This window comes from Catellatospora vulcania (genome assembly GCF_009720385.1).
GTDB classification, from domain to species: Bacteria; Actinomycetota; Actinomycetes; order Mycobacteriales; family Micromonosporaceae; genus Catellatospora; species Catellatospora vulcania.
The window spans coordinates 57,672-101,167 of the sequence record NZ_ML769311.1 but is presented as its reverse complement, the minus strand read 5'-3'; the positions used below and the strand labels follow the sequence as shown (position 1 = coordinate 101,167).

Below are 43,496 nucleotides of genomic sequence, written 5' to 3'. Positions count from 1 at the left end.
GCTTGGGGGTGGGCGGGCCCCCCGGGGGGGGGCCGGGGCCCGGCGGGTGCGGCCCCGCGTGAGTCCACGGGGCCGCACCGGCCGGTCAGGCTACTGCGCCAGCAGCGCGTTGCCCTTCTTCTCGATCTCGGCGGCGGCCTGCTCGGGGGTGAGCTTGCCGCGGCCCAGGTCGTCGATGATCAGACCGACGTCCTTGCCCAGCTCCTCCTTCACGGTCAGCAGACCGGGGCGGAAGGCCGGCACGGAGGCCAGCAGGGTCGGGCCGAACTCCTTGGGGGTGATGAAGTCCGGCAGCTTCTTCAGCGCCTCGGCGTCGACCGGCACGTCGCTGAACTTCGCGAACTCGACCTGGTTCTCGGTCTTGAGCATCCACTTCAGGAACGCCCAGGCCTCCTTCTGGTGCTCGCTCTCGGCGGAGATCGCGTACCCATTGGCGCCGGAGTAGAGGACCAGGCTGTCGCCGACCTTCGGCAGGGGGAAGACGCCGATGTTCGGGGACTTGGCGGCGATGTCGGCGAAGTTCCAGGGACCGACGCGGGCCATGGCGACCTTGCCGGTGCGCAGGCTGTCCAGGTCGCCGTTGAGCCACTGGTTCTCGCGCTGCTCGTCGATCGGCGGCACGATCTTGTCGGTGAACAGGCTCGCGTAGTCGGCCAGGCCGGCGATGCCCTGCGGGCTGTTCACGGTGACCTTGGTCGGGCTGACGAAGCTGTCGTACATCGAGCCGCCGCGCATCGCGATGAGCGACTCCCAGAAGTTCAGGCTGCCCGGGTGCAGGGCGTACTGGGTGACCTTGCCGGAACCGTTGACCTTGGTGAGCTTCTTCGCCATCTCCTTGAAGGCGTCGAGGGTCATCGGCACGGCCGGGTCGGGCTCGGCCACGCCGGCCGCCTTGAACAGGTCCTTGTTGTAGCCGACCAGCGGCACGGAGATGCCGACGGGCATCGCGTACTGCTTGTCCTTCCAGCCGAAGACGCCGACCGGGCCGGGCTGGGCGCCCTTGATGGCGCCGGAGTAGTCGTCCATCTTCTTGAGGTCGGCGAAGACCTCGTTGTCGAAGTACGACGCCGCGAAGCAGGAGCACAGGCCGACCACGTCGTAGGCGTTGCCGCCGGCGGTGGTGGTCTTCACCTTGTCCCAGTACGCGTCCCAGGGCAGGAACTCGGACTTGATCTTGATGTTCGGGTTGGCCGCCTCGAAGCCGTCGAGCCACTTGCGGTAGAGCGCGTCCTTCTCGGGGGTGTTGCTCCACCAGCCCCAGCTGATGGTGACCGGGCCGCTTTCGGCCTCGGGCTCGTCAGCCGTGCCACAGGCCGCCGTGACGAGCGAGGCGGCCAACAGCAGCGCGCTCAGGACTACGCCGGGCCTCCGGCGGAACGTCCTGGATCGAGCATGCTCCATAGTGAACTCCTGTGAGGTGCGATGCGCGTGGAGAGGTGCGGAAGCGTTGCGTCCGGCCGGCATCGTGCGGACCCCCGGGGTGCGAACCCCGGCGGCCCTGTCGCGATCCATCAAGACGCGATGTCGAACTAAATCGAAACAGTGACCGGGACCATAGCCCGCGCCCGCAGGTACGTCAACACCGTGTTACGCCGGAAACTTTTCCGTCACGTCTCCAGAGGAGCATCGTCGCAGATGAGCCGCTATTTGCTGTGTCACAACAGATCCGCCCGTGCTCGGAGCGGATCGACCGGGGTCTTCCGCACGACGGAGCGCGCTGCTACTGTCCCGGTCCGTAACGAAATCGGTTTAGTAGCAACCACCAGGGAGCTGCCCATGCGGAACGGAGGACGGCCGTGAAGCGCCCGACCATCGCCGACATCGCCGGCCGCGCAGGGGTTTCCCGCTCGGCGGTCTCGTTCGCGCTCAACGACCAGCCCGGCGTCTCCGAGGAGACCCGCCAGCGGGTCCTCGCTGTGGCGTCCGAACTGGGCTGGCGCCCGCACAGCGCGGCCCGCGCCCTGCGCGGCGGCCGGGCCGGCGCCATCGGCCTCGCCCTGCAACGGCCGGCGCGGCTGCTCGGGGCCGAACCGTTCACCATGGAACTGATCAGCGGCCTGGAATCCGAGCTGTCGGCCCGTTCCTGCGGCCTCAACCTGCAGGTCGTCGAGGACACCGAAGCCGAGATCGCCACCTACCGCCGCTGGTGGGCCGAACACCGGGTCGACGGCGTCATCGTGCTCAACCTGCGCGACGACGACCCGCGCGTCAGCGTGCTGGAAGACCTGCACCTGCCCGCGGTCGTCATCGGCGGCCCGGCCGGAACCGGAACGCTGCCGAGCATCTGGTCGCAGGACGCGGCCGGCATGACCGACGTCGTCGAGTACCTCGCCGCGCTCGGCCACCGCCGCCTCGCCCACGTGGCCGGCGACCCGAACATGCGCCACATCGTGGACCGCACCACCGCCCTGCACGAGGTGTGCCGCCTGCGCGGCCTGCCCGAGCCGGTGACGGTGCGGGCCGACTTCTCCGACGAGGAGAGCGCGCAGGCCACCCGGCGGCTGCTGGCCTCACCGGACCGGCCGACCGCGATCATCTACCACACCGACCTGACCGCGGTGACCGGACTCGAAGTGGCGCTGGAGATGGGTCTGTCCGTGCCGGACGAGCTGTCCCTGGTCGCGTTCAACGACTCCCGGCTGTGCCGCCTGGTCAACCCGAAGCTGACCGCGCTGGCCCACGACATCCCGGGCCGGGGCGCGCAGGCGGCGCGCATGCTCTTCGCCGCCATCGAGGCCGGGCCGGGAGCCGACTCCCAGCCCGCCGAGCCCTACCGGTTGCTGCCGCGCGGCAGCACCGGGGTTTACCGCACGCGCTGACCCCGCCCGACAGGGCCCACACCCGCAAGGAGTGCCGCCGATGACCGCCCCCACGGAGACCGCGCCCGACCGCCGCCATGCACCTCCGGAATTCCCCGCGGGATTCCGCTGGGGCGCGGCTACCGCGGCGTTCCAGGTCGAGGGCGCCCTGGACGCCGACGGGCGCACACCGTCGGTCTGGGACACCTTCACCGCCGTCCCCGGCCGGGTGGACAACGGCGACCGGGCCGACCTCGCCGTCGACCACTACCGCCGCTACCGCGACGACGTCGCGCTGATGGCACAGCTGGGCCTGACCACCTACCGGTTCTCGGTGTCGTGGCCGCGGGTGCAGCCCGACGGGCGCGGCCCGGCCAATGCCAAGGGCCTGGACTTCTACTCCCGGCTGGTCGACGAGCTGCTCGCCAACGGCGTCGAGCCGATGCTGACCCTCTACCACTGGGACCACCCGCAGGTGCTGCAGGACGCGGGCGGCTGGGCGAACCGGGACATGACCGAGCGCTTCGCCGACTACGCCGCGCTGGTCGCGCAGCGCCTCGGCGACCGGGTGCCACTGTGGATCACGCTGAACGAGCCGTGGTGCACCGCCTTCCTCGGCCACGCCTCCGGCATCCACGCCCCCGGCGTCGCCGACGACGCCACCGCACTGACCGTGGCCCACCACCTCAACCTGGCCCACGGCCTCGGCGTGCAGGCGCTGCGCGCGGCGCTGCCGGCCAGCGCCCAGGTCTCCGTCGCGCTCAACCCGGCCCCGGTCCGCACCCCGGTGGACACCCCCGAGAACCGCGACGCGGTACGCCGGGCCGACGCGCTGCGCAACCGCATCTTCTTCGACCCGCTGCTGCGCGGGGAGTACCCGGCCGACCTGATCGCCGACACCGCGCACATCACCGACTGGGGCTTCGTGCACGACGGCGACCTCGCCACGGCAAGCGCACCGATCGACCTGCTGGGCGTGAACTACTACACGCCGCTGTACGTCGCCGGCGGCCCCGGCCCCGCCGACCCCTACAACCGCTGGGTCGGCAGCGACGGCCTGGTGCACATCGCGCCCGCCGAGGGGCCGTCCACCATCCACGGCGTCGTCGACGCGGGCGCCCTGCGCGAGCTGCTCAACCGCATCCGCCAGGACTACGGCCCGATCCCGATCGTCATCGCCGAGAACGGGGTGGCCTCCCCTGACCAGGTGGGCCCCGACGGCCGCGTCGACGACCCGGGCCGCGTCGCCTACCTGCACGCGCACCTGGCCGCCCTGCACGACGCCATCGCCGACGGCGTGGACGTGCGCGGCTACGTGATGTGGTCCCTGATCGACAACTTCGAGTGGGTGTACGGCTACAGCCAGCGCTTCGGCCTCATCCACGTCGACCGCGACACCCAGCAGCGCACGATCAAGAACAGCGGCCACTGGTTCCGGCAGGTCATCGCCGCGAACGCCATCCCACCACTGGACCCGCCCGCAGCCGGCTGACGGGCGTAGCAAGAACCGGACCCGGGGACGCCTGTGTCCGTATTGGTTTAAAGATGCGCATTAATCGAAGCACGTCGCGTTCGGGGCGCCCGGCCCCGGACGCGGCGCTCCCCCAGAGCACCAGGAGAGACCAGGTAGGAGACCTGCATGAAAGCTCTTCGGCTCAACCGGCTCACCATCCCGCTCGTGATTGCGATGGTCCTCGCCGTGGTACTACCACTGATGGTCGGCAACAAGGCGAACGCCGCCCCCGGCTTCGTCACCACGTCGGGCACCAAGTTCATGCTCGACGGCAAGCCCTTCTACGTTGCGGGCACCAACAGCCACTACCTCGGCTGGGGCACCCGCGCCGAGGTCGACTCGGTGCTCGGCTACGCCGACGCGAGCAACTACAACGTCGTACGCGGCATCCTGCACTCGGTCACCGGGTCGCTGGACGGCACCACCAAGCCGCACATCTGGAACCCCGCCAGCACCGGTGACGCGTCCAACATGGGCATGCACGGGACGTACCTGATCTACTGGGACACCGCCACCAACACGTACGCCTTCAACCCGAGCACCACCAACGGCCTCGGGCGCTGGGACTACGTCATCGCCAAGGCCGGCGAGCTCGGCCTGAAGCTCAACATCGCGATGATGGACTTCTGGCAGTGGGCGGGCGGCACCCAGCAGATCAACTCGTGGTACATCCCGGGCTACAACGGGTCCAGCCACGCGCAGCGCTACACGTTCTTCTACAGCGACCCCCGCACCAAGCAGCTGTACAAGGACTGGGTCAACTTCGTGCTCAACCGCACCAACAGCATCACCGGTGTGAAGTACAAGGACGACCCGACCATCTTCGCCTGGGACCTGATGAACGAGCCCGAGATCAGCTCGGTGTCCCTGGCCCAGGGCTGGTACCAGGAGATGGCGTCGTACATCAAGGCCCAGGGCGCCCAGCAGCTGGTCACCACCGGCAGCGAGGGCTTCTACGGCGGGCAGGCGGGCTCCGACCCGAACACCGAGGCCGCCAACGTGCCGGCGATCGACTTCCAGACCTGGCACACCTACCCGACGTACCACAACCTCACCCCCGCGCAGGTCAACAGCCTGATCAACCAGCACTGCGCGACGGCGGTGGCGAGCAACAAACCTGTGCTCATGCAGGAGTTCGCCTACCCGGCGCGCAGCGCGGCGGAGAAGGTCACCCGGTCCGGCATCTACAGCGGCTGGGCCGACACGATCTACAACAACAACGACTGCGCCGGCTGGCTGTCCTGGCGGGTCGAGGGCAAGGTCGTGCCCCCGGCCACGAAACCGCACCCGCAGGACGACAATGTCAACCCGGCCACGTTCATCTGGCCGCCCGACAACGGTGAAGGCTTCTCCATCTACGGCGAGACCGACACGTCCAAGGCGCAGTACGACCCGGCGTACCAGATGTTCGCGACCCAGGCCGCCCGCCTGATCGCGAAGAACGGCGGCGTCCTGCCGTCGTCGTCGCCACCGGCCTCTCCCCCGGCCTCCCCGTCGCCGTCGCCGAGCGCGTCGCCGCAGCCTCCGGGCACGGTCAACGTCGACGACTCGGTCCAGGGCACCGGGCAGAACCAGTGGAACTACAGCGGCTGGGTCCACTGCACCGCCTGCAACGAGACCAGCCCGGCGGTGTTCTACAACGCCAGCCAGAGCTGGAGCCTCAACGCCGGTGAGACGGCCACCCTGGCCTTCAACGGCACCCGGGTCGTCTACCGGGCCGTCACCGGTGCGAGCCACGGCATCGCCGCGGTGTCGATCGACGGCGGCACCGAGGTGAACGTCGACCTCTACGCCGCCACCAAGACCGGCGACGTGGCGGTGTGGACCAGCCCGGTGCTGTCCGCGGGCAACCACACGCTGCGGATCCGCAACACCGGCACCAAGAACGCCGGCGCCACCGGCACGGTCGTCACCCTCGACCGGGCCGTCGTCACCGGCGGGTCCACCACCTCACCGTCGCCGTCCGCGCCGCCGGCCTCGCCGTCGCCGCAGCCGTCGACCAGCCCCCCGGCCGTCGGCTTCGTCAAGGGCATCAACCTCAACGGACCGGCCGTCGTCATCGAGGGCAACCAGTGGGTCAGCCAGACCTCTGCCCAGTCCTCGGGCTTCACGGTCAGCGGCGGCACCGCCCACACCAACACCGTCACGCCCAGCCCGCTGCCCGACACCGCCACCGTGGACATGCTCCACACCGGCCTGCTCGGCACGGACCTCGGCACGATCACCATGTCGCAGACCGTCGCCAACGGCACCTACCAGGTGTACGTCTGGGAGATGGAGTCGGTGCAGGGCAACACCCGCCGCTTCAACGTCACCCTGGAGGGCATCCTCAAGGCCAGCAACCTCGGTGACCTGGCACTCGGCCACTGGCGCGAGAACGGCGCGTACACCGTCACGGTGTCCGACGGCGTCCTCAACATCAACGTGACCGGCGCCTACGGCAAGCCCGCCATCATGGGCCTGGCCATCTACCGCATCTAACCGCCCCCGCCGGCGCTCCCGCAGGCCGGCGCTCGTTCGAAGATCGCCGTTTCCGGTCACGAAGTGAGGTCTGACCTCACTTTCCGACCGGAGACGGCGATCTTCGCCCTTCAGGCGGTCAGCCAGCGGGAGATGGCGGTGAAGTCGGCGGGGGTCAGGCCGCGGCGGGGGTCCACGCGGTGCAGGAGGGCGCGGCCCGCGTGGTTCGCCCTCACCCAGGTGCGGTCGTGGTCGGTCAGCTCGTCGTCGACCCAGACCAAGGCCCGCCCGGCAGCCCAGGCGACCAGGGCGCGGGTCTTCCAGTGCAGGCGGGCGTCCGGCTCGTCCTCGTGCGGCCAGTCCACCACCGGCAGCTGCGGCAGGCCGAGCCGCGGCCCGATGACCTCGTTGGCGTCGGCCATCCACGTCGTCGCCCACACCAGCTCGCACGGCAGCGCGGCGAGCATGCGACCGTGTTCGGGATCGAGCCGGGCCAGCAGCGGGTGAGCGTCGTGCCGCAATTTCTCGGCGCTCGGGTCCTGCGGCGGCTCGATGTGCGCGCCCGGCTGCACAGTGACGCCGAACGGGATCAGCGGTCCGTCCACATCGAGGAACAGCAGCGGTCGCTCCACGGTACCCGGCATCAGCGCAGGATAACTGCTGTGGTTACGGTAGCGGCCGACACTGGCACCGTCCCGGGCGAGCCTGGCACCATAGCGGCGTGCCGGCGTCCGACCGGGTAGGTCCGTCGCGAGAGTGCCCTGAGGGGCTTAGGCTCGGTCGCTGTGAGCCGGTTCAGGGTAATCCCGAGCACGCGCAAGATCCTGCACGCGCTGATGTGCAACCCCGCCGCTCCGGAGGAGTTGGTGCGCCAGATCATCGAGCGAGCCGACCCGTCCGCGCTCCGCTACCTCTGCCACGGCCGGGTCCTGCCACCGTCGGTGATCGACACCATGGCGCGCCACCAGGATCCGAGGCTGCGTGAGGCTGCGGCGGAGGTCGAGAACACGCCGCCGGAAACGGTGACGACGCTGGCCGGCGACCCCGACGGCAAGGTGCGGCGGGCAGTGTGGCTCCGGGCTTATGCGGGCATGCCCGTGTCCGAGGCGGCATGGCGCGCGCTCAGCAAGGACCGCCGCCGCATCATCCGTGACGGCATCGTCAGCCGCGACGATGTGTCCGTGGCCGTCAAGCTGCTGCTCGCCGACGACCCGGGCCTGGGTGACCTCGTCGTCCTCAGATACGGCACCCGGACCGACGCAGACGCCGTCTACCAGCGCATCCTCGCCGACGGCACGCCCACGGCGATCGCCATGGCGCTGGCGGCCACGGGCCGCACCCCGCCGCCGGAGTTGATCCCCCTGCTCGTCGCCGACCCGGCCACCACGGTCGTGGCAGCGCGGTACGACGAGGCCCACGCGGTCCGGATCGCCAACAGCCCCGATGTCGAGGTGCGCCGCCAGTTGGCGGCCGACTCGCACCTGCCGCCTGCGGCAGCGGACGTCCTCGCTGCCGATCCGGACGGCCAGGTCCGCTGGGCGCTGGCGGACAACCCCGCCGCGCCCGTCACCGCGCTGCGGCGGCTCGCGGAAGAGGGCAGCCGGGAGCTGCGCATCCGGGTGTTCAGCAACGAGAGCACCCCGGAGGACCTGCGTACGAGCATGGATCTGGTGGTCGCCGCCAACAACCACGTGCCCACGGTCGGCTGGCTGGCGGCGCGGTGCGAGGACGTCGAGCTGCAGGCGCGATACGCCCGGTCGCCGCACGTGATCTTCCGGCGGACCGCCGCGTGCTGCCCGCACCTGCCCGCGGACGCCGTGGCCGCGCTTGCCGAGGACGACGACTACACCGTGCGGCTGCACCTCGCGGAGAACCATCCCGACGCCCCCGGCGAGCTGCTGGTCCGCATGGTCCCGATGGGCACCGCGCTAACCGCTGCGGCGATGATGCGACGGCCGCAGTTCCCCGCCGACGCGCTCGACCGGTTCACCCGCTCGGGGCTGGAGCAACACCGATGGCTGGCCACCTACTCGGACAAGCTGACCGGGGAGCAGAAGGCCCGGTTGGCCGCCGATCCCGTGCCGGACATCCGCGAGCTGTTCGACCCGGCCTACCCGACCGCCGCCGAGCTGATCGCCATGCTCGACGATCCGGATCTTGAGGTGCGCTGCCGCGCCGCGAAGCACCGCAACCTGCCGCCGGCCGTGATGTGGCAGCTCTTCGAGGCGACCGTCACCGACGCCGACCCGCACCTCATGCGCCTCCAGCGTCAGCAGTAGCGAAACGGGGGATCAACCCGGTATGCGGCATTAGGCTGGATCCGATCCTCGGCATCGGGGATCCGGGCGGCATGGCGGGGTGTGATGGGTCGCCGGCTCAGCAAAGGTGTCATCGACGACGTGGCGGAGGTCGCGGCCGGCTGCGACTCGGTGGCGCGCGCCTGCAACGCCGCGGTGTCCGTGCTGCACGGCCACACCGGGGCCGCGGTCGACGTGCTGCTGCTCAGCCCCGGGCAGCTGTCGGTCGTCGCGTTCAGCGGCGCCTGGCAGGCACCCACCGCCGTCCCGAGCCACTACGGCGTCGTCGGCCACGTGCTGGCCACGGGCCGCCCAGCGGCGATAGACGACGCCTCGATCGCATACGCGGGCCTGCACGCCGGACGCCCCGTCGGCTCTGTGGTCTGCGCCCCGCTCAGCGAGCCGCCAGACCTGCCCATCGGCGTGGTCAACATCGAGTTCGACCACGTCGTCGACGACCCGGCGACGTGGGCGGAGGAGCTCGCCGAGGTCGGGCGGCGGCTCCGGCAGCGGATCGACGAGCTGGGCGGCCCGCCCGCCGAGTCACGGGCGGAGCTGCTGCTGCGCCATACCCTCGGCTTCGCCACGGCGCACAGCGGCGTGGAGCTGGCCGAGATGGCCTGCCGCGCCGCGGTCGAGCTCACCGGCCTGGGCAGCGCGACGGTGCTGACCCGGCGCAGCACGCCGCCGGGCCAGCCGCGGCACCCGCTGCGGCAGAGCGCGGCGTTCACCGCCGCCGGGACCCGCGACCTGCCCACGGAGGTCACCGAGCTGCCGGCGACCGTGCTGTCGGCCCTGGTGGACGCGGTATGCCGCCACGGGGCCTCGCGCACCCTGGGCGACCCCGACGGCGAGGACGTACGCGGCTTCGAACCGCTCGTGCAGGCCGGGGTGCACACGCTGCTGGCGTTCCCGGTGCGCGGCACGGCCCCCGATCCGCGGCTGGAGGTGGCGATGCTGGTCCTGGACGAGCTGGAGATGCGCGTGGACCCGGGCACGGTCACCGTGCTGGAGCTGCTGATGGCCAACGCCGCCGAATGCTACGACCGGCTCGGGACGCTGCAGCAGATGCAGGCGCTCGCCGAGACCGATCCGCTGACGGGCCTGCGGCACGTCGGCCCGTTCACCGAGCGGCTCGCCGCGGCGCGGGCCGGGCGCACCGCGCTGCTGGTCATCGACGTGGACAACTTCAAGCAGATCAACGACCGGCTCGGCCACGCCGCCGGCGACAAGGTGCTGGTCGAGCTGGCCGCGGCGATGCGTGAATGCCTGCGGCAGGGCGACGAGCTGTTCCGGGTCGGCGGGGACGAGTTCGTCGCGGTGCTGGAGGTGCGCGACGGCGCCGAGGCCGTCCGGATCGCCGACCGCCTCGTCGCCGCGGCGCGCGACAACGGCAGCGCGGTCAGCGTCGGGGTCGCGCTGCGCCGTCCCGGCGAGTCCGCCGAGACGACGCTCGGCCGCGCCGACCGGGCCATGTACACCGCCAAGCAGGACCCGCAGTACGCGGTGCGCCCGGCGGAGTGACCTGAGCTGCCCGAGTCCGCATGCGACGGCGGGGCGGCTCGTGGAGACTGGGTGCATGGCCGATGTCCCGTCCCCCACGCTGTACCACCGGTGGCTGGGCTGGCACGCCCCGGCGCTGCGGCGCGCGGCCGTGGTCGCCTGCCTCGGGCTGCTGGCGGGGGCGGGGCTGGCGATGGTCACGACCTGGGAGCTGGCCGCGATCGGCGGCTGGAACGTGATGGCGCTGACGTTCCTGCTCGCCACCTGGCCGATGATCCTGCGGGCGAGCGGGTCCACCACCCGCAAGCTGTCCGTACGCGAGGACGAGAGCCGCGGCTCGGCGACGCTGCTGCTGCTCGCGGCGAGCGTGGCCAGCCTGACCGGCGTGTTCGTCGCGCTCCGGCTCGCCGGGCTGTCCAGCGGTGAGCTGCGCGGGCTGTTCGTCGCGGTCGCGGGGTCGACGGTGCTCGTGTCGTGGGTCGTGGTCAACACCGTGTTCACGCTGCGCTACGCGCACCTGTACTTCCGCTCCCCGAACGGCGGCATCCAGTTCGGCTCGGACCAGTCCGACCAGCCCGACTACCGCGACTTCGCGTACGTGGCGTTCACCATCGGGATGACCTACCAGGTGTCGGACACGACGTTGCGGGACCGGCGGGTGCGGCGGACGGTGCTGGTGCACGCGCTGGTGGCGTACCTGTTCGGGGTGGTGATCGTGGCGGGGGCGATCAACCTCATCGCCGGCCTGGTCCGCTGACCGGTCAGCCCCAGATCGCGCCGGCCCACTCCGGGTGGTCGATGAACGGGTTGCGGTTGCCCTGCCAGTTGGCGTAGATGACCTGGTTGCGGCGCTTCTCGAAGGTGTCCGGCGGGTCCTGCTGGTTCCACTGCAGCAGCACCGACAGCTTGCCGATGTAGGGCACCGACCCGTTGCTGGTGGAGTTGTTCAGCTCCAGGTTGGGCCAGCCGTCCTCGCCCTCGTACCGGATGGCCATGTACATCAGCATCCGGGCTACGTCGCCCTTGACCGCGTTGCGCGGCTCCCACGAGTCGGTGTCGGTGTAGTTGCCCGGGGCCTCGCCGACCGCGGAGCCGCCCAGATCGAAGTCCTTGTTGCCGCGGGTGGAGTTGACCGTGACGTCCTCGGGGCGCAGGTGGTGCAGGTCGGTGCCGGGGCCGGTCGCGGTGCCGAAGTCGCCGTGCGACTGCGCCCAGACGTGCTCGCGGTTCCAGTCGTTGACCCCGCCGCCGTTGGTGGTCTTGCTCTGCGAGCGCCCGCTGTAGATCAGGATGACGTTGTTCGCGTTGTTGGGGTCCTGGTCGGTGGCCTTCAACCCCTCCCAGACCTGCGCGTACGTGATCTTCGTCTGCACCTTGATGATGTTGTGCAGCGCGGTGCGCAGCGCCGGACCGGTCTTGCCGAGCGCGTTCGCGTAGTACGTCGGGTCGTAAGGTCCCGTCGACGTGCTCGGTGCGGGCGTCGGCGTCGAGCCGCCGCCGCTGAGGCTCATCGCGGTCGGGTCCTTGAGCCCGCCGTGGGAGAAGTACGCCGTCAGCGTGCCGGTGACGGTGACCTGCCGCCCCATCAGCCCGGGGTTGCTCTGCAACCCGAAGGCGCTGCGGTAGGCGGCGGTGACCTGCACGTACAGCATGCGCGAGGTGCTCGACTCGGCCGCCGAGTCGGCGATGGCGATCGCGGTGTCGCCGGTGAACCCGGACTTGATCACCGTGTTCGTCGCCGTCGGCTGCCCCACGATGTACCCGGCGACCGTCGCGGAGCGGCCGTCCTGAGCGGACAGTGCCGCGGCGACCGTCAGCGGGGCCGCTGCCGAAGCTGACATGGTGGCGACACCGGTGGCCACCGCGACCGCGGCGGCCAGCGCCACGGCGAGCCGCTTGCCGCCCAACAGAGTCAGCTTCGATGCATTCATGGCCAGAATGCTATGGGTCGCGGCGCGCGGACAGAAGAGGCGTGCTGTCGCATCGCGACAGTTCACTCTCCCGGAACGCGTTCGTCCTGCTCCGTCCAGCATTCCAGATTGGTCATAACATCATCGGACGGCCCGGAGCCCCGCTCAGTCGTCGGCGACCACGTGCGGGAACCGGGCCCACCGGCCGTCGTGCTGCTGCCAGGACTGGGTCCCGACCGGCAGGTCGCCGAACTCCGTGACGTGCGGCTGCCGCTCGACGACGTGCCGCAGGTGGACCAGGACCGCGTCACCTTCCTCGGTGCTGCCGCCGTCGAGGAACTGCCAGTCGCCGTCGGAGTCGTGCACGACCCCGGTCACGGTCGACTCCCCGGCCATGACACGTTTCGTCGTGTACACCATGTCGTCCGGGCAACCGCCGGTGAACAGCCACGGCTCCTCGTCGCGCAGCCGCCGCCACGGCCCGTCCGGGTGCTCGTCATGCGGCAGCCACAACTGCGGCTGGACGTCTCGGCAGTGCTCATCGACCCCGTCGTCCCAGGGGAAGCGGTTCTGCTTGTCCGGCCACACCAGCTGCAGGAACGCCAGCGGCGGGCGCTGGTAGAAGGTCAGCGCCTGCCCGAACAGGTCGCCGAACCAGCTGTTGTGGATGTGCCGGACGGCCAGTGGATAGTTGTTGATCACATCCTCGACCATGTCGCCGGGTGCGAACCGGCGGCCGTCGCGGACGAGGTCGCCGGCCGCGTTCACCAGCTGCATGCACGTCTCGGCGCGCAGGCCGAAGACGGCGAGCTCCAGGCTGCGGTAGGAGTGCCAGAGGCCGATCGAGTAGCCCCACCCGGGTGTCGCGTCCTCCTCGCGGACCCCGACCACGTGCCAGCCGTGGGACCGCACGTCACCGACGATGCGGGCTTGCGCTCGCCGGTGTCCGCGGGCGGGTCGCAGACATGGCAGTGGCACGGGAGGTCTCGCAGGTCGCGCGGCATCGGTGCAGTGTAGGCGGCCCATCGGCAGGGCGGCCGCCGACCTGGACGGCCATCGGCCGCTCGCCGCGCCGTCCGGGTGCCCGGCAGCTCCCGCCGGTTGCCGTCAGTGGCCGTACTCGTCGACGTCCAGCTCGGCGTGGGTGCGTCTCAGGAAGTCGAGTACTCGTCCATCGAGGTGCCAGCCGAACAGGTTGCGCTTCTCGGGCGGCTCCTGGAGTGCAGAAGTGGCCGGCTCCTCGTCTCCTTCTTCCGTGGGCTTGAAGACCCGGACGACCTGCAGGACGCCGACGATCGGGCGTTCCTCGGCGGGGCCCGGCCCGGCGGTCAGCTCAGCGATGCGATCCGCGGCGGGAAGCAGCCGCTCCAGTACGCGGTCGATCTGCTCGTCCACGGTCAGATCCGGCTCCCGGCAGGCGACCTCCCAGATGTGACACCTCGGCACGACCGCGTGTGCCAGGCGACTGCCACGAACGGACACCCGGTCGGGCTCGATGCCCAGCCGCGCGGTCATCTCCGCAGCCGTGACCTCCTCGGACTTCAACGCGAAGTAGACGTGCTGGCTGAGGCGCATAGCCGGACGCTAGCGAAACGGGCCGGCCGGGTGCTCCGGATTTCCGGGCCGGTGGCCACGTACGCGGAATGTGCCTTCGATGTATGGCGATCGATCTATGCTCGGCGGCCTTCATCCTCCTCCTGACAGGAGACACATCCCTTGTACGCAAAGCTTTCGCGCGCCTTCTCGGGCGTGTGCGTCGCGCTGGTCGCGATGCTGCCCTTCGGGGCCGGCCCGGCTCGGGCGGCCGGGCCGATGCCCGCGTTCCAGCTGCCGTTCCCGTGCGGGGAGACGTGGCGGCTGGCCACCTACAGCGGCCACGACGACTACGACATCGACATGACCTGGACCGGCGGCGGCAGCAACGGCCGCGCGATCCTGGCCTCGGCCGCCGGCACCGTCGCGTTCGCGGGCTGGGGCAGCGGCGGCGGCAACTACGTCATCATCGACCACGGCGGCGGCTGGCGAAGCACGTACATGCACATGATCGAGGCGCCGATGGTCGGCTCGGGCCAGTCCGTGGCACGCGGGCAGCAGATCGGCCGGGTCGGCAGCACCGGCAACTCCACCGGCCCGCACCTGCACTACGAGGTGACCCGCGACGGCGGCAAGACCGAGGCCTACTTCAACGGCTCGCCCTCGGGCATCACCTCCGACGGCAGCGCGTCGACCGGCCCGATCTACGTCAACGGCCCGGTCTCCCCCGCCCGCAACGTCACCAGCAACAACTGCGGCGGCGGCTCCGCCCGGCACGACCATGTCTCCGACTTCAGCGGCGACGGAGCCGCCGACGTGCTCGGCGTCGACTCCGCAGGCGCGCTCTGGTACTACCCGAACAACGGGCAGGCACTGTCGGCCCGGGTCCAGATCGGCAACGGCTGGGGCACCTTCAAGCACGTCATGGCCGCCGACTGGAGCGGGGACGGAGCCGCTGACGTGCTCGGCGTCGACGCGACCGGCAAGCTCTGGTACTACCCCCACGACGGTGCCGGGCTGTCCACCCCCGTGCAGATCGGCAACGGGTGGGGCACGTTCAAGCACGTCATGGCCGCCGACTACAGCGGTGACGGCAAGGCCGACGTGCTGGGCGTCGACGCGAGCGGGCTGCTCTGGTACTACCCGCACAACGGCAGCGGGCTGTCCGCGCCCGTCCAGATCGGCAACGGGTGGGGCACGTTCCTGCAAGTCACGGCGGCCGACTACAGCGGCGACGGAGCCGCCGACGTGCTCGGCGTCGACGCGACCGGCAAGCTCTGGTACTACCCCCACAACGGGGCCGGGCTGTCCACCCCCGTGCAGATCGGCAACGGGTGGGCTACGTTCCTGCACGTCAACGCCGTCGACTTCAGCGGCGACGGGGCTGCGGACGTCCTCGGCGTCGACTCCGCGGGCAAGCTCTGGTACTACCCGCACAACGGGGCCGGGCTGTCCGCTCCTGTGCAGATCGGCAACGGCTGGGCCACGTTCAAGCACGTCATCTAGGTAGCGACGGAGCCGCTGCCGGTTGGCGGCGGCTCCGTCACCGCAGGCGCAGGGTCAGGCCGCCAGGCCGGACAGCAGCGCGGCGACCTCCTCCGCGAGCGCTGCGTCGGCAGTGCCGGGCCGGGAGAACGCCGACTCGACCGTGGTCGAGAGCAGACGCGCCCGGTCCTCGTACGTGCCCGTGGGAGCGGCGGTGCGCTCGGCGTAGATGAAGCCTTCGTACACGGCCTGGAAGGCGTAGGTCAGCTCCGGCACCGCCAGGTCAGTGCGCACCAGGCCGCGCGCGGCCAGAATCCCCAGGTACGACGCCATCATGGCGTTGTGCCGGCCGCCGTCGTAGCCGGCCTCGGAGCCGATGAGCTTGCCCCACATCTGCACGTCGCCGATCACCATGCCGTGCAGCAGCGGGCGGCGCAGGATCGCCAGGAAGAACTCCGCGGCGAAACGGTGCAGCAGCGCGACGGCGGGATCGGCGCGCAGGGCGGTCACCAGGTCGCCGATCGCGCCGTGCACCTCACGGGCGAACACGGCGCCGAACAGCTGCTCGCGCGTCTTCCAGTGCAGGTAGACGGTGCCTTTGCCGATGCCGGCGGCGACGGCGACGTCGTCGATGGTGACGCGGCGGTAGCCGTGCCGGACCAGCATGTCGGCGGCGACGTCGAGGATCTTCGTCTCGCGATCGGTGCGTGCAACCACACCGGCACGATAACATTTGACCAGATTTCAAATTTGGTCATACAGTCAAAGCATGACTCGCACTGTGCTCATCTCCGGCGCCGGCGTGGCCGGCCCGACCCTCGCGTACTGGCTGGCCCGCAACGGATTCGCGCCGACGGTCGTCGAGCGCGCCACCGGGCAGCGGTCCAGCGGCAACCCCGTCGATGTGCGCGGCCCGGCGTACCCCGTCGCCGAGAAGATGGGCCTGATCCCCCGGCTGCGGGCAGCGGCGACCGCGACCACCGGCCTCGTCTTCGTCGACGCGCAGGGACGGCGCAAGAGCCGCGTCGACATGACGGTCAACCATGCCGTCGAGGTCGAGGTGCCCCGGGCCGACCTGGCCGCGATCATCACCGACGCCGCGGCCGACCGCGCCGAGATCGTGTACGGCGACTCGATCTCCGCTCTCACCCAGGACGGCAGCGGGGTCGACGTCACCTTCGAGCGGGGTACACCCCGGCGGTTCGACCTGGTCATCGGCACCGACGGGCAGCACTCGACGGTGCGCAGGCTCGCCTGGGGGCCGGAGTCGGACTTCGTCGCGCACCGCGGACTCTTCGTCGCCACCCTGCCCGTCGAGCGCGAGCTCAACCCGACGACCGACGTGCTGCTGTACGGCATGCCCGGCCGGCTCGCCTCCGTTCATCCGGTACGCGGCGACGGCGGCATCGCGGCGTTCATCTGGCGCGGCAAGCCCGTGCCCGGCTACGACCACCGGGACACGGCCCAGCACAAGCGCATCGTCGAGCAGGCGTACGCGAGCGGTGGCTGGCTCGTGCCCGAGCTGCTCGAACGCGTACGCGATGCTGGGGACCTCTACTTCGACACCGTCAGCCAGGTGCGCCTGGACACCTGGTCGCGGGGGCGCATCGGGCTGCTCGGCGACGCCGCGTCGTCGGTGTCGCTGTTCGGCGAGGGGTCGAGCCTGGCGATGGCAGGGGCGTACACGCTCGCCCGGACCCTGGCCGAGCACCGCGACCACCCCGAGCAAGGGCTTGAGGCGTACGAGTACGAGCACCGCAAGCTCACCGGGCCCAAGCAGAACACGTTCGCGGCGGCCGCGACGCTCATGGTGCCCGCCACCCGGCTCGGGGTGTCCCTGCGTGACAACGGCGCCCGCCTCGTCACGGGCTGGCAGCGGCTGAAGGCCGCCGCAAGTTGCGGACGATGACTACAACGCCCCCGGTCACGCTGCGAGAATGTCCTTGCGAGCCGGACCTCTGCGGCGAACGATCTGTGCCGTGTCGATCGTAGGTATGGATGCCGAGATCCCGGCCGGCGGAGTCGTTGTCGTCATCGATGTCATCCGGGCTTTCACGACGGCCGCGGTCGCCTTCGAGCGCGGCGTGACAGAGATAGCCTGCGCGCCGTCACTCGAAGTCGGCCGGGGCCTCCGACGGCTACACCCGGACCGTCTGCTGGTCGGCGAGGCCAACGGGCTCAAGCCCGCCGATTTCGACTTCGGGAACTCGCCGTTCGAGATGTCGACGGCGCAGGTCGACGGCCGACGCCTGATCCAGGCGACCTCGAACGGCACGCTCGGGCTCGCCCGCTGTCCGGACCCGGCGGCACTGCTCGCGATGTCAGCGCGGAATGTCGCCGCCACCGCCCGATGGATCGTGAGCCACCACGCCGGCCGTCCGCGCACCATCGTCTGCACCGGGCGGACCGCTGAGGACTGGGCCTGTGCGAGGCACCTGGGTGACCTTCTCGACGGCTCAGCGCCGGGTCGGGCGGATCTGGTCGCGGGCATCATGGACGGCGCAGCCGAGCATGCTGACGACTATGCGCGACTACCTGCGTCTCAGCGCGCTGACATTTCCAGGGACCTCCGCTTCTGCTGCGATGTCGACGGGTCCGAATTCGCGATGGTCGGCGAGGTCCGCAAGGATCACGTGGTCCTCACCAAAGTGCCGTGCTGAAGCGGCTGAAGGGCGCCGCCCGCAAAGACCGGCTCATCGAGCGGCGAAGGATCCATCGTGATCGCGAGGTGCCCCCACCCGGTCGCCACCTGCCGGGTAGCGTTGCCCGGCGGACGTCGCCGGGCCTGACGGGCGCCGGCTGAGCATCGACACCGGAAGGACGGCCCTGTGCAGCGCAACGCGATCATCTTCCACGGAACGGGCGGCAACCCCGAGGTCTGCTGGTTGCCGTGGCTGGGCAGGCAACTCGCCGATCGGGGGTACGCGGTCGAGATCCCGCACTATCCCGGTGTCAACGCGGAGCCGATCGCCACGTTCCTGCCGAAGGTGCTGGGCAACCACCGCTTCGACGAGAACACCGTGCTGGTGGGCCACTCGGGCGGGGCCGCGCTGCTGCTCGCCGTTCTCCAGCACATCGACGTGACCGTTGCCCAGGCGGTTCTCGTCGCCGGATACTCCACCCGGCCCAACACCGGCGACGAACCGGTCCTGCAACCGGACTACGACTGGGCGGCGATCAAGTCGCACGTACGCGACCTGTACTTCATCAACTCCCGCATGGACCCGTACGGCTGCGACGACAAGCAGGGACGGGCGATGTTCGAGCGGCTGGGCGGCACGCAGATCGTCCGCGACGACGGCCACTTCGGCGACCACGACCAGCCGTACCCGACGTTCGAACTACTCGACAGGATCATCGCCTGACGCCGCGCACCCGGCCACGGACCTCCGCGGAGAGTTCGGCGGCTACTTTCGATCCGCCCGTTGGTCGGCACTCGCTATAGGAGGCGGGATGGTCTCGTGGTCGGGCTGGTACCACGATCGACACGGGTCGGAACCGATCACGATCGACAGCGACGGCCGATCACTGACACTTCGCATCAGAGGTGTGGAGTTCGCAGGTGAGGACTTCGACTGGTTGGAGCCGGTCGCCGCCGAGGCAGCGAAAATCCCCTTCGAGCTCAATGCCGGTTCGTTGTGCTCGTGCGTGATCGAGTGGGACGTTCCGCTGCCGGTTGTCGCTGCCGGGGTCGAGGTGGACGGCATCCTGCGCTTTCGGCTTCTCCTCGGCGATGCGGTGCGCACGACCGGTGGCCTCGACGCCGAGGAGTTGACAGTCGCGTTGCACGTCGGCGGATCGGCGTATGAAACCGGTCGGCCCCACGGGTCCTTCGAGACCGCGCTCGAAGACGTCCATCGTCAGTTGCCGGCTGATTCCTACGTCAAGGCGTGCATCTCGTGCGCGTGGTCGGACTACTCGCCGGCCGGACAGCCGCTGTCCGGCGGGTTGGCGTGTTTTCGCAGCGTCAAGGACGCATACCGCCGGGTGAGAACGAAGCAGGACATCTTCGCGATCTGGGATCGCAGCACCGCGTATGTGCAGGAGACGTACCTGTGCGACGAGTTCGACCGGCGCGGCGCGGACGCAGGATACCGAGGCTCGTTTCCCAGCCGCACCACGATCGTGCAATGACCCGGGTCACCGCGGTTCTTTGGCGCCCGCTCGGAGTTCGAGCACGATGCCCGCGATATTGAAAGCCAGCGCCCAGGGTCGGCGTGCCATGCCGATCCATCTGGTGGAAGCGCCAACGGCGGGGAGCCAGCAGCCTCGTTCGCGTCGCGGACGAGGCCTACCCGCTCTAGAGCTGCAGCAACAGGCAGCCGTTACATCTCACCGAAGCTGTCCATTCCGGTCAGCTTGAGGATCTCGGTCCGTACATCCGCACATCCGGTCTTCGCCATCGAACAATCCTCTTCACATTTGGGATCATGCCAGCTTTGCCAGCCCGCACAGCGTCGGATAACCGCCTGTGGCGTCGCTCCTCCACGTGGTAAGCACACACAGGTCGCACCGCCGGCCATCGGCGCGAACCCACCCCGCTGCCCTCCGGCCACAGGCGACCGCTCTGTCGATGCCCGTGACAGGGTGCAGATCGCCGACTCCCGCTCCGAGGCCCAGATGACGATCTACTTCTACGGTGCCGACGAGGTTCCGTACGGCTGCTTCTCCAACTTCTCCGACCACGGCTTCGACCTCGACGGCCACCGGTGGCCGACCTCCGAGCACTATTTCCAGGCCCAGAAGTTCGCCGGTACCCGCCACGCCGAACTCATCCGGCGGACGGCGACCCCGTTGCGGGCCGCGGAGCTGGGCCGCGACCGGTCCCGGCCGCTGCGCCGCGACTGGGAACGCGTCAAAGACGACGTGATGCGCCGGGCCGTGACGGCCAAGTTCACCGCCCACATCGACATACGCGCCATCCTGTTGGACACCGGCGACGACGAGATCGTCGAGGACACCAGCACCGACCACTACTGGGGACGTGGTCGCAGTGGCACCGGCAAGAACATGCTCGGACGGATCCTGATGCGCGCCCGCACTCAGCTGCGTGCCGACCTCGACCAGAACGCCGACACCCAGGGCCGCAGGCAACTGCGGTAGCGCTGAGCGCAACCATCGCGAACGCGCGCGCGGAACAGGACTCAGTTCACGGAGCACGTGGTCCGCCGATCCGACACGAATCCTGGGAGGATCGTCGCGCCGGATCGGCGGCCGGGATTCAGCTGACGCGGACGACGCTCTTGCCGCGGGTGGCCCCGCCCGCCAGGTTCATGATCGCGGTCTCGACGTCGTCCAGTCCGTGTTCGGCGGTGATGTCGATGTGCACCGACCCGTCGGCGACCAGGCTCATGGCCCGGTCGGCGCTGCGGGCCAGCCTCTGCGGATCGGTCTGGCCGGCCAGGTTGCTGTTGTAGGTCAGCAGCGACTGCCCCCGCATCAGCAGGTCGTTGGCCGACACCGTGACCGGCGCGAAGTCGGCGATGTTGCCGTAGACCACGATCCGGCCGAACGGAGCCAGCCGCGCCAGATTCGCGACGCGGGCGGAGCCGCCGATCGGATCCAGGATCACGTCGAACATCTCCTCGCCGAGGGCGTCGGGGAACTCCTCACGCACCAGCACCTGGTGGTAGCCGAACCGGCGGGCGTAGTCGACCTGGCCGGGGTTGCCGACCACGCCGACGATCCGCCGCGCGCCCGCTGCCGTGGCGAACTGCCCGGCAAGCGACCCGACCCCACCGGCGGCGGCGTGGATCAGCACGCTGTCTCCGGGCTGGACCCGGGCGACCGTGTTGATCAGGTCGTACGCGGTCGGTGTGACCCAGCCGAACCCGGCCGCCTCGCGTGGGCCGACCCCGGCGGCGTTGATCGCGAGCGTCGCGGGCGCGGTCACGACCTCGGCGTAGCCGCCGCCGCTGATCAGTGCGGTGACCTGCTCGCCGATCCGCGCCTCGGGCACGCCCGCACCGACCGCGACGATCTCGCCTGCCGCTTCGAAGCCCGGCACGAACGGCCGCGGGACCGGGAAGTGGCCCTCGCGTACGAGCACGTCACCGTACTGGACTCCCGCGTAGGCGACCCGGATCGCGACCTCGCCCGCGCCGGGCACGGGCTCGGGCAGCTCGGTGACCCGGAACTGATCGTCGGTGTCCAGAACAACAGCTCTCATCACATTCAGCTCTCTGCCGTGACTCAGTATCCTGATACACGGAACCTAAGCAGTATCAGATACCTGAGTCAACTGAGGTGGTTGTGACATGGTCGACGTGCCGGTCGAGGAATATCTGTGCAACCGCATCCGGCGCGCCGAACAGGCGCTGATGGGCCACCATGAGGCGGTCCTGCGCGGGTACAAGCTGACCCTGCCCCAGTACACGGTGCTGCTGACGCTGTCCCGTGAAGACGCCATGTCCGGAGCGCAACTGGCCCGCGCGTGCGGGGTGACCCAGCAGAGCATGGCCAGCATGCTGACCGGTCTGGAGAACAAGGGACTCATCGACCGCCGGCCCTCGCCCGTACACGCGAAGGTCCTCATCGCCAGGCTCACCAGCACCGGCACCGACCTGCTCGAACGCGCCTACCGCGAAGTCATCGTGCTCGAACGCGCCCTCACCGACCGGTTCACCCCTGAGGAGCACCGGCAGTTCTGCGAATTCCTCGACCGGGCCACGGCAACACTCGTCGAGCAGACCCCATCAGCACAGGCCAGCCGATGAACCCCAGCAGGTGCGCCTTGGTCGCGACGCGCTAGATTGCCTGGCCGACCCGTCAGCGGAGGAGCCCGCCGTGACGGACAGCGAGCCGAATCGCGACACCTGGTTCACCGGCCTGATCGATCTCGTCTTCATGTGCGCCGTGTTCCTCGGCGTCACAGCGTTCTTCGACGATCTGGGCTGGCTCTATTACCTCACGGTCGGCGTCGTCTGGCTGGCGACGGCGCTCTGGGTCCTGCCGGGCGTCCACGCACGGGCGCATCGACGGCGGGACGGGCGCGGCGGCCCCACCGGCTGATCCGCGGTGGTGACCTGCGAGAAGTTGTCAGGCCTCGCTACGCTCACGCGCCATGGAGGTCATCATCCCGGTCGTCATCGTTCTTGCCATCCTCTCGTTCATCTTGGGACGGGCACACGACAGCTCGTTAGCGAGGAAGATCGGGAACGAGGTGCGCGGGCAGGCTCCGCATGGGCGGACCTCCCAGGAGGACCCGGTTGTCCTGCTGGAGAAGCTGCACCGGCTCAAGGAAGCCGGCGCGCTGACCGACGCTGAATACGAAGCCCAGAAGGCACGCATCCTCGGCGCATGACGCTCTCGGCAGATCGACTCGCTCACGCGCGACTTTCGACGGCATCACTGCTGATGGGGTGAACCTTCTCGGCCGCGGACTGGCGGACCGGGCGTCGCCGTGGTCTCGCCCACCTGTCCCCATCGATCCCGGCATACGTAGGACAGGCTCGCGTGAATCGGTGTGCCGTCGTTGTCGTGCAGCACCGGAACCCTGCAGTGCAGACACGGCGACACCCGTGGCCAGGTCGAGCGGTCGGCGTCGGCGGTCACCTTCGACCCTCCACGTCGGTCAGGGCCGCGCGCTCGTTCGCGGCGACGCACACCAATCGCGCACGCTGGCGCCACGGACACAGGTGCGCAGCCTTGCCAGGTCGTCGCCGGTACAGGTCGAGCAGCCACGGCTGCCTCGTGAGCAGCTCGTCCACGGCCAGGTCCAGGTTCTGCATCAGTGCCCTCCTGATCGCGGGGAGCGTCGGCCGGGCACGTCGGTGTCACCCCTTGTCACACCGACGGCCCAGCCGGCACGGCGCAGCGTCCACGCCACACCGGGTCCCGAACCTCCGTGTAATGCAGGATCGGGTGATGGAAGGGAAGAGCGCAGGCTGCGGTGACCGCCTGGCCTTGGGAGATGCGCCCCACGCCCTTCCCCAGCGCCCGCTGGCCCGAGGGTGCGATCTCGAACCGGCGGGGCTATGACACCAGAACCTACGAGCATGGCTGGGACGCGGGAACGTCCCAGCGGACATCGCTGCGGACATTTGTGTGGGGTCGAAACGTCCCGCATGTGTCCACTACGGTGGTTGGCATGACCCACCGTCTGCGCTCGGCGATGCTACGCGCCCAGTTGGACTCCGCCGCGCTGTCAGCCGCGGTGGGGGTGGATGTCAAGACTGTGAACCGGTGGCTGGCCGGGCGTGTCCCGCATCAGCGCACCCGCGTGGCCGTCGCGGTAGTGCTCGGCGAGACCGAGGCCGACCTCTGGCCGCAGTCCCGCCCGGACCAGGCACCCGGCATGAACGCGCTGGCCGAGGTCGTCGGCGCGTACGCGCACCGCGCGGACATCCCGCACCACCTGTGGACCGGCCTGCTGGCCGGGGCGACTGAACGCATCGACCTGCTCGGTTACGCCTATCCGTTCGTTCTGGAGCTGCTGCCCGACGCGGTGACACGGATTGCGGACAAGTGCTCGGCCGGGACGCGCGTGCGCATGGCGTTCGCCGACCCCGACTGCGACCACGTGATCGAACGCGACGGCCTGGAGCAGATGGGCGGCACCCTTCCTGGTCGGATCCGCAACGCCCTGAACTTCCTCGACCCGTTGCACGGGGTGCCCGGCTGCCAGGTCGGGTTGCATACGGTGCACCTGTACAACTCGGTGTTCCGGTTCGACGATCAGATGATCGTGACGCCATATCTGTTTCGGGCTCGCGGTTACCAGCACACCGCGCTGCACCTGCGGCGGCTGTCGCCGCACGGGATCTTCGCGTCATTCGCCGACCAGTTCGAGCAGATCTGGCAGACCGCCACGCCTTACCAGGCCGGAGTGGCGTGATGGCCGGCCGGCGCGACTTCTACCGCAACCGTGATGCGCCCGCCGCCAACTCCATCGCACCAGGCGGCTCGGCGCTGGTCGTCGATCAGCGCGGCTGGGTTTTGATGCAGCGCCGTGCGGACTCGGGCAACTGGTCCCTGCCCGGCGGGATCATGGAGATCGGCGAGACGATGCAGCAGTGTGTCGTGCGAGAGGTCAAAGAGGAAACCGGTTTGGACATCGAGATCACCGGGTTACTCGGCATCTACACCGACCCGCAGCATGTCATCGCCTACGCCGATGGCGAGGTCCGCCAGGAGTTCAACATCACCTACCGCGCGCGGGTCACAGGCGGCGCGATCACGGTGAGCCACGAGTCGACCGATGTCCGCTTCGTCGACCCGGTCGACTTCGACCGGATCCCGATCCACGACACCGTCCGGCTCCGGCTACACCACCACGCCGAAGGACCCCAGATGCCGTACCTCGGTTAACGAGGCCGGGTCAGGTGGCCCGTCAGGGCGCCAACACAGACGCTCACCAGGATGGCTCGCCGTTCGTCTGGCCATCCGCTGGAGACCAGCGACTCATGTGCCGATCAACGACCTCTCGCACCTGGCGGCGGAGGTACTTGTCGACGTAGCTCATGCCACCCATGCCCTCCGCCTCGAAGACCGCATCGGTGAAGCTGTCGGCATGGTCGGGTGGCGACTCGCAGAGCCGACGGATATCGTCGGGTGGCAGGCAAAATCCCAGCTTGATGCACAGTTCGTTCAGCAGCCGCTGAACATCGGAATCCAGATCGTCGCGATAACCCATGAGGAGAGCTTCCCGACTCACGTCCAGGCTGCCAACCCGGTAAACGTTCGTGGTCACGGCGCTAGTGGTCCACCTATCCGGGGTTCCTCATCGAGGCTTGCCAGGACCTGGCTCATATCGCGGTGGGCGTGCCGCACGCACGCTTCCTACGCACATCCCGCAGATCTCTAGCGACACTCGGAACCCTCGTCAGAGCCTCCCAGGACTCTTTACGGCCGCTCCAGCGCAACACCGTTAACCGCTAGATCGCAGCCTGCACATCGGATCAGGGCTAGCACGAGCGCTAGACCTAGCAGTCTCGCTGGCTAGAGCTAGCGCCTCCGGCGAGGGCCGCCCCGGCCCCGGGATGGATGAGGGGCCGTCTGCGTCTTGCGGTCCGCGGTTAGTTGGGTGGGGGCAGGTTAGTCGCGCTTGGTCCAGGGGTCGTACGCCCACGGGTCACCGTTGAATGAGCCGTCGACGTACGGACTGACCGTAGCCGCGGAAGGTCGAGTGTCGCCACATTCCTCTGACCCGTTGAGCTTCGTAATCTCAGGCCGATGGCTGGCCAGCTCGGGGGCCTCGACGAGGACGGCGGCGGCTTCGATGGCGGCGCGGCGGATCGTGTCGTCATCGTCGTGGAGGAACGGTGCGATCGCGTTGAAAAACACTGGTCGTCTCGCAAGAACAGCGGCACCTTCAGGAGTATTGGCCTGCCAACTTGCGTCGTCCACCACCGACCCGAGCCAGCGGATGAGCGCAGACCGCAGGGGAGCTTGGTGATCCCTGCTCCAGCGGTAGTCGCCGAACATAAACAGGGTCGCGGTCCGGGGGTCCGGGAGGATCCCAGCGATGTAAATGGCAGCTGGCACCGTGGCCCCGTAGATGGTGTTCTGGTGGCGTATCGGCTCCAGGTCGGCGAAGGCTCCCGACTGAATCTCCGGATCTGGGTCGAGGAGCGCCCGAAGCACGTAGGGCAGCCATATGGAGTAGTCCCCTATCGCACTGTCATGGCAGTCCCAGGCCGTGCCTCGAAGCAGGTCATCAGGGTCCGGCAGGGTTGTCAGACTTGTCAGAGCCGCATCATCAGGGTGCTCGGCACTCATCACAAACGGTCAGGCTACGGCCGGCGGCAACCACGTGGTGAACCCGTCCCACCCCGCTGCCAGCACCTGGGTTGTACGGCTTCCCGGTACCAGCGGAGCGCGGCTACCTTCCTGACGTGAGCGTTGACGATCGTCCTCAGTCGCTTGACTCTTGCTGGAACTACTGGCTCTGCATCGCGGGTGGTGACCAGGCAGGCATCATGGCGATGCTCGGGTTGACCGATTCGCAACCGACGACCTACGCGCTGGCCCGGGTCGTGGTGGACGACGCCAGTCACGGCCATGACACGGGATTGGTGTGCGTGACCGGTGAGATCAACGGTTGGACGGCCGTAGTCGGTCCCTGGTGCAATCCCGCCGACGTCAGCCGCCGGGATGAAATGCGGCTACTCGTCGAGGCTCTGAGCGGGACCTACGGCGAGGCTCACGCCTTCTACTGGGGTGCACAGGACGACGGATCTGCCTGGCTCATCGCTCGTGATGGCCACACTGTGCGCCGCTACAACAGCCTTGCCCCCTGGACATCGTTGGGCGACCCGCTCCCGATCGAGCAGCACTACCTTGACCAGTTCAATATCCCAGGTCGGCCCGAAGAGCACGCCGACGACGACGACATGTACGACGACATCTACGAATTCGAGTCTGCGTGCTCGGCTCAGAAGGTGGCGGAGACAGTCAGCCTTGATGTGGTTTGGCGTATGCCTACCAATGCCGTTGTGCGTGGCCAACTTGTCTTGGCGCGAGTGCCAGACCGAACCCCTGAGGCATTCGGGGTCCACGAAACCACGGGCGAGGTAAGGCAGCACGAAGGCAACGAAAGCCCGACGACGGAGCCGCCAGCCGACAACAGCGAACGGGGATAGCAGGGGGTTACCGGGCATCCCAGATCGCCCGTGGGTAGCGGCCGACCGTCGTGGTCGCGTTCGGGACGAAGCGGTCGGCCGCCCGCCAGGAGTCAGCAGAAAGTCAGCGAACCTGCTGACTCCCGCTTGCCCTGAGCGCTTCCAGCCAGTGGCGGGGGCACAGCGTTTCAGGCGCGTTGACAACGGGCGATACCGGGGGAGAGGCCAGGACCGCGTTCACACGGAAGAGGTCACGGCTTGTTACCCGGCGGTTAGATCCGGCAAATGCTGGACAGTCCTCTGTTCAAGTCGGCTGAGTCTGGACTCGGCGTCGGCGAGCTGTGCCCGCAGTCGTTCAGCCTCGACACGAACCTTCTCACGCTCGCCGGAGACGATATGCTCCGCCGCGACAATTGCCTCGGGCAGGTCCAACGCGCCGACTGTGTGCAGTGCGGTGGCCCCGTCAAGTTCACGCGGCGGTGCCAGTGCCGCCCGGCCTCGGGTGGCGGCGATCCGCCAGGTGCCGCCCGCATAGGCGAGCGTCACGGTCAGCGGCAAGACGGGTTCGGGCACGTCGAACGCCATTGTGGTGTCGTCGAGCTGCTTCCACGTGCGATATCCGAACACCGGGCTCAGCGTCGCGGCGAGCAGGATCAGACCGCACACGAGCAGGCCCGTAGTGAGCCCCGCCCCCTGCGCCAGCCACCCGCCGACGAGGCTTCCGACCGGGAGCCCGGCGTACGCGAATGCTGCCGCCAGCCCGAACACCCGCGCCTGATACGCCACCGGCACGCGCTGATACAGCACCGCCCCGATGATCGGGTTTACTGCTGCCAGCCCGACCCCCGACAGGAACAGCACGGTCACCACGATCGGCAGTTCGTCGGTGAACGCGAGCACCAGCATCCGTGGTGCCCCGCCGACCAGGTATCCCGCCGTCAGTGTCAGATACCGCGGCAGGTTCTTCGCCATCGCGGTGAACGCGATGTTCCCGACCACCGCCCCCAGTGCGAACGACCCGAACACCACCCCCAGCCCGGCCGGCGTCCCCAGCCGCTGGCTGACCCATAACGGCACGAACACCACCTGGTGCGCCTGCGTCGCGAGGTTGCTGACGAACAGCATCATCAGCACCCCCAGGATCAGCCGGTCGTGCTTGAGATAAACGAACCCACCCCGCAACGAGTCCAGATACGACTCTTTCGGCGCGGCCCCCGCCTCCGGCGCTACAACAACAGTCGGCGGCATCCGCACCAGCGCGGCGACGATCAGCCCCGACGCTGCGAACGTGGCCGCGTCCACCCCCATCACGGTCAGCGGATCAGTCAACGCGATGAGCAGCCCGCCCACCGGCGCTCCGATGAGCGTGGTCAGCCGCCCGATCCCGTCATAGAACCCGGTGACCCGGGCCGTATCCACCCCCGCCTGCTCGATCATCGGCCGCAGCAGCACCGCCCGCGCCCGGTCACTGAGCCCCCGCAGCCCACCCGCGACAGCCACCAGCACCAGCAGCGCCCCGAACCCGAGGTCGCGATACCCGAGCACGATCGCCATCAGCGCCAGCGCACTGAGCAAATCCGCGTCGACGGTCACCCGCCACGCCCCGAGCCGGTCGATCCACGGCGCACCGAGCACCCCGGCGGCCACGTACGGCACCATCTCGGCGGCGGCAACGAGCCCCATCATCGTGGGGCTGCCGGTCTCGACGAGCACGAGCCACGGCAGTGCCACGAACGTCATCTTCGTGCCGACCTGCGAGATCGCCTCGGCGGTGAGTACGCCGACGAGGCCGCCGCGGCGGCGCGGGACGACCTCCGAGCTCACGCCGTCGCCGGGGCCGCGGCCAGGTATCGCGCCCGCAGCGCCTTCTTGTCGATTTTGCCCATCGCGGTGAGCGGCAGTCCGTCGATGAACTCGACGGTCCGCGGCGCCCACATCTCGTTTAGCTCCCCGATGACGAAGTCGCGCACCTCGTCGGGGCTGAGGTCGGCTCCGGGTTCGGCGACGACGTACGCATACACCGCCTCACCGGTGTCGTCGGCCGGCACGCCGATGACCGCGGCCGCGCGGACCTGCGGGTGCGCGACGAGCGCGTCCTCGACCGGCCGGCTGTAGATGTTCGTGGACCCGTACCCGGTGATGATCATGTCTTTGATCCGGTCGACCAGGAACAGGTAGCCGTCGGCGTCGAGGCGGCCGACGTCGCCGGTGCGCAGCCAGCCGCCGGTCAGGGTCTGCGCGGTCAGGCCGGGTTCGCCGAAGTAGCCGTCCATCATCAGGCTGCCGCTGATCCACACCTCGCCGGTCTCCCCGGCGGGCAGCACGTCCCCGGCCGAGGACCGGATCTCGACGCGCATGTCGCCGAACGGCAGCCCGCACGATCCGAGCCGTTCGGGGTGCGCCGGGTCGACGGTCAGGTTCGGCTGGGCGGTGATGAAGGGCGCCTCGGTCATCCCGTACACGGGACGCAGCACCGGCCCGAACCGTTCGACGGCCTGGGCCAGCCGCGCGGGGGCGGCGGCGCTGCCGCCACACGAGATCATCTGGAGGGTGGACGTGTCGGTGTCGGCCAGCCGCGGGTCGTCGAGCAGCTGGTAGAGCAGCGGCGGCGGGAGCAGGATGCTGGTGATCCGGTCCTGGGTGATCGCGTCGAGGAACGGCTGCGTGTCGTACTTGTCGTGCATGACCAGGGTGCCGCCGGTGAACAGCGTCATCAGCACCGGCACCTGCGCGCTGACGTGCCAGAACGCGGACACGGCGAGGTGGCGCAGGTGGTGGCCGCCGGAGGCGGTCCAGTGGTCGGAGAACAGCATCAGGGTCTGGAAGAACGAGTGCCGGTGCAGCACGAGTTTCGGGGTGCCGGTGGTGCCGCCGGTCTGGAACAGCGAGTGCGGTTCGGCGTCGGGGCCGTCGCGGCCGATCGGCGGTTCGTCGGCGGGTGGGCGGGCGAGCAGGTCGGGGCCGAGCCCGCCGTCGCCGAGGCACAGCACGGACAGGTGCGGCACCTCGCCGAGCAGCTCGCGGCCGAGCTGGTCGTGGGTGCGGGCGTCGTACACGAACACGTCGGCTTCGGCCAGGCGCAGGAACTCGACCCGGTGCCGGTGCGGTGCGGACGGGATCATCCACACCGAGCGGCAGCCCAGCAGGTGCAGGCTCAGCTGCAGGAAGATCGCCTCGTGCGGGTTGCCGACCAGGATCGCGACCGATGTGCCCGCATGCACACCCTGCTCGTGCAGGGCGGACGCCATGGTCAGCACGGCGGTGCGCAGCTCCTGATAGGTCAGGGTGCGGCCCGGCGCGCGGATGGCCTCGGCGTCTCCGTATCCGGCGAACCTGTCCAGCGCAAGCCACACGTAACTGCGGGCTGCCACGTCGTTGTCCACAGCCGAGGCCCCTTCTGCCAGGTCAGAAGGGTCACACTAGCGGCGGGAGGTCGGTGCGTCTAGATCTTTGGATGTCGATGCGGTGACAGCTCAGGGGGTGGTGCCGCGTTCGGCGGGGCGGCCGACCAGGGCCGCGAAGTCGGCCTCGTTGCGTTCGGCGAGCCGGGTGTAGACCAGGCCCGCTCCGGCCAGGAACGGGAAGGACAGGACGCCAAGCAGCAGCCAGGGCAGCGGCATGCCGGCCACGGCCACGTGGGTGCCGGCGGGCCACAGGCTGAACAGCAGCGGGAGCCCGCCGAGCGCGACGGCGACGACGGCGGCCAGGCGCAGGGCGAGGCCGAGCTGCACGCGCATCAGCTCGCGGACCAGCGCGTCGCCCATCGCCGTCTGTTCGACCAGCTCGTCGTGCGCCCCGGGCCGCGGTCGGATCCGGCGGTGTGCGGCGAGGTCGACCCGTACTCGATCACTCACGTCAGCCACGCTACAGCCGCGATGTTTCGGATTTGCGCTGCGTTTCCGGGGTGTGCAGGGTTTCGGGCGCGTGCAGGCGCAGCAGCATCGCGCCGACGGCCCCGGGCACGCGCCGCCGGGTGGCCAGCGACACGGTCACCATGACCGCGAACGCCAGCGGCACGGTCCAGGCGGCGGGCTGGGCGAGCAGGTCGGCGGTGAGACCGGGCGCGGGCGGCAGGAAGATCGTCCACAGTACGGCGACGACGGCGCTGCCGCCCCCGGCGAGGATGCCCGCGGCCGCGCCCGCGGCGGTCAGGCCCCGCCACCAGATGCCGAGCACCAGCATGGGGCAGAAGCTCGACGCGGCGACGGCGAACGCGAGCCCGACGACCTGCGACACGTTCAGGCCGTGCACGGCCAGCGCGAGCCCCATCGGCACCGCGCCCGCGAACAGCGCCGCCGCCCGGAACAGCGGCAGCGGTCCCCACACGGCCAGCCGTCCCCGGCCGAGCACGTCGTTGGCGAGCACCCCGGCGACGCTGGTGAGCAGCCCGTTGGAGGTGGACAGGAACGCGGCGAAGGCGCCCGCGGCGACGAGCGCGCCGAGCACGTCGGCGGCCAGGCCGGGGCCGAGTGCGGCGGCGGGCAGCAGCAGCACGACGGTGTCGTTGCGCCCGGTGGCGAGTTCGGGGGTGTAGACGCGGCCGAGCACCCCGTAGATGGTCGGGAACAGGTAGAACAGGCCTACGAGGCCGAGCACGATCGTGGTGGTGCGCCGGGCGGAGCCGCCGTCGGGGTTGGTGTAGAAGCGGGCGAGCACGTGCGGCAGTCCCATGGTGCCGAGGAACGTCGCCAGGATCAGCGAGTACGTGGCGACCATGCCGCCGGCCGGGGCCAGCCACGCGTCGTCGACGGGGATCGCGGGCCGCCCGTCGTCGTTCCACCGCGCCAGCAGGAAGAATGCGGGCACGGCGATCGCGGTGAGCTTCAGCCAGTACTGGAACGCCTGCACGTATGTCGCCGAGCGCATCCCGCCGAACGCGACGTTGCCGGTGACCACGGCCCCGACCAGCACCACCCCGACCCAGCTCGGCGCACCGGTGACGATCCGGAACGTCAGCCCGGCGCCCTGCAGCTGCGGCAGCAGGTAGAACCATCCGATGAACAGCACGAACGCCGTCGCCAGCCGTCTGAGCCGGGGTGAGGCGAGCCGTGCCTCGCAGAAGTCCGGCAGCGTGAACGCCCCGGACCGGCGCAGCGGCGCGGCCACGAACAGCAGCAGCGCCAGGTAACCGGCGGCGAACCCGACGGGATACCAGAGCATCTGCGCGCCGTACGCCAGGATCAGGCCGGCGACGCCGAGGAAACTGGCCGCGGACAGGTATTCCCCGCCGATCGCGGCCGCGTTCTGCGTCGGGCTGACCATCCGCGACGCGACCAGCAGATCCGACGTCCCCCGCACGAGCCGTATCCCCCACGCGCCGATGGCGACCGTCGCCACGGTGACGGTCACGATCGCGATCAAGGCGTAGGCATTCACGGCCGCTGGATCGTACACCCCGAAGGAAGGGCGCCTTCTTGTCGTTGTACGAAGCGGAAGGGCGTCTTCTTGACGTCGGTCAGTGTCGGGTGTCGAGGCGGGTGCGCAGCCAGCGGAGTGAGGCCTCGCCCTGGGCGCGCTGGAAGGCGCGCACGGTCGGCAGTCCGGGTGGCGCGGGGCGGCGGCAGGCGTCGAGGAAGTAGCCGGTCATCCCGGCCAGCACGCCGGTCACGTCGGACGGGCGTGCGCCCAGCGGGGCGGTGTACGCGGCCACCAGCGCGTCGACGTCGTGGCCGCCGAACAGGTTCACGTTCACCATGATCATCATGCTGTCGAGCCAGGCCGGGCCGACGCAGGCCCACGGCCAGTCGACCACGGTGACCGAGCCGTCCGGGCCGACCAGCAGGTTGTCGGCGCGGATGTCGGTGTGCGCGACGGTGTCGCCGTCCAGCGCAGCCACGCCCGCAGCCCCCAGCGCGACCAGCTCGGGCAGCCGGGCGGCGGCCCACGGGTCGAGGTCGTCCGGCGGATCGGCGGCCAGTCGTTCCCACCCGGACAGATCGTGGCCGAGCAGGGCCGCCACCGTCGGCAGGTCCGGCATCGGGCACGGGGTCAGGCCTGCGGCGAGCGCGCCCAGGGTGGTGAGCACGGCGTCGAGTTCGGCGGCCGCCCACGGGGTCACCGGGTGCCGGCCCTCCACGTCCTGCAGCACCAGCGCGACCCAGTCGCCGTCGTCGAAACAGCCGAGCAGCCGCGGCGCGGGCACGGTCGACGGCAGTGCCGCGGTGATCAGCGCCTCCTGGCGGTGCAGCTGCACCGAGCGCTCGTTCTGGGCGGTGCTGACGGCCTTGACGAAGGCCCGCCGGCCGCCGGCGGTGCGGACCCGGTCGGCGGTGCCCGGTGAGAAGCCGCCCTGCTGCGAGACGGCCGCCACGATCCGGTCGCCCAGGATTGCCTCCACCTCTGCCCGGACATGTCCGGCCACGTCCGCCCACCCGATGCGTACCCCGCTAGCCACCGCCATCGCAGGATCCTCGCACCGACCCGACCTGCTCCGCAGCTCGATTTCCCCGGTCGGGGGACGGTGGCGCGGCGCGCGCGGATCATCGGACTTGCCAGGCAACCGGGCGTGTCGCGGTGCAAGACACGCGCAGGTGACCAGGAAATCCGATGATCTTGCGGGACCGGTGGGGGTGGAGTGCGGCGGGTGGGCGTGGCACGATCGCTGCCATGTACCCAGCGCTGGGCGCCGCCGCCGTGGCGGCCGTCATCGCCGCGACCGCGGTGGTGATGATGCGCGGCCGGCGCCGGGTCGTCACGCCGGAGGAGCGGGCGACGTACCAGGTGCTGCACCTGGCGACGCTGGCCAGCGAGCCGCTGCGGCAGGGCCTGCGCGACGACACCGCGACGGCGGCGCTGCCGCACCTGCGCACGCTGGTCGGCGCGGCCGGGCTGGCGCTGGCCGACGGCACCGGTTTCCTGGCCCACGACGGGGCGGGCGGCCACCACCGCGACGCGCTGCTGGCCGCGGCGCAGCGGGCGCTGTCCACCGGACGGCCGGTGCTGCTGCGGCCGCAGGAGCTGACGTGTGTACGCCTGGACTGCCCGGTGCGCGGCGCGGTCGCCACCCCGGTGTCCAAGCCCGACGGCGGCCTCGCCGGGGCGCTGGTCGCCGTCACCGAGGCGCGGCCGACGCCGGGCCTGGTGCGGGTGGTGCTGGAGACGGCGCACTGGGTCGGGCTGCAGCTGGAGCTGGCCGAGTTGCAGGAGGAGCGGGCCCGGTCGGCGCGGGCCGAGGTGCGGGCGCTGCGGGCGCAGATCAGCCCGCATTTCGTGTACAACGCGCTGACCGCGATCGCCTCGTTCGTGCGCACCGATCCGGAGCAGGCCCGGGAGCTGATCCTGGAATTCGCCGAGTTCACCCGGTACTCGTTCCGGGCGCACGGGGAGTTCACCACGCTCGCCGAGGAGCTGCGCTCGATCGACCGCTACCTGACCATCGAACGGGCCCGGTTCGGCGAGCGGCTGCAGGTGCGGCTGCGCGTCGCGCCGGAGGTGCTGCCCGTGGAGGTGCCGTTCCTGTGCCTGCAGCCGCTGGTGGAGAACGCGGTGCGGCACGGGCTCGCGCCGAAGCCGGGAGTGGGCACGATCCGGATCATCGCCGCGGACGCGGGCGCGGACTGCGAGATCATCGTGGAGGACGACGGCGTGGGCATGGACCCGGCGGTGCTGCTGGACGGCGACGGCACGGTCGACGGCGACGGCGGCCAGCACGTCGGCTTGAGCAATGTGGACGACCGGCTGCGGGCGGTGTTCGGCGACGCGTACGGACTGGTCGTGGAGACCGCCCCGCAGGCCGGCACCCGGGTCAGCCTGCGCATTCCGAAGTTCCGGGGCGGCGCGGTGATGAGCGAGCCGGCGATGGCGCCGGGCAGCCGGCCCGCCGCCGCGCGCGACGGGAGGCGGGCGTGACCGGCCGTCCGGCGACCCCGCCGCGGCTGCGGGTGCTGGCCGTCGACGACGAGCCCCCGGCCCTGGACGAGCTGCTCTACCTGCTGCGCAACGACCCGCGGGTGGAGTACGTGCACAGTGCCGCCGACGCCGCCGAGGCGCTGCGGGTGCTGCACGAGAACGACGTCGACGTGGCGTTCCTCGACATCCGGATGCCGGGCCTGGACGGCATGGACCTGGCCCGGGTGCTGCAGCGTTTCGCCCGCTCCCCCGCCGTCGTGTTCGTCACCGCCTACGACGACCGGGCCGCGGACGCGTTCGACCTGGGGGTGGTCGACTATGTGCGCAAGCCGGTGCGCGCCGAGCGCATCGCCGAGTCGCTGCGCCGGGTGCTGTCCGAGCGCGCCGCGGTCGAGGACCGGCCCGCGACCCCGCCCGAGGCGGCCCCGCCGGGCGGCGATCCGATGATCCCGGTGGAGCTGGGCGGGGTGGTGCGGCTGCTGCCGCGCTCGTCGGTGTGCTGGGTGGAGGCGCAGGGCGACTACGCCCGGCTGCACACCGCCGACGGCTCGCACCTGGTGCGGGTGTCGCTGACGCAGCTGGAGGAGCGCTGGACCGACGCGGGCTTCCTGCGCATCCACCGCTCCTACCTGGTACGCCTGGACCTGGTCACCGAGCTGCGCCTGACCGGCTCCGGGTATGTCGTCACCGTCGGCGGCCACCAGCTGCCGGTCGCCCGCCGGCACACCCGTGTGCTCAAGGACCGGCTCATCCGCCCCGCCAAACAGCACTGGGGCTGACGGCCGGGCCTCAGGCGGGACTGCCCTGCTGGAGGATCCGGACAGCGTTGCCGAACGGGTCGCGCAGGCCCATGTCGGTGCCGTAGAAGTGGTCGGTCGGCTCCTGGGTGAAGTCGGTGAAGCCGCCCGCTTTGAGGCTCTCGTACAGTCCCCGGACGTCGTCGCTGTTGAGGACGAGGCCGGTCAGGGCGCCCTTCGTGACCAGCTCGCGGAGCTGGGCGGCCGTCGCTTCGTCGTGCAGCGGCGCCCCTGGCTGTTCCAGGGAGATCTCGGTGCCGTCGGCGCCGGGGACGCGGACGGTCAGCCAGCGGTAGGAGCCCTGCTGGACGTCGTTGCCCTTCTCCAGTCCGAGCTTGCCGACGTAGAAGTCCAGCGCCTCGTCATGGTCGAGGACGTAGATCGAGGTGACGTTCAGTTTCGTGATCATGTTCGGTTCCCTCGGTGCGCGGTGATTGACGTTTCGCCAGGCTAGGCGAGCCGCCTTCGCCTGGGCTTATCCAGAACTGCTCGATCAGGCCGCGGCCGGGGCGGCTGCCGTGCGCGGTCGGGTGTTGGCCATCAGGGCACAGTGCGGCACGCCCACCGGGTGGTGGCCGCTGCGGTAGTCCGACGGCGTCTGCCCGACGATCTGCCGGAACGTGCGGCTGAAGGTCCCGAGGCTGGCGAAGCCGACGTCGAAGCAGACGTCGGTGACGGTGCGGCCGGTCTCCCGCAGCAGGAACATCGAGCGCTCGACCCGCCGCCGCTGCAGGTAGCGGTGCGGCGTCTCGCCGAACACGGTGCGGAAGCAGCGGCTGAAGTGCGCCGGCGACAGGTGCGCCACCGCCGCGACGGCGGCGACGTCCAGGGGCTGGGCGTAGGCGCGGTCCATCGCGTCGCGGGCGCGGAGCAGGCGCCGGTTCAGTTCCTCGACCTCTCGGCTCACGCCGCAATGCTATAAGGCCTGGTCCGCGGGCACAGGGTCCGGCGTCGGCGCCCACCGGAGGGCACTCGTGCGCGACGGACCGGCGGGAAGACCTCTCGGCCGGCCGGGTGGGAGCGCTGCCGTTCGGCGCGCGGGCAAGCGCCGCTGGGCGCGTACGGGCGACCGCTCGGCGCGAACGCCGCCCATGTCCGCTTCGGCCGGTTCACAGATCGACACGCAGGTCCCTAGCCTGCGGGCAACCGCACTGTGACCCGTCGCACATACGGCGACGTGCCACGTTGCTCCCTCCCCTTACCGAGGCTGGTGATTCATGAGCACCGACGCTCCGGACCGCTACGAGCGCGTCGCGGAAAGCCCCGAGTTCAGCGGGCTGCGCCGCTCGCTGCGGCGCTTCGTGTTCCCGATGACCATCGCGTTCTTCAGCTGGTACGCCCTGTACGTGATCCTGTCGGCGTACGCGCGCGACTTCATGGGCACGATCCTGTTCGGCAACATCAACGTGGCGCTGATCTTCGGGCTGCTGCAGTTCGTGACCACGTTCCTCATCGCCTGGCTGTACGCCCGCTATGCCGACCGCAACCTCGACCCGGTCGCCGAGGATCTCAACGCCCGCATCCAGTCCGGCGAGTTCGACGCCGACGAGCAGCCCAAGGAGGTGGCCGTATGAGTTCGCGTACCCTGACCATCGTCCTGTTCGTGCTCTTCGTGCTGATCACGCTGGCGATCACGATCTGGGCCAGCCGCCAGACGAAGACGGCGGCCGACTTCTACGCCGGCGGCCGGTCGTTCTCCGGGTTCTCCAACGGCATGGCGATCGGCGGCGACTACATGTCGGCGGCGAGCTTCCTCGGCATCGCCGGCATCATCGCGCTGAACGGCTACGACGGCTTCCTGTACTCGATCGGCTTCCTGGTCGCCTGGCTGGTGGCCCTGCTGCTGGTCGCGGAGCTGCTGCGCAACTCGGGCAAGTACACGATGGCCGACGTGCTGGCGTTCCGGATGCGGCAGACACCGGTGCGGGTGGCCGCGTCGATCTCCACCATCGTGGTGTCGATCTTCTACTTGCTGGCCCAGATGGTCGGGGCCGGCGCGCTGGTGGCGCTGCTGCTGGGCATCAAGCCCGGGGCGCACTTCCTGGGCATGGACGCCGACACCGCCAAGATCGCCACGATCATCTTCATCGGCATCCTGATGATCGTGTACGTGACCGTCGGCGGCATGAAGGGCACCACGTACGTCCAGATCGTCAAGGCGTTCCTGCTGATGGTCGGCGCCGCGGTGATGACCCTGCTGGTGCTGGCGGCGTTCAAGTTCAACCTGTCGGACCTGCTCGGCGACGCCGCGACCAAGTCCGGCAAGGGCACGGCGTTCCTGGAGCCCGGCCTGCGCTACGGCAAGGAGGTGGCCGGGGACGCGGCGCAGACCTTCTACAACAAGATGGACCTGCTGTCGCTGGGCATCGCCCTGGTGCTCGGCACCGCCGGCCTGCCGCACATCCTGATCCGCTTCTACACGGTGCCCAACTCCAAGGCCGCCCGTAAGAGCGTGCTGTGGGCGATCGGCATCATCGGCACCTTCTACCTGATGACGCTCGCGCTGGGCTTCGGCGCGGCGGCGCTGGTCGGCAGCGAGGCGATCACGGCCCAGGACAAGGGCGGCAACACCGCCGCCCCGCAGCTGGCCCAGGTGCTCGGCGAGAAGTTCCTCGGCGGCGCGAACGGCGGCGCGGCGATGCTGGCGATCATCGCAGCGGTCGCCTTCGCCACCATCCTCGCCGTCGTCGCCGGACTCACCCTGGCCTCGTCCAGCTCGCTGGCGCACGACATCTACGCCAGCGTCATCCGCAAGGGCCAGGTCAGCGAGGGCGGCGAGGTGCGGGTGGCCCGCATCTCCGCGTTCGCCATCGGGGCGGTCGCGATCGTGCTGGCCATCTACGCGCAGAGCCTCAACGTGGCGTTCCTCGTCGCGCTGGCCTTCGCGGTGGCGGCCTCGGGCAACCTGCCCGCGATCCTGTACTCGCTGTTCTGGAAGCGGTTCACCACCGCGGGCGCGACCGCGGCGATCTACGGCGGTCTGATCACCGCCGTGGTGCTGGTGTTCTTCTCGCCGGTCGTGTCCGGCAGCCCGACCGCGATGTTCCCGACCTCGGACTGGCAGTGGTTCCCGCTGTCGAACCCGGGCATCATCTCGATCCCGGTCGGCTTCCTGTGCGGCTGGCTCGGCACCGTGCTGTCCCGCGAGCCCGCGGACCCGCAGAAGTACGCCGAGCTCGAGGTGCGTTCGCTGACCGGCGTCGGCGCGCACTGACCCCGGCACAGCACGAGGGGCGCCCCCGACCGGGGCGCCCCTTTCTCGTACGCTCAGCCGCGCGTCGGCGGCGCGGCCGTGATGGTGGAGACGAAGTGCGCCAGCTTCTCGTTCGACAGGTGCTGGGCCAGGTCCGCCTCGCTGATCATGCCGATGATCTGGTGATCCTCGATCACCGGCACCCGGCGGATCTTGTGCTGCTCCATGAGCTTCAGGATCTCGTCCTCGTCGGCCTTCGCGTCGACCCAGATCGGCGTGCCCTTGGCCATCTCGATGCAGGTCATCGTGTTCGGGTCGCCGCCCGACGCGATGCACTTGATGACGATGTCACGGTCGGTGATGATGCCCCGCAACTTGTCGTCGCTGCCGCAGATCGGCAGCGAGCCGACGCCCATGTCGCGCATCAGCTGCGCGGCCCGGGCCAGTGTCTCGTTCTCGGGCACGCACTGCGCGCCCAGGTGCATGATCTGCTTAGCCGTGGTCATGATTACCCCCTGTAGCCAGTCCCCTGGGGTCATCCTGCGCTCCCGCCCGCCGGCGGCGCGGCTTAATCGACAGACATGATCGCCGGATGGCGGGAGTCGTCGACCTTCACCACCACGTCGGCGAACGTCTGCGGGGCCACCTCGGCGGCGTAGCGGGCGTACGCGGGCAGGGTCCAGGCCAGCTCGGGCGGGGTGTGCCGGGCCAGCGCCGCCGGGGACATCACCAGGTGCGCGGCCAGCTCGAACGGCAGCCCGGAGCCGAGCAGCAGGTCCCCGCTGAGCAGCAGCACCGACCCGGGCGGCAGGCTGACGTATTCCGCCCGGGTGGCCCGGTCGCGCACCGGATCCCGCAGCGTCGGCAGCACCCGGCCGGTGCCGCCCGGCCCGAGCGGGTCGAGCACCTCCCGGCGCAGGCCGGCCTCGTCGTACCAGCCCTCGTAGTAGGAGTCGGGGTCGGTACGGCCGAACTCCAGCCGCACCGACCTCGGGCGCAGGAAGTCCTCGGTGCGCACGTGCAGCACCTCGTGGCCGAGCGCGCGCAGCGGGACGACCAGCGCCTCGGCGAGCCGGTCCGGCCCGGCCGCGGGCGCGCCGTCCAGCGCCACCCGGAGGAACCCGGCCGGATCGGCGTCCGACGCGATCCGCTCGACCAGCTCGTCCACCAGCCCGTCGGGGGTCACCGGCCGTACACGCATCAGGCCACCCTACCGACGATCGACATGGCCGCCGCGGCGCGTGCGACGATCATCGGCATGGAGAGCCCGCGCGAGGTCGTCACCGTGTACGCCGGCGAGCAGCCCCCCGACTCCTGGGACGCGGCCCTGTTCCTGGCCGGGCCGACGCCCCGCTCGCCCGAGGTCGCGTCCTGGCGGCCCCAGGCCCTGGAACTGCTGGAACAGCAGTGGACCGGGCCGGGGCGGCTGGTGGTGTTCGTGCCGGAGCGGCCCGAGGGCGGCATGCCGCACGGCTGGCTGCGTCAGGTGCGGTGGGAGGACGACAGCCTGCACCTGTCCGACGCGGTGGTGTTCTGGGTGCCGCGCGACCTGGCCACGCTGCCCGGGTTCACCACCAATGTCGAATGGGGCCGCTGGGAGTCCAGCGGCCGGGTGGTGCTCGGCGCGCCGCCGGACGCCCCGGGTCTGCGTTACCTGTCGCACTACGCGCAGTTGCACGGCGCGCCGGTCGCGGACACCCTCGACGACACCCTGGCCGCGGCACTGGCACTGCTCGGCGGCGGGGCCCGGCGGGCCGGCGCGCACCGTGAGCTGCCGCTGGCGCTGTGGCGCGACGAGGGCGTGCGGACGTGGCTGGCCGGGCAGGAGGCGGCCGGCAACGGGCTGCGCTCGGCGCGGGTGGCATGGACGTGGCCGGGCGTGGACGGGCGGCCGTTCTGGTGGGCGGCGCACGTAGGCGTGGCGGTGGCCGCGGAGGGGCGGGTCAAGGACAACGAGGTGGTGATCGGCCGCCCGGACGTCAGCGCGGTCGTCGCCTACCTGCCCGCCGACAGCCTGCCCGAGACCCGGATCGTGCTGGTGCGCGAGTTCCGGTCCAGTGCGGTGACCTCCGACGGGTGCGTGCACGAGCTGCCGGGCGGGTCGCAGCCGGGTGCGGCGGACCCGCGGCAGGTCGCGCTCGCGGAGCTGGCCGAGGAGACGGGCCTGCGGGTGGACGCGGCGCGGCTGCGCTCGCACGGCGTACGCCAGCCCGCCGCCACCGTGTCGGCACACCGGGTGCACCTGTTCAGCCTGGAGCTGACCGAAACGGAGCTGACCGCGCTGGAGTCCGGCCCGCAGCACCACGGCGTCACCGCCGACGGCGAGCAGACCGCCCTGGAGTTCACCACCTACGCCCACCTGCTGACCGACCCGGATATCGACTGGACCACCGTAGGCCTGATCACCACGGCCCTGTCAGCCCGCTGACGCGGCCTCGCGCGGGGGGGTCAGCCCGCGGCGGGGGTCAGGGCGGAGAGCACCAGGTGGGCGGTGGCGGGGTCGGGGGCGACCAGGAAGGGCAGGGGGTTGCCGCCGGCGAGGCGGAACGGGCTGCCGTCGGCGGCCATGGCCACTCCCCCGGCCTCGGCGTGCAGCAGCAGCCCGGCGGCGTGGTCCCAGGGCAGCTCCCAGGTGAGCACCATCGCGGTACGCCGCCCGCTGGCGAGCTGGATGTACTCCAGGCCCGAGGTGTCGAAGAACGACAGCGCCACCCCGTGCCGGCTGAGCTGATGGAACCCGGCGCGCTGCGAAGGCTCCCACCAGATCGGCGGTGAGACGCTGACGTCGAGGTGGCGCAGGATCGGCTCGACGGGCCGGACCCGGACCCGCTGGCCGTCGACGTAGGCGCCGCCGCCCGCGGTGGCCACCGCCATCAGGTCCATCACGGGGGCGTACGTCCATGACGCGAGCAGGCGGCCGCGGTGGGCCAGGGCCACCAGGGTGGTGAACCGGGGGCTGCCGCTGACGAAGTTGTGCGTGCCGTCGATCGGGTCGACGATCCACACCGGGGCGTCGCCGTCGATCGCGGCCAGCAGCGCCGGGTCGGCCGCGACGGCCTCCTCGCCGACCATGACCGAGCCGGGCACCAGCGCGGTCAGGTGTTTGGCCAGTTCCTCCTCGGCCGCGCGGTCGGCGACGGTGACGTAGTCGGTCTCCGACGACTTGAACGCGATGTCGGCTGCGGACAGGCGGCCGAACCTGGGCAGGATCTGCTCCTCGGCTACGCGGCGCACCGCCCGCTCGACCTCGGCCACCTCTGTCGCGTCCAGCATGGGCCCAGCCTGCCACCACACTGCCCGTGCCGTCGCCGCGCCCCCGTCCGGTGTGACGGTCCCGAAGTCCGGCTCACCACCGGGGGCGCGTCAGGAAGGCGCCCTTCCTCTACGCGGGGCGATGTGCAGAGCCGCCGCGCGTCCCGCTGACGCGAGCCGACGATGCCCTTCCTCCGTTCACAGAAGGTTTTCAGAAAGCGGGGGCGGGGAGTCGCCTTTGGGTGATCACGATCGTTATTACGGCGTGATCTTCCAGGTGCCCCGTCGTTCGGCCGCGATGGCCGCGCTCTCCCGCAGGTCGGTGGACCTGCTTCTGCCGCGCGTCAGACGCGCCGGCGGCCCGGCCGAACGGTGGGCGCGGGCGGCGGTGCGGTGGCATCTGAACAGCCGTTACGACACCAGTGAGCTGCGGCTGGTGCCGACCGCGCACGGGCCGGCGCTGGCCCGGCCGCTGGCGGAGGCGACGCCGCTGGCGGCGCGGCGGCTCAACCTGGAGACGGTGCTGACGGTGCTGCGCGACGCGGGCGTGGCGCACTTCTGCGTACGCGGCTACGACGACAAGGCGTCCGCGGTGGCCATCGGGTCCGGCGGTCGGCGCGAGGCGTGGGCGGCGCTGCGGCGCGAGGCGCTGCGGCGGCCGCTGTTCGTGGCGGCGGTGACCGAGCAGGGCGTGCAGACGCCGATGCCCGCCACCTCCAACCACGCCTGGCGCACCCTGGCCGGGCACCGGGTGATCCGGCTGATCCAGTACGTCTGCGACCCGTCGGGGGCGCTGCTGCTCGGCACGGCGCACGGCTGCGACGTGGAGGTGTGGTCGCGTACCCCGCAGGGGCCGCTGCACGCGCCCCGGCCCAACCGGGCCGCCGACCGGGTTCCCGCCACCGGCCAGACGGTCGAACTGGACGAGGCGGTCTTCACCCGGATGACGTCGGCGCACGTGCCCGGCCAGCCGCAGCGCCCGACCCGGCCGGAGTTCGCGGGCACCCTGCTCGACGACATCACCTTCCCCGTCGACGTGGTCTACACGTGGGTCGACGACAGCGATCCGGCCTGGCAGGCACGCCGTGACGCCGCGCTGGGCGCGCAGGACCGGCCGCTGACCGTGCAGGCGGCCGGGGAGTCGCGGTTCGCCAACCACGACGAGCTGCGCTACTCGATGCGCTCGCTGCACCTGTACGCCCCGTGGGTGCGCCGGATCTGGCTGGTCACCGACGACCAGGTGCCGTCCTGGCTGGACACCCTGCACGACCGGGTGCGGGTGGTCAGCCACAAGGAGCTGTTCGGCGACCACGGGCGGCTGCCCACGTTCAACTCACACGCCATCG

44 protein-coding genes (1 of these 44 only partly in view) are annotated in these 43,496 nt (G+C 70.4%); 24 read left to right on the top strand and 20 right to left on the bottom strand.

Features of this window, described 5'->3' with window-relative positions:
- Positions 1–90: 90 nt before the first annotated feature.
- Positions 91–1,401 carry an ABC transporter substrate-binding protein gene (locus F6W97_RS18995; RefSeq protein WP_196279228.1) on the bottom strand — a complete coding sequence of 437 codons (1,311 nt, stop codon included), beginning with the start codon at positions 1,399–1,401 and terminating at the stop codon, positions 91–93.
- Between the two features lie 395 nt (positions 1,402–1,796).
- On the opposite strand from F6W97_RS18995, the gene F6W97_RS18990 reads away from it, so the two are divergent.
- The 3 genes from F6W97_RS18990 to F6W97_RS18980 all read left to right on the top strand — a co-directional run bounded on the left by F6W97_RS18990 (position 1,797) and on the right by F6W97_RS18980 (position 6,792).
- Complete coding sequence (locus F6W97_RS18990; RefSeq protein ID WP_155371704.1) at positions 1,797–2,819, top strand: LacI family DNA-binding transcriptional regulator; 1,023 nt, start codon at positions 1,797–1,799, stop codon at positions 2,817–2,819.
- A gap of 40 nt (positions 2,820–2,859) precedes the next feature.
- The gene (locus F6W97_RS18985; protein ID WP_155371703.1) at positions 2,860–4,290 is read left to right on the top strand and encodes a GH1 family beta-glucosidase; all 1,431 of its coding nucleotides are present in this window, start codon (positions 2,860–2,862) and stop codon (positions 4,288–4,290) included.
- Positions 4,291–4,437: 147 nt separating this feature from the next.
- Positions 4,438–6,792, top strand: a complete 2,355-nt coding sequence (locus tag F6W97_RS18980; protein ID WP_155371702.1) for a glycoside hydrolase 5 family protein — start codon at positions 4,438–4,440, stop codon at positions 6,790–6,792.
- 110 nt (positions 6,793–6,902) lie between these two features.
- Here the strand turns inward: F6W97_RS18980 and F6W97_RS18975 are convergent, their stop codons facing one another.
- Positions 6,903–7,415, bottom strand: a complete 513-nt coding sequence (locus F6W97_RS18975) for an HAD domain-containing protein (RefSeq protein ID WP_155371701.1) — start codon at positions 7,413–7,415, stop codon at positions 6,903–6,905.
- Between the two features lie 141 nt (positions 7,416–7,556).
- Between F6W97_RS18975 and F6W97_RS18970 the strand changes: the two genes are divergently transcribed.
- The 3 genes from F6W97_RS18970 to F6W97_RS18960 all read left to right on the top strand — a co-directional run bounded on the left by F6W97_RS18970 (position 7,557) and on the right by F6W97_RS18960 (position 11,328).
- Positions 7,557–9,050 (top strand): hypothetical protein, encoded by a 1,494-nt coding sequence (locus F6W97_RS18970; protein ID WP_155371700.1) that lies wholly within the window; start codon positions 7,557–7,559, stop codon positions 9,048–9,050.
- 120 nt (positions 9,051–9,170) lie between these two features.
- Entirely contained in the window at positions 9,171–10,592 is a 1,422-nt protein-coding gene (locus tag F6W97_RS18965; protein WP_155371699.1) for a GGDEF domain-containing protein, read from the top strand.
- A 55-nt stretch (positions 10,593–10,647) separates the two neighbouring features.
- A complete protein-coding gene (locus tag F6W97_RS18960) occupies positions 10,648–11,328 on the top strand; it encodes a DUF1345 domain-containing protein (RefSeq protein WP_155371698.1) in 681 nt (226 codons plus the stop codon).
- A gap of 4 nt (positions 11,329–11,332) precedes the next feature.
- Here F6W97_RS18960 and F6W97_RS18955 read toward each other — a convergent pair whose 3' ends face one another.
- The 3 genes from F6W97_RS18955 to F6W97_RS18945 all read right to left on the bottom strand — a co-directional run bounded on the left by F6W97_RS18955 (position 11,333) and on the right by F6W97_RS18945 (position 14,056).
- The gene (locus F6W97_RS18955) at positions 11,333–12,502 is read right to left on the bottom strand and encodes an endonuclease (protein ID WP_155371697.1); all 1,170 of its coding nucleotides are present in this window, start codon (positions 12,500–12,502) and stop codon (positions 11,333–11,335) included.
- A 144-nt stretch (positions 12,503–12,646) separates the two neighbouring features.
- On the bottom strand, positions 12,647–13,393 hold the full coding sequence (locus tag F6W97_RS18950) for a DUF4262 domain-containing protein (protein ID WP_196279227.1): 747 nt from the start codon (positions 13,391–13,393) through the stop codon (positions 12,647–12,649).
- Positions 13,394–13,588: 195 nt separating this feature from the next.
- The gene (locus F6W97_RS18945) at positions 13,589–14,056 is read right to left on the bottom strand and encodes a DUF4279 domain-containing protein (protein WP_155371695.1); all 468 of its coding nucleotides are present in this window, start codon (positions 14,054–14,056) and stop codon (positions 13,589–13,591) included.
- 141 nt (positions 14,057–14,197) lie between these two features.
- On the opposite strand from F6W97_RS18945, the gene F6W97_RS41275 reads away from it, so the two are divergent.
- The gene (locus F6W97_RS41275; protein WP_155371694.1) at positions 14,198–15,520 is read left to right on the top strand and encodes a peptidoglycan DD-metalloendopeptidase family protein; all 1,323 of its coding nucleotides are present in this window, start codon (positions 14,198–14,200) and stop codon (positions 15,518–15,520) included.
- A gap of 54 nt (positions 15,521–15,574) precedes the next feature.
- Here the strand turns inward: F6W97_RS41275 and F6W97_RS18935 are convergent, their stop codons facing one another.
- Positions 15,575–16,216, bottom strand: coding sequence for a TetR/AcrR family transcriptional regulator (locus F6W97_RS18935; protein WP_230686802.1), 642 nt, complete (start codon positions 16,214–16,216; stop codon positions 15,575–15,577).
- A gap of 52 nt (positions 16,217–16,268) precedes the next feature.
- On the opposite strand from F6W97_RS18935, the gene F6W97_RS18930 reads away from it, so the two are divergent.
- The 5 genes from F6W97_RS18930 to F6W97_RS18910 all read left to right on the top strand — a co-directional run bounded on the left by F6W97_RS18930 (position 16,269) and on the right by F6W97_RS18910 (position 20,602).
- Positions 16,269–17,408, top strand: coding sequence for an FAD-dependent monooxygenase (locus F6W97_RS18930; RefSeq protein ID WP_155371693.1), 1,140 nt, complete (start codon positions 16,269–16,271; stop codon positions 17,406–17,408).
- An 85-nt stretch (positions 17,409–17,493) separates the two neighbouring features.
- Entirely contained in the window at positions 17,494–18,159 is a 666-nt protein-coding gene (locus F6W97_RS18925; protein ID WP_196279226.1) for a 2-phosphosulfolactate phosphatase, read from the top strand.
- A gap of 168 nt (positions 18,160–18,327) precedes the next feature.
- Positions 18,328–18,864: an RBBP9/YdeN family alpha/beta hydrolase gene (locus F6W97_RS18920; protein ID WP_155371691.1), complete on the top strand. Its 537-nt coding sequence runs from the start codon at positions 18,328–18,330 to the stop codon at positions 18,862–18,864.
- 88 nt (positions 18,865–18,952) lie between these two features.
- A complete protein-coding gene (locus tag F6W97_RS18915) occupies positions 18,953–19,633 on the top strand; it encodes a DUF6304 family protein (RefSeq protein WP_155371690.1) in 681 nt (226 codons plus the stop codon).
- Positions 19,634–20,086: 453 nt separating this feature from the next.
- Positions 20,087–20,602, top strand: a complete 516-nt coding sequence (locus F6W97_RS18910) for an NADAR family protein (RefSeq protein WP_230686801.1) — start codon at positions 20,087–20,089, stop codon at positions 20,600–20,602.
- Positions 20,603–20,720: 118 nt separating this feature from the next.
- On the opposite strand, the gene F6W97_RS18905 is transcribed toward F6W97_RS18910, so the two are convergent.
- Positions 20,721–21,668, bottom strand: a complete 948-nt coding sequence (locus F6W97_RS18905; protein WP_155371689.1) for a quinone oxidoreductase family protein — start codon at positions 21,666–21,668, stop codon at positions 20,721–20,723.
- 88 nt (positions 21,669–21,756) lie between these two features.
- Between F6W97_RS18905 and F6W97_RS18900 the strand changes: the two genes are divergently transcribed.
- The 3 genes from F6W97_RS18900 (at position 21,757) to F6W97_RS18890 (ending at position 22,802) form a co-directional block, all read left to right on the top strand.
- A complete protein-coding gene (locus F6W97_RS18900; protein ID WP_155371688.1) occupies positions 21,757–22,215 on the top strand; it encodes a MarR family winged helix-turn-helix transcriptional regulator in 459 nt (152 codons plus the stop codon).
- Between the two features lie 70 nt (positions 22,216–22,285).
- Entirely contained in the window at positions 22,286–22,510 is a 225-nt protein-coding gene (locus tag F6W97_RS18895; protein ID WP_155371687.1) for a hypothetical protein, read from the top strand.
- 52 nt (positions 22,511–22,562) lie between these two features.
- Positions 22,563–22,802, top strand: a complete 240-nt coding sequence (locus F6W97_RS18890; protein WP_155371686.1) for an SHOCT domain-containing protein — start codon at positions 22,563–22,565, stop codon at positions 22,800–22,802.
- 247 nt (positions 22,803–23,049) lie between these two features.
- Here F6W97_RS18890 and F6W97_RS18885 read toward each other — a convergent pair whose 3' ends face one another.
- On the bottom strand, positions 23,050–23,229 hold the full coding sequence (locus F6W97_RS18885; RefSeq protein ID WP_155371685.1) for a hypothetical protein: 180 nt from the start codon (positions 23,227–23,229) through the stop codon (positions 23,050–23,052).
- Positions 23,230–23,588: 359 nt separating this feature from the next.
- Between F6W97_RS18885 and F6W97_RS18880 the strand changes: the two genes are divergently transcribed.
- Both F6W97_RS18880 and F6W97_RS18875 read left to right on the top strand, forming a co-directional pair.
- Positions 23,589–24,335 carry a helix-turn-helix domain-containing protein gene (locus F6W97_RS18880; protein ID WP_196279225.1) on the top strand — a complete coding sequence of 249 codons (747 nt, stop codon included), beginning with the start codon at positions 23,589–23,591 and terminating at the stop codon, positions 24,333–24,335.
- A complete protein-coding gene (locus tag F6W97_RS18875; protein ID WP_155371684.1) occupies positions 24,335–24,808 on the top strand; it encodes an NUDIX domain-containing protein in 474 nt (157 codons plus the stop codon). The genes F6W97_RS18880 and F6W97_RS18875 overlap by 1 nt, the downstream gene beginning before the upstream one ends.
- 43 nt (positions 24,809–24,851) lie before the next feature.
- Here F6W97_RS18875 and F6W97_RS18870 read toward each other — a convergent pair whose 3' ends face one another.
- Both F6W97_RS18870 and F6W97_RS18865 read right to left on the bottom strand, forming a co-directional pair.
- Positions 24,852–25,190: a hypothetical protein gene (locus F6W97_RS18870; protein WP_230686800.1), complete on the bottom strand. Its 339-nt coding sequence runs from the start codon at positions 25,188–25,190 to the stop codon at positions 24,852–24,854.
- 344 nt (positions 25,191–25,534) lie between these two features.
- Positions 25,535–26,221, bottom strand: coding sequence for a hypothetical protein (locus F6W97_RS18865; protein WP_155371683.1), 687 nt, complete (start codon positions 26,219–26,221; stop codon positions 25,535–25,537).
- 113 nt (positions 26,222–26,334) lie between these two features.
- Between F6W97_RS18865 and F6W97_RS18860 the strand changes: the two genes are divergently transcribed.
- Positions 26,335–27,081 carry a hypothetical protein gene (locus F6W97_RS18860; RefSeq protein ID WP_155371682.1) on the top strand — a complete coding sequence of 249 codons (747 nt, stop codon included), beginning with the start codon at positions 26,335–26,337 and terminating at the stop codon, positions 27,079–27,081.
- Positions 27,082–27,321: 240 nt separating this feature from the next.
- Here the strand turns inward: F6W97_RS18860 and F6W97_RS18855 are convergent, their stop codons facing one another.
- From F6W97_RS18855 to F6W97_RS18835, 5 genes are all read right to left on the bottom strand, one after another.
- Positions 27,322–28,884 carry an MFS transporter gene (locus F6W97_RS18855; RefSeq protein ID WP_155371681.1) on the bottom strand — a complete coding sequence of 521 codons (1,563 nt, stop codon included), beginning with the start codon at positions 28,882–28,884 and terminating at the stop codon, positions 27,322–27,324.
- Entirely contained in the window at positions 28,881–30,443 is a 1,563-nt protein-coding gene (locus F6W97_RS18850; protein ID WP_230686799.1) for an AMP-binding protein, read from the bottom strand. Before F6W97_RS18850 ends, F6W97_RS18855 begins: the two co-directional genes overlap by 4 nt.
- A 90-nt stretch (positions 30,444–30,533) precedes the next feature.
- Complete coding sequence (locus F6W97_RS18845) at positions 30,534–30,914, bottom strand: hypothetical protein (RefSeq protein ID WP_155371680.1); 381 nt, start codon at positions 30,912–30,914, stop codon at positions 30,534–30,536.
- Positions 30,915–30,924: 10 nt separating this feature from the next.
- Positions 30,925–32,436, bottom strand: a complete 1,512-nt coding sequence (locus tag F6W97_RS18840; RefSeq protein ID WP_155371679.1) for a sodium/solute symporter — start codon at positions 32,434–32,436, stop codon at positions 30,925–30,927.
- Positions 32,437–32,515: 79 nt separating this feature from the next.
- Positions 32,516–33,460, bottom strand: coding sequence for an aminoglycoside phosphotransferase family protein (locus F6W97_RS18835; protein WP_155371678.1), 945 nt, complete (start codon positions 33,458–33,460; stop codon positions 32,516–32,518).
- A 206-nt stretch (positions 33,461–33,666) separates the two neighbouring features.
- On the opposite strand from F6W97_RS18835, the gene F6W97_RS18830 reads away from it, so the two are divergent.
- Both F6W97_RS18830 and F6W97_RS18825 read left to right on the top strand, forming a co-directional pair.
- Positions 33,667–34,908: a sensor histidine kinase gene (locus F6W97_RS18830; RefSeq protein ID WP_155371677.1), complete on the top strand. Its 1,242-nt coding sequence runs from the start codon at positions 33,667–33,669 to the stop codon at positions 34,906–34,908.
- Positions 34,905–35,687, top strand: a complete 783-nt coding sequence (locus F6W97_RS18825; protein WP_155371676.1) for a LytR/AlgR family response regulator transcription factor — start codon at positions 34,905–34,907, stop codon at positions 35,685–35,687. The genes F6W97_RS18830 and F6W97_RS18825 overlap by 4 nt, the downstream gene beginning before the upstream one ends.
- A gap of 10 nt (positions 35,688–35,697) precedes the next feature.
- On the opposite strand, the gene F6W97_RS18820 is transcribed toward F6W97_RS18825, so the two are convergent.
- Positions 35,698–36,114: a VOC family protein gene (locus tag F6W97_RS18820; protein ID WP_155371675.1), complete on the bottom strand. Its 417-nt coding sequence runs from the start codon at positions 36,112–36,114 to the stop codon at positions 35,698–35,700.
- An 84-nt stretch (positions 36,115–36,198) separates the two neighbouring features.
- A complete protein-coding gene (locus F6W97_RS18815) occupies positions 36,199–36,612 on the bottom strand; it encodes a helix-turn-helix transcriptional regulator (RefSeq protein ID WP_155371674.1) in 414 nt (137 codons plus the stop codon).
- Positions 36,613–36,922: 310 nt separating this feature from the next.
- Between F6W97_RS18815 and F6W97_RS18810 the strand changes: the two genes are divergently transcribed.
- Positions 36,923–37,279, top strand: coding sequence for a DUF485 domain-containing protein (locus tag F6W97_RS18810; RefSeq protein ID WP_155371673.1), 357 nt, complete (start codon positions 36,923–36,925; stop codon positions 37,277–37,279).
- Positions 37,276–38,919: a solute symporter family protein gene (locus F6W97_RS18805; protein ID WP_155371672.1), complete on the top strand. Its 1,644-nt coding sequence runs from the start codon at positions 37,276–37,278 to the stop codon at positions 38,917–38,919. Before F6W97_RS18810 ends, F6W97_RS18805 begins: the two co-directional genes overlap by 4 nt.
- Positions 38,920–38,972: 53 nt before the next feature.
- Here F6W97_RS18805 and F6W97_RS18800 read toward each other — a convergent pair whose 3' ends face one another.
- Together F6W97_RS18800 and F6W97_RS18795 are read right to left on the bottom strand one after the other, a co-directional pair.
- The gene (locus F6W97_RS18800) at positions 38,973–39,404 is read right to left on the bottom strand and encodes a CBS domain-containing protein (protein WP_155371671.1); all 432 of its coding nucleotides are present in this window, start codon (positions 39,402–39,404) and stop codon (positions 38,973–38,975) included.
- Positions 39,405–39,466: 62 nt separating this feature from the next.
- Entirely contained in the window at positions 39,467–40,099 is a 633-nt protein-coding gene (locus F6W97_RS18795) for a nucleoside/nucleotide kinase family protein (RefSeq protein WP_155371670.1), read from the bottom strand.
- 24 nt (positions 40,100–40,123) lie between these two features.
- On the opposite strand from F6W97_RS18795, the gene F6W97_RS40785 reads away from it, so the two are divergent.
- Positions 40,124–41,326: a nucleoside 2-deoxyribosyltransferase domain-containing protein gene (locus F6W97_RS40785; RefSeq protein ID WP_230686798.1), complete on the top strand. Its 1,203-nt coding sequence runs from the start codon at positions 40,124–40,126 to the stop codon at positions 41,324–41,326.
- Positions 41,327–41,346: 20 nt separating this feature from the next.
- Here the strand turns inward: F6W97_RS40785 and F6W97_RS18785 are convergent, their stop codons facing one another.
- On the bottom strand, positions 41,347–42,171 hold the full coding sequence (locus tag F6W97_RS18785; RefSeq protein WP_155371669.1) for an inositol monophosphatase family protein: 825 nt from the start codon (positions 42,169–42,171) through the stop codon (positions 41,347–41,349).
- A 217-nt stretch (positions 42,172–42,388) separates the two neighbouring features.
- On the opposite strand from F6W97_RS18785, the gene F6W97_RS18780 reads away from it, so the two are divergent.
- Positions 42,389–43,496: the 5' portion of a stealth family protein gene (locus F6W97_RS18780; protein WP_155371668.1), read on the top strand. It continues 647 nt past the right edge of the window; 1,108 of the gene's 1,755 nt are visible here — the first part of the coding sequence; its start codon is at positions 42,389–42,391; the stop codon falls past the right edge of the window.

Bases quoted from the DNA above. Each gene is read 5' to 3' on its own strand.
- F6W97_RS18995 (WP_196279228.1), bottom strand. From the start codon at position 1,401: ATGGAGCATGCTCGATCCAGGACGTTCCGCCGGAGGCCCGGCGTAGTC.
- F6W97_RS18985 (WP_155371703.1), top strand. From the start codon at position 2,860: ATGACCGCCCCCACGGAGACCGCGCCCGACCGCCGCCATGCACCTCCG.
- F6W97_RS18980 (WP_155371702.1), top strand. From the start codon at position 4,438: ATGAAAGCTCTTCGGCTCAACCGGCTCACCATCCCGCTCGTGATTGCG.
- F6W97_RS18975 (WP_155371701.1), bottom strand. From the start codon at position 7,415: ATGCCGGGTACCGTGGAGCGACCGCTGCTGTTCCTCGATGTGGACGGA.
- F6W97_RS18960 (WP_155371698.1), top strand. From the start codon at position 10,648: ATGGCCGATGTCCCGTCCCCCACGCTGTACCACCGGTGGCTGGGCTGG.
- F6W97_RS18955 (WP_155371697.1), bottom strand. From the start codon at position 12,502: ATGAATGCATCGAAGCTGACTCTGTTGGGCGGCAAGCGGCTCGCCGTG.
- F6W97_RS18945 (WP_155371695.1), bottom strand. From the start codon at position 14,056: ATGCGCCTCAGCCAGCACGTCTACTTCGCGTTGAAGTCCGAGGAGGTC.
- F6W97_RS18930 (WP_155371693.1), top strand. From the start codon at position 16,269: ATGACTCGCACTGTGCTCATCTCCGGCGCCGGCGTGGCCGGCCCGACC.
- F6W97_RS18925 (WP_196279226.1), top strand. From the start codon at position 17,494: ATGGATGCCGAGATCCCGGCCGGCGGAGTCGTTGTCGTCATCGATGTC.
- F6W97_RS18915 (WP_155371690.1), top strand. From the start codon at position 18,953: ATGGTCTCGTGGTCGGGCTGGTACCACGATCGACACGGGTCGGAACCG.
- F6W97_RS18905 (WP_155371689.1), bottom strand. From the start codon at position 21,668: ATGAGAGCTGTTGTTCTGGACACCGACGATCAGTTCCGGGTCACCGAG.
- F6W97_RS18900 (WP_155371688.1), top strand. From the start codon at position 21,757: ATGGTCGACGTGCCGGTCGAGGAATATCTGTGCAACCGCATCCGGCGC.
- F6W97_RS18890 (WP_155371686.1), top strand. From the start codon at position 22,563: ATGGAGGTCATCATCCCGGTCGTCATCGTTCTTGCCATCCTCTCGTTC.
- F6W97_RS18885 (WP_155371685.1), bottom strand. From the start codon at position 23,229: ATGCAGAACCTGGACCTGGCCGTGGACGAGCTGCTCACGAGGCAGCCG.
- F6W97_RS18880 (WP_196279225.1), top strand. From the start codon at position 23,589: ATGACCCACCGTCTGCGCTCGGCGATGCTACGCGCCCAGTTGGACTCC.
- F6W97_RS18875 (WP_155371684.1), top strand. From the start codon at position 24,335: ATGGCCGGCCGGCGCGACTTCTACCGCAACCGTGATGCGCCCGCCGCC.
- F6W97_RS18835 (WP_155371678.1), bottom strand. From the start codon at position 33,460: ATGGCGGTGGCTAGCGGGGTACGCATCGGGTGGGCGGACGTGGCCGGA.
- F6W97_RS18830 (WP_155371677.1), top strand. From the start codon at position 33,667: ATGTACCCAGCGCTGGGCGCCGCCGCCGTGGCGGCCGTCATCGCCGCG.
- F6W97_RS18820 (WP_155371675.1), bottom strand. From the start codon at position 36,114: ATGATCACGAAACTGAACGTCACCTCGATCTACGTCCTCGACCATGAC.
- F6W97_RS18810 (WP_155371673.1), top strand. From the start codon at position 36,923: ATGAGCACCGACGCTCCGGACCGCTACGAGCGCGTCGCGGAAAGCCCC.
- F6W97_RS18805 (WP_155371672.1), top strand. From the start codon at position 37,276: ATGAGTTCGCGTACCCTGACCATCGTCCTGTTCGTGCTCTTCGTGCTG.
- F6W97_RS18800 (WP_155371671.1), bottom strand. From the start codon at position 39,404: ATGACCACGGCTAAGCAGATCATGCACCTGGGCGCGCAGTGCGTGCCC.
- F6W97_RS18795 (WP_155371670.1), bottom strand. From the start codon at position 40,099: ATGCGTGTACGGCCGGTGACCCCCGACGGGCTGGTGGACGAGCTGGTC.
- F6W97_RS40785 (WP_230686798.1), top strand. From the start codon at position 40,124: ATGGCCGCCGCGGCGCGTGCGACGATCATCGGCATGGAGAGCCCGCGC.
- F6W97_RS18785 (WP_155371669.1), bottom strand. From the start codon at position 42,171: ATGCTGGACGCGACAGAGGTGGCCGAGGTCGAGCGGGCGGTGCGCCGC.